At 73.2% G+C, this 56,284-nt stretch carries 52 protein-coding genes (2 of these 52 cut by a window edge); 19 read left to right on the forward strand and 33 right to left on the reverse strand.

Annotated elements, in window-relative coordinates; translation table 11 throughout:
- Both SLAV_RS15320 and SLAV_RS15325 read left to right on the forward strand, forming a co-directional pair.
- On the forward strand, nucleotides 1-216 hold the 3' portion of the coding sequence (locus SLAV_RS15320; protein WP_030230836.1) for a hypothetical protein. It extends 141 nt beyond the left edge of the window; only the last 216 of its 357 coding nucleotides appear in the window; its start codon lies off the left edge, out of view; its stop codon occupies nucleotides 214-216.
- A gap of 118 nt (nucleotides 217-334) precedes the next feature.
- Complete coding sequence (locus SLAV_RS15325; RefSeq protein WP_030230834.1) at nucleotides 335-1,402, forward strand: C40 family peptidase; 1,068 nt, start codon at nucleotides 335-337, stop codon at nucleotides 1,400-1,402.
- 27 nt (nucleotides 1,403-1,429) lie between these two features.
- Here the strand turns inward: SLAV_RS15325 and SLAV_RS15330 are convergent, their stop codons facing one another.
- The 3 genes from SLAV_RS15330 to SLAV_RS15340 all read right to left on the reverse strand — a co-directional run bounded on the left by SLAV_RS15330 (nucleotide 1,430) and on the right by SLAV_RS15340 (nucleotide 4,618).
- Nucleotides 1,430-2,542, reverse strand: a complete 1,113-nt coding sequence (locus SLAV_RS15330; RefSeq protein WP_030230831.1) for an alpha/beta hydrolase — start codon at nucleotides 2,540-2,542, stop codon at nucleotides 1,430-1,432.
- Nucleotides 2,543-2,636: 94 nt separating this feature from the next.
- Nucleotides 2,637-3,335: a LuxR C-terminal-related transcriptional regulator gene (locus SLAV_RS15335; RefSeq protein WP_030230828.1), complete on the reverse strand. Its 699-nt coding sequence runs from the start codon at nucleotides 3,333-3,335 to the stop codon at nucleotides 2,637-2,639.
- On the reverse strand, nucleotides 3,332-4,618 hold the full coding sequence (locus tag SLAV_RS15340) for an ATP-binding protein (RefSeq protein WP_030230826.1): 1,287 nt from the start codon (nucleotides 4,616-4,618) through the stop codon (nucleotides 3,332-3,334). Before SLAV_RS15340 ends, SLAV_RS15335 begins: the two co-directional genes overlap by 4 nt.
- A gap of 131 nt (nucleotides 4,619-4,749) precedes the next feature.
- On the opposite strand from SLAV_RS15340, the gene SLAV_RS15345 reads away from it, so the two are divergent.
- Nucleotides 4,750-6,057 carry a PspC domain-containing protein gene (locus SLAV_RS15345; RefSeq protein WP_030230823.1) on the forward strand — a complete coding sequence of 436 codons (1,308 nt, stop codon included), beginning with the start codon at nucleotides 4,750-4,752 and terminating at the stop codon, nucleotides 6,055-6,057.
- Nucleotides 6,044-6,268 (forward strand): hypothetical protein, encoded by a 225-nt coding sequence (locus SLAV_RS15350; RefSeq protein ID WP_030230822.1) that lies wholly within the window; start codon nucleotides 6,044-6,046, stop codon nucleotides 6,266-6,268. Before SLAV_RS15345 ends, SLAV_RS15350 begins: the two co-directional genes overlap by 14 nt.
- On the opposite strand, the gene SLAV_RS15355 is transcribed toward SLAV_RS15350, so the two are convergent.
- From SLAV_RS15355 to guaA, 4 genes are all read right to left on the reverse strand, one after another.
- Nucleotides 6,232-6,735: a DoxX family protein gene (locus tag SLAV_RS15355; protein ID WP_078950360.1), complete on the reverse strand. Its 504-nt coding sequence runs from the start codon at nucleotides 6,733-6,735 to the stop codon at nucleotides 6,232-6,234. The two genes, SLAV_RS15350 and SLAV_RS15355, sit on opposite strands and share 37 nt — an antisense overlap.
- Nucleotides 6,736-6,753: 18 nt before the next feature.
- Nucleotides 6,754-8,019 carry a hypothetical protein gene (locus tag SLAV_RS15360; RefSeq protein WP_030230816.1) on the reverse strand — a complete coding sequence of 422 codons (1,266 nt, stop codon included), beginning with the start codon at nucleotides 8,017-8,019 and terminating at the stop codon, nucleotides 6,754-6,756.
- A 102-nt stretch (nucleotides 8,020-8,121) separates the two neighbouring features.
- On the reverse strand, nucleotides 8,122-8,892 hold the full coding sequence (locus SLAV_RS15365; RefSeq protein WP_030230814.1) for a class II aldolase/adducin family protein: 771 nt from the start codon (nucleotides 8,890-8,892) through the stop codon (nucleotides 8,122-8,124).
- Nucleotides 8,893-9,025: 133 nt separating this feature from the next.
- Nucleotides 9,026-10,618, reverse strand: coding sequence for a glutamine-hydrolyzing GMP synthase (gene guaA, locus SLAV_RS15370; protein WP_030230811.1), 1,593 nt, complete (start codon nucleotides 10,616-10,618; stop codon nucleotides 9,026-9,028).
- Between the two features lie 343 nt (nucleotides 10,619-10,961).
- Here guaA and SLAV_RS15375 point away from each other — a divergent pair, with 343 nt between their 5' ends.
- Nucleotides 10,962-11,231 carry a chorismate mutase gene (locus tag SLAV_RS15375; protein WP_030230809.1) on the forward strand — a complete coding sequence of 90 codons (270 nt, stop codon included), beginning with the start codon at nucleotides 10,962-10,964 and terminating at the stop codon, nucleotides 11,229-11,231.
- A 257-nt stretch (nucleotides 11,232-11,488) separates the two neighbouring features.
- Here SLAV_RS15375 and SLAV_RS15380 read toward each other — a convergent pair whose 3' ends face one another.
- The 7 genes from SLAV_RS15380 to SLAV_RS15410 form a co-directional block, all read right to left on the reverse strand.
- A complete protein-coding gene (locus SLAV_RS15380; protein WP_030230807.1) occupies nucleotides 11,489-13,195 on the reverse strand; it encodes an LPXTG cell wall anchor domain-containing protein in 1,707 nt (568 codons plus the stop codon).
- 167 nt (nucleotides 13,196-13,362) lie between these two features.
- Nucleotides 13,363-15,144 (reverse strand): GMC oxidoreductase, encoded by a 1,782-nt coding sequence (locus tag SLAV_RS15385; protein WP_030230805.1) that lies wholly within the window; start codon nucleotides 15,142-15,144, stop codon nucleotides 13,363-13,365.
- A gap of 10 nt (nucleotides 15,145-15,154) precedes the next feature.
- A complete protein-coding gene (locus tag SLAV_RS15390) occupies nucleotides 15,155-16,786 on the reverse strand; it encodes a succinic semialdehyde dehydrogenase (RefSeq protein WP_030230802.1) in 1,632 nt (543 codons plus the stop codon).
- A gap of 160 nt (nucleotides 16,787-16,946) precedes the next feature.
- Nucleotides 16,947-18,584 (reverse strand): serine/threonine-protein kinase, encoded by a 1,638-nt coding sequence (locus tag SLAV_RS15395; RefSeq protein WP_030230800.1) that lies wholly within the window; start codon nucleotides 18,582-18,584, stop codon nucleotides 16,947-16,949.
- Nucleotides 18,585-18,698: 114 nt separating this feature from the next.
- Nucleotides 18,699-21,416, reverse strand: coding sequence for a serine/threonine kinase C-terminal domain-containing protein (locus tag SLAV_RS15400; RefSeq protein ID WP_030230797.1), 2,718 nt, complete (start codon nucleotides 21,414-21,416; stop codon nucleotides 18,699-18,701).
- Between the two features lie 117 nt (nucleotides 21,417-21,533).
- Entirely contained in the window at nucleotides 21,534-24,218 is a 2,685-nt protein-coding gene (locus SLAV_RS15405) for a serine/threonine-protein kinase (RefSeq protein WP_030230795.1), read from the reverse strand.
- A gap of 150 nt (nucleotides 24,219-24,368) precedes the next feature.
- Nucleotides 24,369-26,075 carry a glycerol-3-phosphate dehydrogenase/oxidase gene (locus tag SLAV_RS15410; RefSeq protein ID WP_030230793.1) on the reverse strand — a complete coding sequence of 569 codons (1,707 nt, stop codon included), beginning with the start codon at nucleotides 26,073-26,075 and terminating at the stop codon, nucleotides 24,369-24,371.
- Between the two features lie 276 nt (nucleotides 26,076-26,351).
- Here SLAV_RS15410 and SLAV_RS15415 point away from each other — a divergent pair, with 276 nt between their 5' ends.
- Entirely contained in the window at nucleotides 26,352-27,581 is a 1,230-nt protein-coding gene (locus SLAV_RS15415) for a nucleotide sugar dehydrogenase (RefSeq protein ID WP_030230792.1), read from the forward strand.
- A gap of 139 nt (nucleotides 27,582-27,720) precedes the next feature.
- Entirely contained in the window at nucleotides 27,721-28,188 is a 468-nt protein-coding gene (locus SLAV_RS15420) for a hypothetical protein (protein WP_037687450.1), read from the forward strand.
- Nucleotides 28,189-28,213: 25 nt separating this feature from the next.
- Here SLAV_RS15420 and SLAV_RS15425 read toward each other — a convergent pair whose 3' ends face one another.
- Nucleotides 28,214-28,627 (reverse strand): DUF4345 domain-containing protein, encoded by a 414-nt coding sequence (locus tag SLAV_RS15425; protein ID WP_078950359.1) that lies wholly within the window; start codon nucleotides 28,625-28,627, stop codon nucleotides 28,214-28,216.
- Nucleotides 28,628-28,710: 83 nt separating this feature from the next.
- Between SLAV_RS15425 and SLAV_RS15430 the strand changes: the two genes are divergently transcribed.
- Nucleotides 28,711-29,319 (forward strand): TetR/AcrR family transcriptional regulator, encoded by a 609-nt coding sequence (locus SLAV_RS15430; protein ID WP_030230776.1) that lies wholly within the window; start codon nucleotides 28,711-28,713, stop codon nucleotides 29,317-29,319.
- Between the two features lie 85 nt (nucleotides 29,320-29,404).
- On the opposite strand, the gene SLAV_RS15435 is transcribed toward SLAV_RS15430, so the two are convergent.
- From SLAV_RS15435 to SLAV_RS15450, 4 genes are all read right to left on the reverse strand, one after another.
- Nucleotides 29,405-30,529 carry a GuaB3 family IMP dehydrogenase-related protein gene (locus tag SLAV_RS15435; protein WP_030230774.1) on the reverse strand — a complete coding sequence of 375 codons (1,125 nt, stop codon included), beginning with the start codon at nucleotides 30,527-30,529 and terminating at the stop codon, nucleotides 29,405-29,407.
- Between the two features lie 148 nt (nucleotides 30,530-30,677).
- Nucleotides 30,678-32,177 carry an IMP dehydrogenase gene (guaB, locus tag SLAV_RS15440; RefSeq protein ID WP_030230771.1) on the reverse strand — a complete coding sequence of 500 codons (1,500 nt, stop codon included), beginning with the start codon at nucleotides 32,175-32,177 and terminating at the stop codon, nucleotides 30,678-30,680.
- A gap of 152 nt (nucleotides 32,178-32,329) precedes the next feature.
- Complete coding sequence (locus SLAV_RS15445) at nucleotides 32,330-32,959, reverse strand: sigma-70 family RNA polymerase sigma factor (protein WP_030230770.1); 630 nt, start codon at nucleotides 32,957-32,959, stop codon at nucleotides 32,330-32,332.
- A gap of 390 nt (nucleotides 32,960-33,349) precedes the next feature.
- On the reverse strand, nucleotides 33,350-33,961 hold the full coding sequence (locus SLAV_RS15450; RefSeq protein WP_003948568.1) for a response regulator transcription factor: 612 nt from the start codon (nucleotides 33,959-33,961) through the stop codon (nucleotides 33,350-33,352).
- A gap of 380 nt (nucleotides 33,962-34,341) precedes the next feature.
- On the opposite strand from SLAV_RS15450, the gene SLAV_RS15455 reads away from it, so the two are divergent.
- Nucleotides 34,342-34,668 carry a WhiB family transcriptional regulator gene (locus tag SLAV_RS15455; protein WP_030230767.1) on the forward strand — a complete coding sequence of 109 codons (327 nt, stop codon included), beginning with the start codon at nucleotides 34,342-34,344 and terminating at the stop codon, nucleotides 34,666-34,668.
- Nucleotides 34,669-34,753: 85 nt separating this feature from the next.
- Here SLAV_RS15455 and SLAV_RS15460 read toward each other — a convergent pair whose 3' ends face one another.
- A complete protein-coding gene (locus SLAV_RS15460; protein ID WP_030230765.1) occupies nucleotides 34,754-35,656 on the reverse strand; it encodes a LysR family transcriptional regulator in 903 nt (300 codons plus the stop codon).
- A 160-nt stretch (nucleotides 35,657-35,816) separates the two neighbouring features.
- Between SLAV_RS15460 and SLAV_RS15465 the strand changes: the two genes are divergently transcribed.
- Both SLAV_RS15465 and SLAV_RS15470 read left to right on the forward strand, forming a co-directional pair.
- Complete coding sequence (locus tag SLAV_RS15465) at nucleotides 35,817-36,590, forward strand: SDR family NAD(P)-dependent oxidoreductase (RefSeq protein WP_030230763.1); 774 nt, start codon at nucleotides 35,817-35,819, stop codon at nucleotides 36,588-36,590.
- Nucleotides 36,591-36,674: 84 nt separating this feature from the next.
- Nucleotides 36,675-37,373, forward strand: a complete 699-nt coding sequence (locus tag SLAV_RS15470) for an ester cyclase (protein ID WP_030230761.1) — start codon at nucleotides 36,675-36,677, stop codon at nucleotides 37,371-37,373.
- Nucleotides 37,374-37,523: 150 nt separating this feature from the next.
- Here SLAV_RS15470 and groL read toward each other — a convergent pair whose 3' ends face one another.
- Nucleotides 37,524-39,152, reverse strand: coding sequence for a chaperonin GroEL (gene groL, locus SLAV_RS15475; protein ID WP_030230759.1), 1,629 nt, complete (start codon nucleotides 39,150-39,152; stop codon nucleotides 37,524-37,526).
- A 133-nt stretch (nucleotides 39,153-39,285) separates the two neighbouring features.
- Nucleotides 39,286-39,594 carry a co-chaperone GroES gene (groES, locus tag SLAV_RS15480; protein ID WP_030230757.1) on the reverse strand — a complete coding sequence of 103 codons (309 nt, stop codon included), beginning with the start codon at nucleotides 39,592-39,594 and terminating at the stop codon, nucleotides 39,286-39,288.
- Between the two features lie 302 nt (nucleotides 39,595-39,896).
- Here groES and SLAV_RS15485 point away from each other — a divergent pair, with 302 nt between their 5' ends.
- From SLAV_RS15485 to SLAV_RS15505, 5 genes are all read left to right on the forward strand, one after another.
- Nucleotides 39,897-40,340: a DUF6234 family protein gene (locus tag SLAV_RS15485; protein WP_030230755.1), complete on the forward strand. Its 444-nt coding sequence runs from the start codon at nucleotides 39,897-39,899 to the stop codon at nucleotides 40,338-40,340.
- Between the two features lie 92 nt (nucleotides 40,341-40,432).
- Complete coding sequence (locus SLAV_RS15490) at nucleotides 40,433-41,113, forward strand: response regulator transcription factor (protein ID WP_030230753.1); 681 nt, start codon at nucleotides 40,433-40,435, stop codon at nucleotides 41,111-41,113.
- A complete protein-coding gene (locus SLAV_RS15495; protein ID WP_030230752.1) occupies nucleotides 41,106-42,473 on the forward strand; it encodes a sensor histidine kinase in 1,368 nt (455 codons plus the stop codon). The genes SLAV_RS15490 and SLAV_RS15495 overlap by 8 nt, the downstream gene beginning before the upstream one ends.
- Before the next feature lie 133 nt (nucleotides 42,474-42,606).
- Nucleotides 42,607-43,836: an LCP family protein gene (locus SLAV_RS15500; protein WP_100660886.1), complete on the forward strand. Its 1,230-nt coding sequence runs from the start codon at nucleotides 42,607-42,609 to the stop codon at nucleotides 43,834-43,836.
- A complete protein-coding gene (locus tag SLAV_RS15505) occupies nucleotides 43,824-45,224 on the forward strand; it encodes an FtsW/RodA/SpoVE family cell cycle protein (RefSeq protein ID WP_030230742.1) in 1,401 nt (466 codons plus the stop codon). Before SLAV_RS15500 ends, SLAV_RS15505 begins: the two co-directional genes overlap by 13 nt.
- Nucleotides 45,225-45,557: 333 nt before the next feature.
- Here SLAV_RS15505 and SLAV_RS15510 read toward each other — a convergent pair whose 3' ends face one another.
- Entirely contained in the window at nucleotides 45,558-46,097 is a 540-nt protein-coding gene (locus SLAV_RS15510; RefSeq protein WP_037687447.1) for a PadR family transcriptional regulator, read from the reverse strand.
- 84 nt (nucleotides 46,098-46,181) lie between these two features.
- Between SLAV_RS15510 and SLAV_RS15515 the strand changes: the two genes are divergently transcribed.
- Entirely contained in the window at nucleotides 46,182-46,958 is a 777-nt protein-coding gene (locus SLAV_RS15515; RefSeq protein WP_030230737.1) for an alpha/beta fold hydrolase, read from the forward strand.
- Nucleotides 46,959-47,110: 152 nt separating this feature from the next.
- On the opposite strand, the gene SLAV_RS15520 is transcribed toward SLAV_RS15515, so the two are convergent.
- Together SLAV_RS15520 and SLAV_RS15525 are read right to left on the reverse strand one after the other, a co-directional pair.
- Nucleotides 47,111-48,004, reverse strand: coding sequence for a polysaccharide deacetylase family protein (locus SLAV_RS15520; RefSeq protein WP_051841008.1), 894 nt, complete (start codon nucleotides 48,002-48,004; stop codon nucleotides 47,111-47,113).
- Complete coding sequence (locus SLAV_RS15525; RefSeq protein WP_037687444.1) at nucleotides 48,001-48,942, reverse strand: polysaccharide deacetylase family protein; 942 nt, start codon at nucleotides 48,940-48,942, stop codon at nucleotides 48,001-48,003. The genes SLAV_RS15520 and SLAV_RS15525 overlap by 4 nt, the downstream gene beginning before the upstream one ends.
- A gap of 90 nt (nucleotides 48,943-49,032) precedes the next feature.
- On the opposite strand from SLAV_RS15525, the gene SLAV_RS15530 reads away from it, so the two are divergent.
- Nucleotides 49,033-50,217: a THUMP-like domain-containing protein gene (locus SLAV_RS15530; protein WP_030230729.1), complete on the forward strand. Its 1,185-nt coding sequence runs from the start codon at nucleotides 49,033-49,035 to the stop codon at nucleotides 50,215-50,217.
- On the opposite strand, the gene SLAV_RS15535 is transcribed toward SLAV_RS15530, so the two are convergent.
- Genes SLAV_RS15535 through tsaB form a run of 5 tightly spaced genes read right to left on the reverse strand, consistent with a single transcriptional unit; the run spans nucleotide 50,214 to nucleotide 53,553 of the window.
- Nucleotides 50,214-50,873, reverse strand: coding sequence for a hypothetical protein (locus SLAV_RS15535; protein WP_234333631.1), 660 nt, complete (start codon nucleotides 50,871-50,873; stop codon nucleotides 50,214-50,216). The genes SLAV_RS15530 and SLAV_RS15535 overlap by 4 nt on opposite strands.
- A 47-nt stretch (nucleotides 50,874-50,920) precedes the next feature.
- Nucleotides 50,921-51,193: a hypothetical protein gene (locus SLAV_RS15540; protein WP_030230725.1), complete on the reverse strand. Its 273-nt coding sequence runs from the start codon at nucleotides 51,191-51,193 to the stop codon at nucleotides 50,921-50,923.
- Nucleotides 51,190-52,365 (reverse strand): tRNA (adenosine(37)-N6)-threonylcarbamoyltransferase complex transferase subunit TsaD, encoded by a 1,176-nt coding sequence (gene tsaD, locus SLAV_RS15545; protein WP_030230722.1) that lies wholly within the window; start codon nucleotides 52,363-52,365, stop codon nucleotides 51,190-51,192. The genes SLAV_RS15540 and tsaD overlap by 4 nt, the downstream gene beginning before the upstream one ends.
- On the reverse strand, nucleotides 52,358-52,894 hold the full coding sequence (gene rimI, locus SLAV_RS15550; RefSeq protein WP_030230720.1) for a ribosomal protein S18-alanine N-acetyltransferase: 537 nt from the start codon (nucleotides 52,892-52,894) through the stop codon (nucleotides 52,358-52,360). The genes tsaD and rimI overlap by 8 nt, the downstream gene beginning before the upstream one ends.
- Nucleotides 52,891-53,553: a tRNA (adenosine(37)-N6)-threonylcarbamoyltransferase complex dimerization subunit type 1 TsaB gene (gene tsaB, locus SLAV_RS15555; protein ID WP_030230717.1), complete on the reverse strand. Its 663-nt coding sequence runs from the start codon at nucleotides 53,551-53,553 to the stop codon at nucleotides 52,891-52,893. The genes rimI and tsaB overlap by 4 nt, the downstream gene beginning before the upstream one ends.
- 136 nt (nucleotides 53,554-53,689) lie before the next feature.
- Between tsaB and SLAV_RS15560 the strand changes: the two genes are divergently transcribed.
- Nucleotides 53,690-54,247, forward strand: a complete 558-nt coding sequence (locus SLAV_RS15560; protein WP_078950357.1) for a hypothetical protein — start codon at nucleotides 53,690-53,692, stop codon at nucleotides 54,245-54,247.
- Between the two features lie 83 nt (nucleotides 54,248-54,330).
- Here SLAV_RS15560 and SLAV_RS41025 read toward each other — a convergent pair whose 3' ends face one another.
- The 3 genes from SLAV_RS41025 to SLAV_RS15570 all read right to left on the reverse strand — a co-directional run.
- The gene (locus SLAV_RS41025) at nucleotides 54,331-54,516 is read right to left on the reverse strand and encodes a hypothetical protein (protein ID WP_158740688.1); all 186 of its coding nucleotides are present in this window, start codon (nucleotides 54,514-54,516) and stop codon (nucleotides 54,331-54,333) included.
- A 173-nt stretch (nucleotides 54,517-54,689) separates the two neighbouring features.
- A complete protein-coding gene (gene tsaE / locus SLAV_RS15565; RefSeq protein WP_030230711.1) occupies nucleotides 54,690-55,253 on the reverse strand; it encodes a tRNA (adenosine(37)-N6)-threonylcarbamoyltransferase complex ATPase subunit type 1 TsaE in 564 nt (187 codons plus the stop codon).
- Nucleotides 55,210-56,284: the 3' portion of an alpha/beta fold hydrolase gene (locus SLAV_RS15570; protein ID WP_030230708.1), read on the reverse strand. It continues 128 nt past the right edge of the window; 1,075 of the gene's 1,203 nt are visible here — the last part of the coding sequence; its start codon lies beyond the right edge, outside the window — the gene reads right to left on this strand; the stop codon is at nucleotides 55,210-55,212. Before SLAV_RS15570 ends, tsaE begins: the two co-directional genes overlap by 44 nt.

The raw sequence follows: 56,284 nt of genomic DNA on the forward strand, positions 1-56,284 counted from the left end.
ATGCTGATAACCGGCGTCCTGCTGGTGGGCTTCCGCGAGATGGGCGACGGCGCCCCCCTCGACCACGTCAAGATCGGCGTGAAGCTCGCGGTCCTCTTCGTGATCCTGGCGATCGTCTACGTCAAGCGCGACGAGGAGCACGCGGAGAAGGGCCTCTTCGCGGCGGTCGGCGGACTGACCGTCGCCAACATCTTTATCGCCGTCCTCTGGCACTGACCGCCCCTTCCCGGTCATCCGCGGTCGGAGACGGCCAGTTCGGGGCAACTCGTCATCGCCCCGTGACCTCCGGGTTTAGCGTCCTCCCCCAAGACCGACGGAAGGACGTGAGGCCCCCGTGGCCAGTCATCGAAAGCCCCGGCAGCGCCCGCTCTCCAGCGGCACCGTACGCACCGCCGCCACCCTCGCCCTCGCGGGCGCTGCCACCGCCACCGCCTTCGAAGGCACCTCGCACGCCGACCCCCGGACCACCCCCGCCCAGGTCAAGGCGGAGGTCGACCGGCTCTACGGGGACGCCGAGGCGGCGACGGAGCGGTACAACGGGGCGAAGGTGAAGGCCGACGAGGCCGAGCGCGCACTGACCGGCCTGCGCGACGAGGCCGCCCGCAAGGAGGACCGGCTCAACACCGCCCGCCGCTCGCTCGGCGCGCTGGCCGCGACCCAGTACCGCAGCGGTGGCCTCGGCCCGGCCCTGCAGCTGGCGATGGCCACCGACCCGCAGGACTACCTGGAGCGGGCCTCCCTCCTGACCCGGGCCGGCGACCGCACCGCCGCGGACGTGGCCTCCGTACGGCGCGGCCTCGACGAGGTCGGGCAGCTGCGCGCCCGGGCCGCCGGGCAGCTCGCGGACCTGCGGGCCCGGCAGGACGAACTGGCCGGGCAGAAGGCCCTCATCGAGGACAGGCTCGCCACCGCGCGGCGCCTCCTGGCCCGGCTCACCGCCGAGGAACGGGCCGCCTACGAAGCCCGGTCGGGCACCGGCGGCACCGGCCCCGCCCCGGCCGGCGCCCCCGGCGCCGCCGCCCCCGCCCCCGCCCCGCCGGCCCCCTCCGACGGCTCCCGCGCCGCACGGGCGGTGGCCTTCGCGTACGCGGCGATCGGCAAGCCGTACGTGTGGGGCGCGACCGGACCGGGCTCCTACGACTGCTCGGGCCTGACCCAGGCGGCCTGGAAGTCGGCCGGGGTCTCCCTGCCCCGCACCACCTACACCCAGATCAACGCCGGACAGCGCGTCACCCGGGACCGGCTCGCCCCCGGTGACCTGGTCTTCTTCTACGCGGGGGTGACCCACGTCGGCATGTACGTCGGCAACGGCCAGATGATCCACGCCCCGCGCCCCGGCTCCACGGTCCGCCTCGCGCCGGTGGACTCGATGCCGTGGGCGGGCGCCTCCCGCCCGGCGTAGCGGCTACGGCTACGGCTACGGCTACGACTACGGCGCCTTGACCGTCTTGCTCAGCCAGTCGAAGGTCTGCGGGATCTGCTTCGACCAGGACTCCAGATTGTGGCCGCCGGTCACCTTCTCCGCGTGCACCGTGGTCGGGTTCTGCGCGAGCCCCTTGAGGTCCATGCCGGACAGGTAGCCGTCCTGCTCGGCCCCCGACATCCACAGCGCGACCGCCGGCGGTGCGGGCTGCGCCTTGAGCAGCTCCTTCAGGTTGTGGGTGCGGCGCAGCTCGGGGTCCTTCGCGACCAGCGAGGAGGGCTCCTGGCCGGGGTCGTTGTACCCGGAGAGGGACACGGCCGCGCTGTAGCGGTCGGGGTGCAGCACCGCCAGCTTGGCGGCGCAGTACGCGCCGGCCGAGTACCCGGCCACGCCCCACGTGCGGGCCTCGTCGGAGGCCCGGAAGTTGTCGGTGACCATCTTGCGGACGTCGACGCTGAACCAGCTGTCGGCGTTGACCTTGCCCGGGAGGTTGGCGCAGCCGGTGTCGGCGTTGCCCAGCAGCATGGCGCGCGGGGAGACGAGGATGAAGGGCTGCACCTTGCCCTGCTTCATCAGCGGCTCCAGCACCTCGTGCGCCTTGAGCCCCTGGAACCAGGACTTGCCCGTCCCCGGGATGCCGGGGATGAGTTCGACCACGGGGAACTTCTTGTCCTTGTAGGCCGGTTCGTCGTACTGCGGCGGCAGCCACACCATGACGTCGCCCTTGACCCCGGAGATCCTGCCGTCCAGCTCGGTCTTCTGCACGCGCCCGCCGAGGCCCTCGACCGGCTCGAACTTCTGCCGCACCTTCGGCTCGGCCTTGACCTCCTCGGCCTTCTTGCCGCCGAGGCCGTCGGCGCCGAGGTCGGGGGCGGCGGTGACGTACTTCCCGGTGCCGAACAGGTCGCCCCAGCTGGCGTAGAAGTTCATGTCGCGGTTGATCGCGACGAACACCAGCGCCACGGCGGTGGTCTGCGCGAAGAGCACCATCGTGCCGCGCACGGCGAGGCGCGCCGCGGCGGGGCCGCGCACCTTGCTCCACACGGCCAGCGGCAGGACGACGGCGATCACGGTCAGGGCGACCACCGTCGCGAAGAGAGGGGTCCCCGTCAGGCTCATCACGCCACCCAAGACCCGCCGCGCGCCCCCGCGGTTGCCCCCGGCCCCTGCGGTGTGGATCACATCGCGGGGGCCGGGGCCCCGACGGCCGGGCTCAGACCAGGCGGCGGGCGGTGGCCCAGCGGGTCAGTTCGTGCCGGTTGGAGAGCTGCAGCTTGCGGAGCACCGCGGAGACGTGCGATTCGACGGTCTTGACCGAGATGAACAGCTGCTTGGCGATCTCCTTGTACGCGTACCCGCGCGCGATCAGCCGCAGCACCTCGCGCTCGCGCTGGGTGAGCCGGTCCAGGTCCTCGTCGACCGGCGGCGCGTCCGTGGAGGCGAAGGCGTCCAGCACGAAGCCGGCCAGCCGGGGCGAGAACACCGCGTCCCCGTCCTGGACCCGGTAGACGGAGTGCACGAGGTCGGTGCCGGTGATGGTCTTGGTGACGTAGCCGCGGGCACCGCCGCGGATGACGCCGATGACGTCCTCGGCGGCGTCCGACACCGACAGGGCCAGGAAGCGCACCGGGTTCTCGGCCGCCGCCATCAGCGGGGCGCAGCGCCGCAGCACCTCGACCCCGCCGCCGCCGGGCAGGTGCACGTCGAGGAGCACCACCTCGGGGCGGGTGGCGGTGATGACGGTGACGGCCTGGTCCACGTCGGCGGCCTCGCCGACGACCTCCACCCCGGTCCGCGCGGTCTCCCCGATCTCCGCCTGGACCCCGGCGCGGAACATCCGGTGGTCGTCGACGAGCACGACCCGCACCCGCCTGGTCTCGGTCCCGTTCACAGCGCTGTCCTCGGTGGTCATGCCGCCCTCTCCATCTCCAGCTCGACTTCCGTGCCGCCGTCGGGCGCGGACCGCAGCCGGGCGGTCCCGCCGTTGCGCTGCATCCGGCCGATGATCGATTCTCGTACGCCCATGCGGTCGTCCGGTACCGCGTCGATGTCGAAGCCCGGACCGCGGTCCCGTACGGACACGAACACCGTGCGGCCCTCGACCTCCGCGTACACCTGTACCGGGCCCCCGTCGCCACCGTACTTGGCGGCGTTGACCATCGCCTCGCGCGCGGCCTGGACCTGGGCGCCGAGCCTCTCGTCGAGCGGGCAGTCGCCGACGACGACGACCTCGATGGGCACGCCGTGGTGGTCCTCGACCTCGGCCGCCGCCTTCTTCACGGCCTCGGCGAGGGTGGCCGGTTCCTCGGCCTCGTCCTTGCCGGTGCCCTCGGGCTTGTACAGCCAGTTGCGCAGCTCGCGTTCCTGGGCGCGGGCGAGGCGGCGCACCTCGCCGACGTCCTCGGCGTTGCGCTGGATCAGGGTGAGGGTGTGCAGCACCGAGTCGTGGACGTGGGCGGCGACCTCGGCGCGCTCCTGGGCGCGGATGCGCATCAGGCGTTCCTCGGACAGGTCCTGGGTCATCCGGATCAGCCAGGGGCCCGCGAGCAGGGCGACGCCGACGAGGACGGCGAGGGTGGCGGTGAGGACGTTGCCGAGCTGGGCGGCGGAGCCCCGTACGACGATGAACACCGTCAGGCCCATGCCGACGAGGACCACCCCGGCCAGCGCGCGGGCGCCCTGGAGCAGGCGCCCGTGGCGTCCGGCGGCGGCGCTCCAGTGGGCGCGGCGGGCGTTGTCGGCCTGCCGCCAGACCAGGACCACGCCGGCCCCGACGAGCAGCGTCGGCCAGATGTAGCGGCCGTTGGCGCCGCCGACGCTGAGCTGGGAGAAGAAGATGCCCGCGCCGACGGCCAGCGCGACCAGTCCGGACACCGCGCCCTTGTCGGGCTTGCGCAGGCGCCGGGTGCCGTCGGGCAGGACCTCGAAGAAGGAGTGGTGTCCGGTGCTGCCGCCCACGCCGAGCGGGACGAACACCCAGAACGCCGCGTAGAGCAGCACGCCCAGCCCGTCCCCGAACATGAACATGCCGAGGAAGGCGAGCCGGACCCAGATCACCGGCAGCCCGAGGTGGCCGGCGAGGCCGCGGGCGACGCCGCCGAGCATCCGGCCGTCGGCACTGCGGTAGAGCTTGCGCTGGGGGACGTCCTCGCTGTCGGGCGCGTGCGGGGGTCTGGGTGCGGCGGCTACGGGCATGACACCAAGGGTCACACGCGCGGGCGGGGCACGGCATCAGGGCGGTCCCCCAGTTCCTCCGGGGGGATATCAGGGTTGCGCCAGGGTCGGCCCCGGTGCCACGGCGCCGGGCGGGCCGTCACCATGGACCCATGACCGACGTACACGACGCTCCGCCGGAGCGGCCCGGGGCACCCGCCCCGGCCGACCGCCCACCCCTGCGCCGCAGCAGGCACGACAAGGTCCTCGCGGGCGTGTGCGGCGGCCTCGGCCGGTACTTCGGGCTGGACCCGGTGGTGTTCCGCATCGTGCTGGGCGTGCTCGCCGTCACCGGCGGCGTCGGCCTGATCTTCTACGGGTTCGCCTGGCTGCTGCTCCCGCAGGAGGGCGAGGAGGACAGCGAGGGCAAGAAGCTGCTGACCGGCCGGGTGGAGGGCTCCACCCTGGCGGCGGTGTTCAGCGCCCTGGTCGGCTGCGCCCTGTTCCTGACGATGATGGACAACGGGGTGCTGGGGGCCTTCTCCGTCCTGGTCATCCTGGCGCTGGGCGCGGCCTCGTACTGGTCGCAGCGCCACCGCCGGGCCCCCGAGGCGGAGGCGGAGACCCCCGCGGCGCGGCCCGCGCCGCACCGCCCCGCGCCGCCGGAGACGCAGGCGCCGCCCGTGCCCGGCAGCCCGTCCTGGTGGCGGGACCCGCTGGTCAAGGACGGCACCACCGGCCCGGTCGGGACGACCGGGTACCTGTGGGGCCCGGACGACGAGGACGGGCGGGCGCAGGCGGGCGCCGCCCCGGCGAAGCCGCACGCGGGCGGCGCCGCGCAGTGGTCGCGCGGCGGGATCGGGGGCCGGGTGTTCGTGCTGGCCCTGCTGGCCGGGGGCGGCGCCACCGCCTCGGTGTGGCACGGCAGTACGCTCGGGCACGCCCTCCAGGTGGGCTTCGCCGCGGCGCTGGCCGTCTTCGGGCTGGGGCTGGCGGTCAGCTCCGTCAAGGGGCGCACCGGCTTCGGCACCGTCCTGCTGGGCATGATCACCGCCGGGCTGCTCGCGGTGTCGGTCGCCCTGCCGCGCGAGATCGGCACCGACTGGCACAACGTCGACTGGCGCCCGGCGGCGGTGGCCGACGTCCGTCCCGAGTACCGCTCGGGCACCGGGCTGGCCACCTTGGACCTGAGCCGTCTGGACGTGCCGAAGGGCGCCACCGTCTCCGTCCGCGCCACGATCGAGGCGGGCCGGCTGAAGGTGATCGTGCCCCGGGAGGTCACGGCGCGGGCCGACGTGTCGATCCGGCTCGGCGACATCCGGTTCCCCGGGGAGGGCGGCCCCGACGTCCGCATCAAGAGCGGTGGAGAGACCCGGCGGGCGAGCCTGCCCCCCGCCGTCGGCACCGAGGCCGGCGGGACGATCGAGCTGCACCTGGACGCGGGTGTGGGACAGGTGGAGGTGGCCCGTGCGGCGTCATGAGTTCCAGCCGGGAAGGCTGCTGGCGGGGCTGGTGCTGGCAGCGGTCGGCGGGCTGTACCTGCTCGACGCGGCCGGCGAGACCGACCTGCCGTGGTTCCTGGTCGTCCCGATGGCCGCGGGCGGGCTCGTGCTCGCCGCGCTGGTCGGGACGGTCACCTTCGCGGTGCGCCGGGATCAGCGCGACCGGCGCAGGGAATCCAGCGACAGGTAGGGCGCCCCGGCCATGACCAGCGGGATCCAGGCCATCAGGTAGATCAGGTCGTTGCCGTAGTAGTACGGGGTGGCCGCCCAGGACACCGTGAGCCACAGGCTGAGGGAGATCAGTGCCCCGCCTGCGGCCGCGATCCGGGTCAGCAGTCCGGCCAGGGTGCCGAGGCCGACGAGGACCTCACCGATCGCGATGGCGGCGCCGAACCCGACGGGCGCCTTCAGCGCCAGGTCCACCAGGGCCGGGACGCCGGCGGTGTCCCGGACCCCGCGCATGATCTCGCCGATGGAGCCGGTACCGGTCGCGGAGAGGAAGGCGGGGTCGGTGAACTTGTCGAGCCCCGCGTACACGAAGGTCACGCCGAGGAAGATCCGCAGGGGAAGGAGCGCGTGGCGGGAGGCCGTCTCCCGGAGAACGGAGATCCGTCTCCCTGAGGTCCGCCGCACGGAAGGCACGTCAGTTCGGGTCACTCCCCATGTGTACCCCCTTCACTCGGCCACGTCGATGGCGTAGCGGTTGGATTCCACTCCTGCGGCGGTCACCACCTGGACCTCGGTGCGGCCCGGTTCCACTTCCGCCGGCACCGGAACGGTGAGCACCGCGTCCGACGGATTGGTGAACCCGCCCGCCACCGGGACCAGCGGCACGTGGACGTGGACGGCCCCGATCCGTACCACCAGACGGGCGAGCATCTCCGGCGTCTGCGCCCCGGGCGGTACGAAGCCCACCCCCCGGATCTCGATGTCGTCCCCGGGGCGGACGGCGGCGTCCAGGTCCCCGGGCTCCCGTCTGCGCACCACCGACAGCACGAGCGGACGGCTCCCCTCGGCGTACTTGGCCGCCAGGTAGACCACGGCCGACAGGGCCACCAGCATCGCCAGCGACCACGGCAGCCGCGGCAGCCGGTCCGGGAAGCGGGCCAGCGACACCGCCGCGTAGGCCAGCACCACCGTGGAGACCAGGACGTACTGGGCGTCGGTGAAGCTGCCCCGGCCCGCGTCGTCGGTGAGCAGGTCGGCCCCGCGGGGGCGGTCCGCCGGCAGCTTCTGGAGCCGCTGCCCCATGATCCGTACGGAGACCACCCGGCGCACCAGCACCGCCACCCCGGAGGTCAGCCCGAGCACCGCGAGCAGGGGCAGGGCCCGGCCCAGCGAGAGCCCGTCGTAGAGGGCCTCCCGCTCGGGGCCGGGAGAGGAGGCCGCCAGGCGCAGCGCGGGCAGCAGCGCGGCGAAGGAGGTCAGCACCAGCCAGGCCGCCGGCACCGCCTTGGAGGTGGACAGCCGGTTGTCCTCGCCGACCAGCGGGGCCAGCAGCCCGCCGCGCAGCGACTGGGCCCGCGCGGCCAGGGTGAGCAGCCCGGCGAGCACCACGGCGGCGAGCAGCCCGGCGGTGCGGGCGGTGGACCAGCCGGTGCCGAGGGCGGTGCCGACCTGCACCACCAGCAGGATCCCGGCGGCGATCCACACGACGAGGACGGCCCGCCGGGAGAGCAGGTACAGCCAGGAGTGCCCGGCCTCCCGGCCCCGGTCGGCGACCGTGCGGGCGGACAGGGTCAGTTCGTCGGACACCCACTGGCGGGAGGCGCCGAGGGAGTGGGCCACGGCGGCCGGGACGCCCTGTCCGGCGGCGAACTCGTCGCGCTTCTCCAGGAAGGCGGCCACCGCCCGGCGGTGGCCCTCCCGGGCTCCGTGGGGGCAGTCGTCGCAGGTGCAGCCGCCGCCGTGGGTGCTTCGGGGGATCTCTTGGACAGCCACGTGCGTGCCGCCTCTCTGAACTCCGGTGCAATGCCAGCGAATTGTGCACCACTGCGGCAGTGCTCCGGATTGCGCACGATGTCAGAGCAGGTGATTAACCGTTCATGATGTTGACGCCACCCCTCCGGGCGCCTCCCGCAGCGGCTGGTAGCTCACCCACGCGGCCAGGTCCGAGCCGAACCGCGCGCGCGTGGCGACCGCGCTGCGGTGGTCGATGGGCACCGGCTTCCCGGCCGCCCGCGCGATCAGCTGCACCTGCGCGGCCCGCTCCGCCGCGAGGAACCACCACAGCGCCGCCTCCACCGAGTCCCCGACCGTCAGCAGCCCGCGGTTGCGCAGGACCAGCGCCTTGTACGGGCCGAGCGCGCGCCCGATCCGCGCCGGGTCCTCCGCCCCCGCGTACTCGTCGAGCAGCGCGTGGTCCTCGTAGAAGGCGCAGGCCTCCTCGGTGAGGGGGGCCAGCAGTTCCCCGAGGCAGGCCAGCGCCCTGCCGTACGGGCCCTGCGTGCGCACGACGGCCACCACCTGCGGCCGTTCCCGGTGGACGGCGGCGTGCACGGCGAAGGCCAGCTGGTTCACGCGCCGCTCACCGCGCAGCACCCGCCCTTCCCCGTCGACCAGCAGCAGATCGTCGGGGGTGAGGGCGCCGAAGGCCCGGCCGAAGGGGTTCACCCAGTAGCAGTCCTCGAACTCCGGGTCCCGTACGGAGACCTGGCCCGCCACCCCGTCCTCGTACCCGAGCCGCCCCAGCAGCCGCAGCCCCTCGGCGAGCCCGGCCTTGCGGTGCGCCCGGGTCTCCCCGGCGGTGGCGAAGACCGGCGGCATCGCGAAGCCGAGCCGCTCGACGGGCACGGGTACGGGCCGCTCGGCCATGTCGGTTCCTCCAGACTCCCAAGGTCGCGGCGCAAGGTACCGGCGCCCGCCCGAAGAGGCCATACACGCGGCGAAGCCGCCGCTCCCGAGGGGGAACGGCGGCTTCGTCACGCGGCGCGGGGCACGGGTGGGACTACTCCCACTCGATGGTGCCCGGGGGCTTGCTCGTGCAGTCCAGGACCACGCGGTTCACGTCCGGCACCTCGTTGGTGATCCGGGTGGAGATCTTGGCGAGGACCTCGTACGGCATGCGCGTCCAGTCGGCCGTCATGGCGTCCTCGGACGAGACGGGGCGCAGCACGATCGGGTGGCCGTAGGTGCGGCCGTCGCCCTGGACGCCCACGCTGCGGACGTCGGCGAGCAGGACGACCGGGCACTGCCAGATCTCCCGGTCCAGGCCGGCCGCGGTGAGCTCGTGGCGGGCGATGGCGTCGGCCTCGCGCAGCAGGTCCAGGCGCTCCTTGGTGACCTCGCCGACGATGCGGATGCCGAGGCCGGGGCCGGGGAAGGGCTGGCGCTGGACGATCTCCTCGGGCAGGCCGAGCTCCTGGCCGACCATCCGGACCTCGTCCTTGAACAGCTGGCGCAGCGGCTCGACGAGCTCGAACTCGATGTCGTCGGGCAGGCCGCCCACGTTGTGGTGGGACTTGATGTTGGCGGTGCCGGTGCCGCCGCCGGACTCGACGACGTCCGGGTACAGGGTGCCCTGGACCAGGAAGGCCACCGCCGGGCCGTCCTCCTGGAGGATCTCCAGCTGGGCCTGCTCGAAGACGCGGATGAACTCGCGGCCGATGATCTTGCGCTTGGTCTCCGGGTCGGAGACGCCGGCCAGCGCGGTCAGGAAGCGCTCCTGGGCGTCGACGACCTTCAGCTGGACGCCGGTGGCGGCCACGAAGTCCTTCTCGACCTGCTCGGTCTCGCCCTTGCGCATCAGACCGTGGTCGACGTAGACGCAGGTCAGCTGGGAGCCGATGGCCTTCTGCACGAGGGCCGCGGCGACCGCGGAGTCCACGCCGCCGGAGAGGCCGCAGATGGCGCGCTTGTCGCCGACCTGCTCGCGGATCGCCGCGATCTGCTCCTCGACGATGTTGCCGGTGGTCCAGGTCGGGGACAGGCCCGCGCCCCGGTAGAGGAAGTGTTCGAGCACCTGCTGGCCGTGCGTGGAGTGCATGACCTCGGGGTGGTACTGGACCCCGTACAGCCGCTTCTCGTCGTTCTCGAAGGCCGCGACCGGGACGACGTCGGTCGACGCGGTGACGGAGAAGCCCTCGGGGGCGGCGGAGCAGGCGTCGCCGTGGGACATCCACACCGACTGGCTCTCGGGGGTGCCCTCGAAGAGCGTCGAGCCGGTCTTGGAGACCGCCAGCGGGGTGCGGCCGTACTCGCGCGCGCCGGAGTTGTCGACGGTGCCGCCGAGGGTGGTCGCCATCAGCTGGAAGCCGTAGCACATGCCGAAGACGGGGACGCCGGCCTCGAAGAGGGCGCGGGCGTCGTCCAGGCGCGGGGCACCCTCCTCGTACACGGAGGACGGACCGCCGGAGAGGATGATCGCCTTGGGGTCCTTGGCGAGCATCTCGGCCACGGGCATCGTGCTGGGCACGATCTCGCTGTAGACCCGGGCCTCGCGGACGCGGCGGGCGATGAGCTGGGCGTACTGGGCGCCGAAGTCGACGACGAGAACCGTGTCCGGGGCGCTGTCGTGGGCGGCGGAGGGTGCTTCTGGCACGGGGCAGGCCTTCCGGCGGAAGAGGGTGGCTGTTTTGTCGATTCTACCGGTGGCGGCACCCGCCGTTTTGTCGCACCATCCAGTCCCCCGCCGTCTCACGATGCGGGCCCGGTTGACCGGGGAGTGGGGCGGAGGGTAATAATCCGTTCCATGCGCAAGCAGCTGAGCTTCCTCTTTACCTATGGCACCGGCCGGTCCGGTCGCCATGGGTCTTCGTGATGCTCGCTTGAGCCGCTGACTTCCCAGAGCGCCCCGGTCCGACAGGACCGGGGCGCTCTGGCGTTCTCCGGGACTGACGGACCTCCCCCGATCGTCCGTGACCCGTCCACGAGGAGAGAACGACATGTCCGTCATCACCACCGCCGCCACCCCCGAAGAGCTCATCGCCGACAGCCGCGAGCGGATCGACGCCATCGACGACCGGATCATCGGGCTGATCCAGGAACGGACGGCCGTCTCCACGGTCGTCCAGGAGGCCCGGATCGCCGCCGGGGGCCGGCGCGTGCACCTCTCGCGCGAGATGGAGGTGCTCGCGCACTGGAGCGACGCCCTCGGCAAGCCCGGCACGGCGCTCGCGATGACCCTGCTGGAGCTGTGCCGGGGCCGCGTCTGACGGGTGTTCGTCACCCGTCCGGGCCGTGACCGGCCCCACGAAACCTCGTTCTCGGTGTGGTCCGCGTCAGCCAGGCGCGGGTCCGCAGCACCACGCGTGGCTCCACGGGAGCGATGAGACGTGACGCCCGACGGCGTCCGTCGTGGGACCTCGCTCCCTCGCGTGACCGGACGGCAGGGGACAGCAGCCCGGTCACCCCGTGAGGACGGCCGGCCCGGGGGACGCCCCGGGCCGGCCGTTCCGCGTGTCCGGCTCCGCTACGCGCGGCCCGCCGCTCGGCGACGAAAGGCCAGGAACAGCGCGCCCCCGGCGGCCACCAGCGCGGCCCCCGCGAGGCCGACCACGCCCGCCGTGCTGCCGGTGGAGGCCAGCGGACCGCCGCCCGAGGAGGACTTCGTCGGCGTGGTCCCGGCGCTCGGGCCGGCCGACGGCGAGGCCGAGGCCGAGGCGGACGCCGAGGCGGTCGGCTTCGGGCTCGCCGTCGCGGAGGGGCTGGGCGCCGGGCCGGTGGGGTTCACCGTGAAGGAGGCCAGGTTGTTGGCCAGGACCGGGTCGAAGGGGTGCCGCTGGGGCTCGCCCCCGGGGCCGGGCCGGCCGACCGTGATCGCGCCCCGGGCGTCCGGGACGGCCTTGTCGATCCGCAGCTCGAAGGGGAACTCCGCCTTCTCGGACTCCAGCAGCGACGAGCCGGTGGTGCAGAGGTAGCGGGGCGCCGCCGCGGTGCCGGCGGAGCGGCAGGCCGCGGGGGCCGTGAGCACCTTCACGCCCGGCGGGACCACCACGTCCACGACGGCCGCCGGGGCGGTGGAGCGGGGCTCGAAGACCCAGGCCGGGCCCTGGTTGCGCACGGCGACCGCGGTCTTGACGGTGGTGCCGGCCTTGCCCTTGACGACGAGGGGCTCGGCCAGGAGGTCGGCGGTGTTCGAGACGGCGAACACGAACTCGCGCCGGTTGTCGGCCGGGTTGAGGTCGGGGCCCCGCAGCGCCGGGGTGAGGGCCGCGGCCCGCTTCTTGGCGGCGAGCTTGCGCCCGCCGGTGCCGCCCCCGCCACCGGCGGCGGGGGTCTTGCCCGCGGGGTCCTTCGCGGCCTGGTCACCGGGCGCGGGCTTGGCGTCCGCGCCCGTCTGCGCCTGCTCCGCCTTCACGGGGGCCGCGGCCGGGTAGATCCCGTAGCCGAGCAGCTCGGCGCGGGCGTGCCCGGTGGCCTTCAGGTGCAGGGGGCTGTCGCCGGCCAGCTCGTAGCTCGCACCGGCCTCGAACTCCCCGTCGACCGTGCAGACCGCGGTGGTGGAGGTGCGCGTGGTGCGGTACTCGCAGTTGTCGTACCGCTCGGCCAGCTCCATCCCGCGGCTGGCCTCCAGCTCCAGGACGACGCCGTTCGCGGACTGCGTGCCCCGGTTGGAGAACGCCAGGGGCAGCGGCTGGCTCTCGCCCGGCTTCGGGTCCCCCTTGAGCGCCATCTCCCCCATGACCAGGTCGGGACCGCCGACCGTGACCGCGGTGACGGCGGACCGCACGGTGGCCCCGGACACCGCGCCGGTGACCCGGATCTCGCCGGAGTCCTTGTTCTTGGCGTCCTTCGCGGCGGTGACCTCCAGGCCTACGCCGGGACGGGAGCCGGGGCGGACCCCCTGCTCGGTGCAGACGAGGGTGCTGGCGACGGGCTTGCACTTGGCGGCCCCGCCGGCGGCCGACTCCCGGACCGAGGCCACGCCCGCGAGCTTGGCCAGGTCGACGGTGAAGGTGACCTCGGTACCGAGGCCCTCGGCGGTGCCCGGGTAGTCCAGGCGCACGTCCAGGGCGACCGGCTTCGGGGAGCCCGAGGCCGGGTGGAGCGGGAGGGCGAGGGCGGCCGGGGCCGTCAGCGTGAGGACGGGTTCCGCGGCGAACGCGGGGGTGATGGCGGTGGCCAGCCCCGCGGCGGCCAGGCCGCAGGCGACCGGCAGGGAGATGCGCTGTCTCATGCCCCCTGTGACAGCCGGAGCCCGGCGACAGTTGCACTCTTGGGCGTGTGACCGACACCACACCCCCGGCGGGGGGATTCCGGTACAACCTTCTCCGGCAACCGCCTGTCCACTCTTGTACCGCGGTGGGTACCGCGCTCGGAGGGGGAGCGCGGTACCCACCACGGTCACAGCTCAGGTTCCGGTTGCCTCGGGGGAACCGCGGGGACCGCGAGGAAGGGCAGCCGCAGTGCACCGAAGGCCTCCTTCGGGACGGCCGGCCGGACCGGCTCCACCGCCGCGAGACGCACGTACGCCGCCCCCTGCTCGGGCCGCGGGTCCTCCTCGCCGTTGTTCGGCCAGTACGACATCGCCCGCTCGGCCTGCGCCGTGATCGTCAGCGACGGGTTGACCCCGAGGTTCGCGGAGACCGCCGCACCGTCGACCACCGAGATGCCCGGGTGCCCGTAGAGCCGGTGGTACGGGTCCACCACGCCCTCCTCGGGCGAGGCGCCGATCGGGCAGCCGCCGAGGAAGTGCGCGGTCAGCGGGGTGCCCATCAGTTCGCCGACGTTGCTGCCCGGGAAGCCGTTGATCTCCTCGGCCAGCAGGGTCGCGGCCCGGGTGGCCTCCTCGATCTGCACCGGGTTGGGGGCTCCGTGGCCCTGGCGGGCCGTCAGCAGGCCCTTGCCGATGCCGCCGGGCTTGCGGTAGGTCGTCAGCGAGTTGTCGAGGGACTGCATGACCAGACCGATGATGGTCCGCTCCGACCAGCGGCGGTTGGACAGCGAGCGGGCCAGCTGCACCGGGTGCTTCGCGGTGCGGGCGAACCAGGCCCGGACCCGGTGGCGGCCGTAGGGCACCTGGAGGATGGTCAGGAACCCCATGGCGTTGGAGCCCTTGCCGTAGCGGACGGGCTCGATGTGGGTGTCGGCGTCGGGGTGCACGGAGGAGGTGATGGCCACCCCCCGGGTGAAGTCCGCCGTCCGGTCGGCCCCGTGCCGCCTGCGGTAGCGGCGGTCGTCGGTCTGGGCTCCGACCAGGCCCTCGGAGTTGGTGCGGGTCAGGTCGCCGAGCCGGTCCGACAGCCGGGGCAGCTCGCCCCGGTCCTTCATGGCGTGCAGCAGGGTCTGGGTGCCGTACGTGCCCGCCGCGACGACGACGTACCGGGCCCGCAGCACCTTCGCGCGGCCCTTGCGGCGGTGGTCGGTGGGGACGGTGCGGACGCGGTAGCCGCCGTCGGGGTGCTCGGCGAGCGCGGTGACGGTGGTCATGGGGTGGATGACGGCGCCCGCCCGCTCGGCCAGGTACAGGTAGTTCTCGTTCAGGGTGTTCTTGGCCCCGTGCCGGCAGCCCGTCATGCACTCCCCGCATTCGGTGCACGCCGTGCGGGCGGGCCCGGCGCCGCCGAAGTACGGGTCGGGGACCTCCTGTCCGGGGCGGGCCGGCGACCCGCCCTCCGCGTCCTCGCCGTCGCCGAAGAACACCCCGACCGGCGCCATGTGGAACGAGTCCCCCACGCCCATCTTCTCGGCGGCGGCCTTGAGGTGGACGTCGGAGGGGGTGAGCGTCGGGTTGAGGCGCACGCCGAGCATCCGCTTGGCCTGCTCGTAGTACGGGGCGAGTTCCTCGCGCCAGTCGGTGACGGCCGCCCACTGCCGGTCCTCGAAGAAGGCGGTGGGCGGCACGTACAGGGTGTTGGCGTAGTTGAGCGAGCCGCCGCCCACCCCGGCGCCCGCGAGCACCATCACGTTGCCCAGGAGGTGGATGCGCTGGATCCCGTACAGCCCGAGGGCCGGGGCCCACAGGTAGTTGCGCAGGTCCCAGCTGTTGCGGGGCAGGTTCTCGCGGGTGAAGCGGCGCCCGGCCTCCAGGACGCCGACCCGGTAGCCCTTCTCGGTGAGCCGCAGCGCCGAGACGGACCCCCCGAAGCCCGATCCGATGACGATGACGTCGTAGTCGTACGGCACTGGCGTGCTCCTAACGGAAGCGGAGGGCCTTCATGACCTTGAGGCTGCGGGTCATGAACTCCGCGTACTTCGCGTCGTCCATCCCGAGCGAGGGCGCCATCGGCAGCAGCCGCTGGTGGGCCACGGTCTGGGCCTCGGTGTACTTGAGGATCCCCTCGGAGCCGTGGCGGCGGCCGAGGCCGGACTCCTTCATGCCGCCCATGGGGGACTGGGCGCTGCCGTAGGCGGGGGCGTAGCCGTCGTTGATGTTGACGGTGCCGGTGCGCAGGCGGGCGGCGACGGCGTGGCCGCGCCGGGCGTCCTTGGTCCAGACGCTGGAGTTGAGGCCGTAGGGGGTCGCGTTGGCCTCGGCGACGGCCTCGTCCTCGTCGGTGAACCGGTAGATCGAGACGACCGGGCCGAAGGTCTCCTCGGCGCAGACCGCCATGGGGGCCTCGACCCCGTCGAGGATGGTGGGTTCGTAGAAGAGGGGGCCGATGTCGGGGCGGGCGGTGCCGCCGGCGACGAGGGTGGCGCCCTTGGCGACGGCCTCGTCCACGTGCCGCTGCACGGTCTCCAGCTGGCGCGTCCCGACGAGGGATCCCATGTCGGCCCCGTACGCGAGGGCGCTGCCGAGCCGCATGGCCTTGGTGCGGGCGGCGAAGCGCTCGACGAACGCGTCGGCGATCGAGGCGTGGACGTAGAGCCGCTCGATGGAGATGCAGAGCTGGCCGGCGGAGGAGAAGCAGGCGCGGACGGCGCCCGCGGCGGCCTTCTCCACGTCGGCGTCGGCCAGGACGAGCATGGCGTTCTTGCCGCCGAGCTCCAGGGAGACCCCGACCAGACGGGCGGCCGCGCCCTGGGCGACCTCGCGGCCGGTACGGGTGGAGCCGGTGAAGGAGACGTAGTCCGCGTGCCGGACCACCTCGGGGCCGACGACCGGGCCCTCACCGAGGACGACCTGGAAGACCTCGGCGGGCAGTCCGGCCTCGATCAGCAGGTCACGGGCCCACAGGGCGGTCAGCGCGGTCTCGGTGTCGGGCTTCATGACCACCGCGTTGCCCGAGACGAAGGCGGGCAGCGCGTCGCCGACGGACAGTTCGAGGGGGTAGTTCCAGGGGGCGATCTGCCCGACGACCCCGCGCGGCTGGCGCAGCTCGGTGACCTTGGTCAGGGTCGGCATGGCGCCCGTGTGGCCCTTGGGGCGCAGGTAGGCGGGCGCCTTGCGGCCGTAGTGGCGGGCGGCGACGGCGACGGCCTGGACCTCCTCGTGGGCGTGCAGGCGCGCCTTGCCGGTCTCCAGCTGGATGAGGTCGAGGACCTCGCTCTGCCGGGCGAGGACCAGGTCGTGGAAGCGCAGCAGCACGGCCGCCCGCCGCCGGACGGGCACCGCGGCCCAGGCGCTCTGGGCGGCGCGGGCCTTCGCGAAGGCGGTGGCCACGTCCTCGGGGGTGGCTTCGGGAAGGTCCGCCAGCTTGTCCCCGGTGAAGGGGGTGTGGTTGGCGGTCCGCCCGGAGCCGATCACTCCGCGGGTCAGCCGGGTGACCAGCTCGGGGGTCACCACGTCGGCGGCGGTGCGCGCGCCGGCCGGGGCCGGGGCGACCGGGTTGGTGGGCTGCGGTGCGGTGCGGAGGGGGGCGGCGGGGGCCTGCGAGTCCGTCATGGCGGTGAGCGTATGCCGCCCGGAGGCCTTTGGGTACCCGTCGGTAACCGGATTTTGCCAAGTCTGCCAGTGAACACTGGCGCGATCGGCGGACTCTGGCGCGATCACCGCGCCGGGCGGCCGGACGTCCCCTCCGGCGGACGCCCGCGCCCGGCCCGCCTCAGCCCTTCTTCGCCGGGGGCTGCCAGCCGGTGAGCACCGTGTCGAACTGCTGGCGGATCTTGGACCACTCGTTCGCCGGACCGGACATGTACACCGCGTACTCGGTGTTGTCGGGACTGATGTACATCTGCTCGATGGCCCGGCGCGGGCCCGCGTGCGGCGCCTTCTCGGTCCAGGAGAAGTCCCAGAGCCCGGCCCGGGTCGTGTCCCGGAAGCTGTTCTGGTCCAGCACCTCGCGCTTGTAGTCCATGCGCTCCTTGAGCTGCTTCTCCATGTCGAGGAGGTGCGTGTACGGGTTCGGGTAGTCCGGGGTGGTGTCGATGGCGATCCGGATGAGGTGACGGCCGTTGTCGGGGGTGTAGTCGATCTGGTTGCCGTCCATCTGGCGCTTCCAGCCCGCCGGGACGAACAGCGAGAACCCCGCCGGGTCCTCCACCTTGACGAAACCGGCCGGCGGGGTCGCCACGGCGCCCCCCTTGCCGTCCTCGCCGGTACCCGGACGGTCCGGTGCGCTCGCCGGCTTGTCGGCGGAGCCCTCGTCCTGGACCCCCTCGCCCTGGCCGTCGAGGTACTTGAGCACCCCGAACACCCCTCCGCCGCCGAGCAGCGCCGCCACCAGGGCCACGGCCGCGGCCCGCTTGAGCCGCCCGGGCGGACGCCCGGCGGGGGCCGCGGGGGGCTCCGGCAGGAAGGTGGTCGGGGCGGGCGCGGCCGGCTCCGGACGCGCGGGCTCGGCGGACCGGGCGGGCGCCCGCTCCTCGGCACTGACCGCGCGCGTGGGCACGTACGCCTGCGCCGCCTTCGGCTCGCGGCCCTCCATCGCCTCGATCAGCATCCGCTCGGCCTCGGCGGCCGAGGGCCGCTGGCCCGGGTCCTTGCGCAACAGCGCGGTGATGACCGGGCCGAGGGCGCCGGACTGGCGCGGCACGGGCGGCTCGTCGTTCACGACGGCCTGGAGGCTGGAGATCGGCGAGGTCCGCCGGAACGGCGAGCGGGCCTCGACCGCCGTGTACAGGGTGGCGCCCAGCGACCACAGGTCGGAGGAGGGGTCGGGGGCGCCGCCGGTGACCCGCTCCGGGGCCAGGTAGTCGATGGAGCCGACCAGCTCGCCGGTACGCGTGATCGACGAGTCGCCCTCGATCGCGGCGATCCCGAAGTCGGTGAGCAGCACCCGGCCGTCCTTGGCCAGCAGCACGTTGCCCGGCTTCACGTCGCGGTGCAGCACGCCGACCGCGTGCGCGGCGCGCAGGGCGCCCAGCACGTGCAGGCCGATCCGGGCCGCCTCGCGGGGCTCGATGCGTCCGGCCGCCTTGGCGGCCTCCGCCAGGGAGGGGCCGTCGATGTACTCCATGACGATCCACGGCCGGTCGTCGTGTTCCAGCACGTCGTGGACGGTGACGACCGCCGGGTGCTGGATCCGGGCCGCGGCCCGGGCCTCCTTCTGCGTGCGGGCGTGCAGGACCTCCCGATCGGCCTGGGCCACGTACAGGCCCGCCGTCAGTTCCTTGACCGCCACGGTCCTGTGCAGAAGCTCGTCGTGCGCGCGCCACACCTTGCCCATGCCGCCGCTGCCGATGGGCTCCACGAGCCGGTACCGGCCCGCCAGCACCGCACCCGCACCTGTCTGCTGTTCCACGAATTCCCGCCGCTCTGTACTCTCCGGGCCAGATTACGGAGCCCGCGGGCGCTGCCGGAACCGCGCGGGGCCGGTGAGACAGCACTGTGACGCAATCGCCGTACTGACATCCAGTCAGCCGCCCGCCTGGTAACTCGCCGTGGCCTTCTCGAAGACGTCGGTGACCTTGTCCTCCTCGTCCTTGGGTCCGGTCACCATGACGACGTGGTAGCTCCCGCCGAGGGCGACGACGAAGTTGCGCGCCAGGACGGACCGGCCCGTCGAATCGATCCAGGTGTAGCGGCCGGTGACGCGCAACTGACCGGCGACCGTGGTGCTCTTGACGTCCCCCGACTCCGCCCAGGTGGAGTTGCGGTACGGCGACAGCTCCGGCTCCTTGTCCTGCTGGTAGGCCTTCGGGTCCGGGTTGCCCTCGACCCGGTCCCGGCCGGGGACCACGACCAGGGTGAACGCGCCCTGCGTGTAGCGCACCTGGCCGGCCTCGTTGATGCTCCGGCGGGTCCAGCCCCGGGGGACGGCGACCGTGAAGTGCTCCGGGTCCCGCTCCAGGGTGTAGCCCTCGGGGGCGTTCGCCTGCGGGGTGGCGCCGGGGGTCCCGCCGGGGGTCGCGGAGGGGCCGCGGCTCGGGGTCCCCGCGCCCGGGGCGGAGCCGGACGGGCTCGGGCCGGCCGGGCTCTGCGCGGCGGTGGGCTGCTGGGCCTGCCGGCCGCCGGGGTCGGCGGAACGCGGCATGAACAGCAGCGCGTAGGCGACGGCGGCGGCCATCAGGGCCAGTACGCCGACCAGCAGGGTCCGGCCGAGGGAGCGGGGCCCGCGCGGGGCGGCGGGGTTGCGGTGGCGGCCGTGCAGGTCGCCGCGGCGGCGGACGACGGGCAGCCGGGCGGGGTCGGGCTCCGGCGCGGGCAGCAGCACGGCCTGGTCCCCGTCGGGCTCCGGCGCGGAGCGCACGAGGGAGCGCAGCCAGCCGCGCAGCTCCTCGAAGTCGGGGCGTTCGGTGGGGTCCTGGCGCAGCAGCGACTCCACGACGGGGCGCAGCGGGCCGCACTCCTCGGCGAAGGCGGGCGGCTCCGCGCAGACCATCTCGACCAGTTCGGCGACGCTGTCCTCGGGGTACGGGGCGTGCCCCTGGACCGCGCGGTAGAGCAGGGAGCCGAGGGCCCACAGGTCGGTGGCCGGGCCGACGGGCGCGGCCAGCTGCCAGTGCCCGTGGACGGGCCCGGCCTGCTCGGGCGCCCAGCGCTCGGTGACGGGGCCGATGACGGCCATCCGCGTCTGCCGGGCCCGCTCGGCGTCCAGCCCGGTACGCGGCCCCCCACCCCAACCGCCGCCGACTCCCCCGGCCGGAACGGCCCGGGGCCGCTCCGGTACGTCCTGCGACCGCTCCGCGGCGACCGGGGGTGCCCCCGGCTCGCCCGGCCCCCGGCCCGGCGCGGCCGGAGGCGAGCCGGGGAAAACCTGCGGGCGGTCCGGGGCGGCGCCCGGCGCGGGGGGAGCGTCGGCCTGGCGGTAGCCCTGCGGGAGGGCGAGCCGGGCGGGCAGCGCGGACGGCGCCCCGGCCTCCCCACCCCGCCGCCCGGACCACGGCTCCGCCTCCGGCGGGTACGACTCGGCCGACTCCCGCCGGTCGGTCTCCTGCGCGTCCGGCTCCTGACGGTACGACTCCTGGCGGTACGGCTCCTGACGGTACGATTCCTCCGCGTACCCACCCTCTCCTTCCGGAACCTGCCGGTACGACGCCGACGCGTCCGGGCCCTGCCGGTACGGCTCCTGGCGGTCGGGCCCCTGCGTGGGCGGGGCCTCTGCTGCCGGCTCCGGGTTCGGGTCGTGTTCCGCGGGGCGGCGGGGGGTGGCGCCGTGCCAGGGGGACGGGGTGGTGGTGTCCGGGCCGCCGTACGGGTACGCGTACTCCTGCGGCAGGTTGGCCCCGGTCGGCGGCAGTTGCGGCACCACCACCGGCCCGCGCTCGCCCCGGTCCCGCGCCACCTTGGCGGCAGCGGCCCGGCTCCCGGCCCGGTAGGCCGCGACGGTTCCGGCCCGGGCGGCGGCTTCCGCGGCGGCCGGGTCCTCCGGGGGGTGTGCGGGCTCCGGGGGACGTGCGGGCTCCGGGACGATGTGGTCGGAGTAGCGCGGCCCGGTGTCGTACCCCGGCGCCACGAGGGGCGCGTACACCGGCTCCTCGGCCGGGGGACCGGGGGCCGGCGGGGCTTCGCCCCCTCCGGTGCCGGGACCCGCTTCCCCGCCCGGTTCGGGCCCGGGCCCGGGCTCGGGCTCCGGCACCGGGTCGTACCCGCACAGGGCCTCCTCGGCCGCCCCCGCCGCGAGCCCGGTCAGGACGACCCGCCCGTCCTCGCATATCAGCACGGTCCGGACGGTGATGTTGCGGTGCGTCCAGCCGTGGGCGTGCAGCACGCGCAGCGCGGTCAGTACGTCGGAGGCCACCTCCGCCGCCCGGTAGGGGCTCAGCGGTTCATCGGCGATCAGCGCGGCGAGCGGCCTGGCGGGGACGAGTTCGCTCACTATCCACAGCGACTCCCCCTCCGCGAACACGTCGAAGACCTGGTCCAGCCGGGGGTGGTCCGGTACGGAGGCGGCGGCCTGGGCGGCGGCGATCGCCCTGCGCACCGCGGGGAGTTCCCCGGCCGCTCCCGCCCGGGCGGGGGTCCCGTCGAGCAGCTCCGCGTCGACGACCTCGGGCAACGGCACCTGGCGCACGAGGACTTCCTGACCGCTGCGCGTGTCGAAGGCGCGGGTCTCTATCAGCTCGTACTCGTCGGAGGGCGGCAGCGGCAGGCGGTAGCGCTCGGCCAGGATCCGGCCCGCGTACTCCTCCACATCGCCTCCCCCGAGTGCGGGGGCACCTCCCGGCGGCAGCCGACGAGGGGTCCCCCGTGGCCCCGTTGAACACGATACGTCGCCCGGGGCGCCCGCGTCCCGGGCTTGCGAGGCCCGTCAGCCCAACGACTGGAAGGTCTGGAACGCCGTGTTGCGCAGCTGCGTGCATTCCGGGCCGTCCCACTGGTCGGCAGCGCAGGTGATCATGATCGCGTAGCCGTGCTTCGCGTCCATCCGGAAGCCCCGGTCGAGGACCCGGACCTTGACGCCCTTCTGCTCCCGCTCGAACTCCCAGTCGGCGACGGTCGGATAGCCCCGGTACTCGACGGATTCCAGGCGGACGAGGTGGTAGCCCTTGCTGCTGCCGGCCACGCCGGGGGCTATCTCCAGCCAGGCGGCGCGGGCGTCGGAGCCCGGGCTGTCGGTGTAGTCGACCTGGATGCGCGGGAACCCGCCGTCTCGGCTGTAGATGGCACCGGAGTCCTGGCCCGCGGTGTCGGTCTGGTGGAAGCCCTCGGGCATCCCCATCGAGAAGTGGTAGCGGAGGTCCGTCACCGTGCTGAACCCGGCGGGGAGGGCGCCGCCGGGGTTGCCCGGGCTGGCGCCCTGGCCCTGGCTGCTCTGTCCCTGGCCGGCGTCCTGGCCCTGGCCCTGCCCCTGGGACTGCCCCTGGCCGGGGTCTCCGCCCGGGGCGCCGCCGGACGCGGCCGGGCTCGGGCCGGCGGACGGCGAGGAACCGGCCGAGGCGGCCGGGGAGGCCGCGGGCGGGGTGGCGGGGGCCTGGCCGCCGGGGGACTTGGCCCCGGACGCGACGGGGGTGGGCCCGCCCTTGCCCTCGTTCTTGCGGCCGGAGTCCTTGTCGCCGCCGCTGACGAGGTAGCCGATCAGCGTGCCGAGCACGGCCAGGACGACGACCACGCCGGCTATCGCGAGCACGATGGTGCGGCGCGACATCACGTCGGTGAGCGGCGCCTTCACCGGTGCGGGCCTGGCCGGAGGGGCCGCGGCAGCGGCGGCGGCCGCCTTGCGGGCCGACTTCAGGGCGGCGCGGGTGCGTTCGCGCTGTTCGCGGTCCCGCCGCTCGCGTTCCTTCTTCGCCGCCTTCTCGGCGGCCTTCTCCGCCTCGGCGTCCGCCTTGGTGAGGGATATCGCCCGGGTCTCCTCCACCGGCGGGGCCGGCTCGGGGACCGGTTCGGGCTCGGGGTCGGGGGCGTTGAGCACCGCCGTGAGCATCGCCCTGGCACCGTCGTCGTCCAGCCGCCCGGCCGGGTCCTTGACCAGCAGCCCGTAGATGATCTCGGTCAGCGGACCGGCGTTCTTCGGCGGGTCCACCGGCTCGGTCATCACGGCGGTGAGGGTGGCGAGCGCGGAGCCCTTGTCGTACGGGGGCACGCCTTCCACGGCCGCGTACAGGAGTCCGCCGAGGGACCACATGTCGGCGGGCGGGCCGGGCTTCTGTCCGCGGGCGCGTTCGGGGGAGATGTAGGAGGGGGCGCCGACGAGCATGCCGGTGGAGGTGATCGAGGGGTCTCCCTCGACCTGCGCGATGCCGAAGTCGGTGAGGACGACGCGGCCGCTCGCGGCGATGAGCACGTTGGACGGCTTCACGTCGCGGTGCAGGATGCCCTGGCCGTGGGCGGCCCGGAGCACGTCGAGGACCGCGAGGCCGACCTCGGCGGCGCGGCGCGGGGTCAGGGGCCCGTTCTCCCGGACGAACTCGGCGAGGGAGGCGCCCTCGACGAGCTCCATGACGATCCAGGGGCGGCCGTCCTCGTCGACGACGTCGAAGACGGTGACGGCGCCCTCGCTGCGGATCCGCGCGATGGCCTTGGCCTCGCGGAGGGTGCGGGTGATGAGGCGGCGCTTCTCGTCCTCGTCGACGCCGGTGCTGAAGCGGAGTTCCTTGACGGCGACGGTGCGTCCGAGGACTTCGTCCTCGGCCCGCCACACGGTGCCCATGCCGCCCTTGCCGAGGACGGCCCCGAGCCGGTACCGGCGGGCGAGCAGCCGCCCCCGGTCCTTGCCGTCGTCGGCCGAACCGCCGTCAGCGTCCTTGCCGACGGCCTCCGCCGCGGAACCGGACTTGACGGGCGAGGCCTTGCCCTCCGTCACCCCACCACGGCCGGACCCGGCCTTCGCGCCGTCACCCTTCCCGTCCGCCGATCGGGGCTTCGAGTCGTCAACGACCTCGCCCGACGGGCGTGAAGCGGCGCGCACGGACGGGTCCGCCCCCTCGTCGGCAGCGTCTGCCGCAGCAGCAGGCTTCGGGCCCGCCGAGCCGGCCCCGGCGTCATCGGCCGAGGCGTCGGCCGACCCGGGCTTCGAGTCCTCGGCGGCCCCGCCCGACGGGCGCGCGGCGGCGGGCTTCACGGCTGCCGAGCCGGACCCGGCGTCACCTGCCGAGCCGTCGGCCGACCCGGACTTCGAACCGTCAGCGGTCGTGCCCGACCCACCGGAAGCGGAACGCGCCCCCGGCTTCGTGCCCGCCGAGCCGGACCCGGCGTCAGCGGCGGACCCGGACTTCGAGTCGTCAGCGGCCCCGCCCGACCCACCGGAAGCGGAACGCGCCCCAGGCTTCGCGGCTGCCGAGCCGTCACGGCCGGGAGCGGACCCGGCGTCAGCGGCGGAGGCGTCGGCCGGCCCGGACTCCGGGTTGGCATCGGCGGCATCCGCCGCGGCAGCGGAGCGCGCCTTCGGCACCCTCACGGGCCCGGACGCGGTCGCCGCGTCACCGTCCAGCTCCGCCGCAGGCGACCCGGCTGGCGCCCCGGCAGGCGATTCGGTGTGCTCCGGCTTCGACATGCGTCCCCTCTGCGTTCGTGCAGCCTGCCCCGGCTGCCCCGGCAGCCGCCGGGGGGCACGGTAACCCACCCCGGCAGAAACCTCATTGTTGCTCACTCCGCATCGGACGGAAGCCCCGGGTCCGACGGTTCCCCCCGCCGCATCGCGGAGTTACAACGGAACGATGTCCGGCGCCCCCAGCCGCGCCGCGTCCGCCGTCTGGTCGTCCGGCTGGCGCTGGGATTCGCGCTCCGCCTGGACCCTCTTCTCGTAGTGCTCGACCTCCTTCTCGATCTGCTGCTTGTCCCACCCCAGAACCGGAGCCATCAATTCCGCACACTCGCGGGCCGATCGGGTCCCCCGGTCGAAGGTCTCGATCGAGATCCGGGTCCGCCGCGTCAGGACGTCGTCCAGGTGCCGGGCCCCCTCGTGCGAGGCGGCGTAGACGACCTCGGCCCGCAGGTAGTCGTCCGCCCCGGTCAGCGCCTCGCCCAGGCTCGGGTCGGCCGCGATCAGTTCGAGGATCTCCTCCGTCAGGGATCCGTACCGGTTCAACAGGTGCTCCACCCGCACCACATGGAGCCCCGTACGCGCCGCCGTCCGCGCGCGGGCGTTCCACAGGGCCCGGTACCCCTCGGCCCCCACCAGCGGCACGTCCTCCGTGACGCACTCCGCCACCCGCCGGTCGAGCCCGTGCACCGCCTCGTCGACCGCGTCCTTGGCCATCACCCGGTACGTCGTGTACTTGCCGCCGGCCACCACCACCAGTCCCGGCACGGGATGGGCCACGGTGTGCTCGCGCGAGAGCTTGCTCGTCGCGTCCGACTCCCCGGCCAGCAGCGGCCGCAGGCCCGCGTAGACCCCCTGGACGTCGTCCCGGGTCAGCGGCACCGCCAGCACCGAGTTCACGTGTTCCAGCAGGTAGTCGATGTCCGCGCTCGAAGCGGCCGGGTGGGCCTTGTCCAGGTCCCAGTCGGTGTCGGTGGTGCCCACGATCCAGTGGCGGCCCCACGGGATGACGAACAGCACCGACTTCTCCGTCCGCAGGATCAGCCCGGTGCTCGAATGGATGCGGTCCTTCGGGACGACCAGGTGGATCCCCTTCGACGCCCGGACGTGGAACATCCCGCGCTCGCCGATGAGCGCCTGGGTGTCGTCGGTCCACACCCCGGTCGCGTTGACCACCTGCTGGGCGCGGATCTCGTACTCCCCGCCGCCCTCCACGTCCTGGACCCGGGCGCCCACCACCCGTTCGCCCTCGCGCAGGAAGCCGACCACCCTCGCCCGGTTGGCGCAGTGCGCCCCGTACGCGGCGGACGTCCGCACGAGGGTGGCGACGTAGCGCGCGTCGTCCATCTGGGCGTCGTAGTACTGCAGGGCGCCCACGAGCGCGTCCTTGCGCAGGGCCGGGGCGATCCGCAGCGCCCTGCGGCGCGAGAGGTGCCGGTGGGTGGGCAGGCCGCGCCCGTGCCCGCTGGAGAAGGACATGGCGTCGTAGAGGGCCACGCCCGAACCGGCGTAGAAACGCTCCCAGGCCTTGTGCTGGAGCGGGTACAGGAACGGCACCGGCTTCACCAGGTGCGGGGCGAGGCGCTCCAGCAGCAGGCCGCGCTCCTTCAGCGCCTCGCGCACGAGCGCGAAGTCGAGCATCTCCAGGTACCTGAGCCCGCCGTGAATGAGCTTGCTCGACCGGCTCGACGTGCCGGACGCCCAGTCCCTGGCCTCCACCAGACCCGTCGACAGGCCCCGGGTGACCGCGTCCAGCGCCGTGCCGGCGCCGACCACCCCCGCACCGACGACCAGCACGTCCAGTTCCCGCTCGGCCATCCGGGCGAGCGCCTCCGCGCGCTGCGCCGGTCCCAGTGTCGCTGTCCTCACGGCTGCCTCCCGTTGGTGCGGGCCGAACCCGCTCGATGCGGGTGATCCCGCTCACATCTCCCGTTTCACGATTCTGACCGGCCGCACCGACATCAGCCACCGGCTGTGGACAACACAACGGTAGCCACCGCCCCGCAATGCGACATATCTGTCATATATACGCCTAGTGTGACATTGCGCCAGCTCCCGGCAGCCTCCGGACCCGTCCGGAGGCCCCGCTCCCGGGACGCGCGCGCACCGCCCCCTCATGCCAGGGAAGGGAAGGGACGGCCCCCCATGCCCGCAGATCTCGCCGTCATCGGACTCGGCCACCTCGGCCTCCCCCTCGCCCAGGCGGCCGTCGCCGCCGGGATCGAGACCATCGGCTACGACAGCGGCCCCACCACGGACAGCACCCTCAGCGCAGCCGAGATCCGCCGCATGTCGGCGGCCGGCTTCCGGGTGACCACCAACGCCACCGACCTCGGCCGGGTCCGCACCGCCGTCGTCTGCGCCCCCACCCAGCTCGGCGCCGACCGGGCGCTGGACCTCTCCGCCGTCGGCGAGGCGGGCCGCACGCTCGCCGCCCGGCTGCGCCCGCACACCACGGTGATCCTCGAATCCGCCGTCCATCCGGGCGTCACCGAGGACTACCTGCGCCCCATCCTGGAGAGCGGCTCCGGACTGCGCGCCGGGCGCGACTTCCACCTGGCCTACTCCCCCTCCCGCCACGACCCCGGCAACCGCACCCACGGCATCGCCAACACCCCCAAGGTCATCGGCGGCCTCACCCCCGCCTGCACCGAATCCGCGCACGCCTTCTACGCCCGCCTCACCGAGAAGGTGGTGCGCGCCCGCGGGCTGCGCGAGGCCGAGACGGTCCAGCTCCTGGAGACCAACTACCGGCACGTGAACATCGCGCTCATGAACGAGATGGCGGTCCTCTGCCACGACCTCGGCGTGGACCTCTGGGACGTCGTCCGGTGCGCCGAGACCAAGCCGTACGGGTTCCAGGCCTTCCGCCCCGGCCCGGGCGTCGGCGGCCACGGCGTCCCCCTCGACCCCAACTACCTCCCGCACACCACCCGCACCCCCGGACACCCGCTGCGCATGGTCGGCCTGGCGCAGGAGATCAACAACCGGATGCCGCAATACGTCATCCAGCGCTCGGCCACCCTGCTGAACGAGCACGGAAAATCCGCCCGCGGCGCCCGCGTCCTGCTGCTCGGCGTCACCTACAAGCAGGACCTCGCCGACCAGGAGGGCTCCCCGGCCCGCGAGATCGCCAGCCGGCTCCTCGACCTCGGGGCCCTGGTCAGCTACCACGACCCGTACATCACGGGCTGGCGGGTGCGCGACCGGCCCGTGCCGCGTGCCGATTCGCTCTACGAGGCCGCCGCCAACGCCGACCTGACGATCCTGCTCCAGCACCACCGCACGTACGACCTCCAGGGGCTCGCGGTGAAGGCCCAGCTGCTCCTCGACACCCGGGGCGCCAGCCCGGCCGGCGCCGCCCACCGCCTCTGACACCGGCCCCGTCCGGTGCCCGGAAATCCCCCGTCGGATGTCGTCGCCCCCTGCTAGCCTGCGGCGTCACTTATCCCGCACTTACGACCGACCGACGTACGTGCGTGCGTGTTTCCCGAATCCCTGGGGGGGATTTCCGATGAGCCAGAGCCACCAGCCACCCGCGCCCTCGTTCTACGCCGAGGCCCCGGCACCCGTGCCCGCCTCCGACAGCCCCGGCCTCGGCGTCCTCGCCGCCGTCGCCGCGGCGGTCGTGGCCGCCGGCGTCTACGGCTGGATCATCAGCGCCACCGATCACCAGATCGGCTGGGCGGCCGTCGGCGTCGGCGCCCTGGTCGGCCTCGCCGCGGGCAAGGCCGGCGGCCGCAGCCCCGCCCTGCCGCCCGTCGCCGCACTGCTCGCGCTGGCCGCCGTCTTCGCCGGCCAGCTGTTCGGCATCGTCCTGATCTTCGCCGACAAGCTCCAGGTCAGTGTCTTCGACATCCTGGGCCAGGGCGCCTCCCCCCTCCTGGAGGTCTGGAAGGGCGCGGCGGACCCGCTGACGTTCCTCTTCCTCGCCCTCGGCGGGTACGCCGCGTTCCAGACCTCCCGCAAGACCGCCTCCTAGCGCCTCCCAGGCCGTCCGGACGCCGTCAGAGGCGGGCCGCTCCGGCGGCCCGCCTCTCGTCCGCGTCGGCCAGCCAGAAGTACAGCGGCGGCAGGCCGAGCTCCAGCGCCGCCAGCGGGATCTGGAACCAGTGCGGCCATCCGTGGACCGCGACCGACAGCACCCGCCCCACGCCGCCGAGCAGGAAGACGGCCGACAGCCACCGGACGGCCCGCGCCGGGACGGGCGTACGGCGGGCGGTCTCGATCCAGGCCAGCCCGAACCCGACGAAGACCGCGTTGTAGAAGCGCTCCCGGCTGTCCACGGTCGCCGTCGCCGGGCCCGCCCCCTCCGCGCCGGGCACCGAGACGATGCCCAGCACCAGGTGGTAGAGCCCGATCGCCACGCAGGCCACGCCCATGGCCCAGGCGAGCCCCTTCAGAAGTCCGTGCCTGCTCACGACCCCACCCCGCTTAGTAGACACACGTCAACTTGGAGCGGAGCGTAGGAGCGTAGTAGACACGCGTCAAGTAACGTGGACGGATGACCACGCGCCGCCGCCTCTCCCCCGAAGACCGCCGCGCCCAGCTGCGCGCCGTCGGGGCAGCCCTCTTCGCCGCCAAGCCGTACGAGGACGTGCTCATGGAGGAGGTCGCCGAGCGTGCCGGGGTCTCCCGCGCCCTGCTCTACCGCTACTTCCCCGGCAAGCGGGAGCTGTTCGCCGCCGTCTACCGGGAGGCCTCGGACCGCCTCCTGTCCGCGACCGCGCTCGACCCGGACGTCCCCGCGTCCACCTGGCTCCGGGCCGGACTCGACACGCACATCGACTACTTCGCCGCGAACCGCAACACCGTCCTGGCCGCCAACCGCACGCTCGCCGGCGACCCGGTGGTGCAGGCGATCATCGACGACGAACTGGCCGGCCTGCGCGCCCACCTGCTGGCCGTCACCGCCCCCGCCGAGGAGCAGTACCCCATGGTCTCGGCCGTGGTGACGAGCTGGCTGGTGTTCGTCCGCGCGCTGTGCGTGGACTGGCTCCTCGACGGCTCCTACTCCCGCACCGCGCTGGCCGACATCTGCGTCGGCGCCCTCACCGGCGCCCTCGCGACCGTCCCGGGGCTGCGTCCGCTGCCCGCCGCGGCGGAGCACTGACCGGACGTAGTACGCCGGAGGGCCGGTACCCCACATCGGGGTACCGGCCCTCCGGCGTACGCACGGAAGCGACCCGGAAACCGGGTCAGCGGCGGTGCTGCGAGTCCGCGACCGTGACCTCGACCCGCTGGAACTCCTTGAGCTCGCTGTAGCCCGTGGTGGCCATCGAGCGGCGCAGCGCGCCGAAGATGTTCATCGAACCGTCCGGGCTGTGCGACGGGCCGGTGAGGATCTCCTCGGTGGTGCCGACCGTGCCGAGGTCGACCTTCTTGCCGCGCGGCACGTCCTCGTGGACGGCCTCCATGCCCCAGTGGTTGCCCTTGCCGGGCGCGTCGGTGGCACGGGCCAGCGGGGAGCCCATCATCACGGCGTCCGCGCCGCAGGCGACGGCCTTCGGGATGTCGCCGGACCAGCCCACGCCGCCGTCGGCGATGACGTGCACGTACCGGCCGCCGGACTCGTCCATGTAGTCGCGGCGGGCCGCGGCCACGTCCGCGACGGCGGTGGCCATCGGGACCTGGATGCCGAGCACGTTGCGGGTGGTGTGCGCGGCGCCGCCGCCGAAGCCGACCAGCACGCCCGCCGCGCCGGTGCGCATCAGGTGCAGGGCCGCGGTGTACGTGGCGCAGCCGCCGACGATCACCGGCACGTCGAGCTCGTAGATGAACTGCTTGAGGTTCAGCGGCTCGGCGGCGCCGGAGACGTGCTCCGCCGACACGGTGGTGCCGCGGATGACGAAGATGTCCACGCCCGCGTCCACGACGGCCTTGGAGAACTCGGCGGTGCGCTGCGGGGAGAGCGCGGCGGCGGTGACGACACCGGAGTCGCGGACCTCCTTGATGCGCTGCCGGATCAGGTCCGCCTGGATCGGGGCGGAGTAGATCTCCTGGAGACGGCGGGTCGCGGTCTCCTCGTCGAGCTCCGCGATCTCGTCGAGCAGCGGCTGCGGGTCCTCGTAACGGGTCCACAGGCCTTCGAGGTTCAGCACGCCGAGGCCGCCGAGCTCACCGATGCGGATCGCGGTCTGCGGGGAGACCACCGAGTCCATGGGGGCGGCCAGGAAGGGGAGCTCGAAGCGGTACGCGTCGATCTGCCAGGCGATCGAGACCTCCTTCGGGTCCCGCGTACGCCGGCTGGGGACGATGGCGATGTCGTCGAAGGCGTACGCCCGGCGGCCGCGCTTGCCGCGCCCGATCTCGATCTCAGTCACGTGTGGTGGCCTTTCCTCTGGGTCTGCCCGTCCAGTATCCCCGACGGGCGGGGCCTTGCGTTTCGGTGACCGCTGTACGGACGTACGCGCACACGGCGAAGGGGCGGACCCGGCACTTCCGCCGGGTCCGCCCCTCACCTCACGCGCTTCAGCCCTTGCGGCTGTAGTTCGGCGCCTCCACCGTCATCTGGATGTCGTGCGGGTGGCTCTCCTTGAGGCCCGCCGAGGTGATCCGGACGAAGCGGCCCCGGTCCTGGAGCTCGGGGACGGTGCGGCCGCCGACGTAGAACATCGACTGGCGCAGGCCGCCGACGAGCTGGTGCACGACCGCGGAGAGCGGGCCGCGGTAGGGCACCTGGCCCTCGATGCCCTCGGGGATCAGCTTGTCGTCGCCGCCGACGCCCTCCTGGAAGTAGCGGTCCTTGGAGAAGGACTTCTGCTCCCCGCGGGACTGCATCGCGCCGAGCGAGCCCATGCCGCGGTACGACTTGAACTGCTTGCCGTTGATGAAGAGCAGCTCGCCCGGGGACTCCTCGCAGCCCGCGAGCAGCGAGCCGAGCATCACCGTGTCGGCACCCGCGACCAGGGCCTTGGCGATGTCGCCGGAGTACTGCAGGCCGCCGTCGCCGATGACCGGGACGCCCGCGGCCTTGGCGGCCAGCGAGGCCTCGTAGATCGCGGTGACCTGCGGGACGCCGATGCCGGCGACGACGCGGGTGGTGCAGATGGAACCGGGGCCGACGCCGACCTTGATGCCGTCGCAGCCGGCGTCGATCAGCGCCTGGGCGCCGTCGCGGGTGGCGACGTTGCCGCCGATGACGTCCACGCCGGAGTTCGACTTGATCTTGGCGACCATGTCGCCGACCAGGCGGGAGTGGCCGTGGGCGGTGTCGACGACGATGAAGTCGGCGCCCGCCTCGATCAGGGCCTGGGCGCGCTCGTACGCGTCGCCCGCGACGCCGACGGCCGCGCCGACGAGCAGCCGGCCGTCCTTGTCCTTGGCGGCGTTCGGGTACTTCTCCGCCTTGACGAAGTCCTTGACCGTGATCAGGCCCTTGAGGATGCCCGCCTCGTCGACCAGCGGAAGCTTCTCGATCTTGTGGCGGCGCAGCAGCTCCATGGCGTCCACGCCGGAGATGCCGACCTTGCCCGTGACCAGCGGCATCGGGGTCATGACCTCGCGCACCTGGCGGCTGCGGTCCGACTCGAAGGCCATGTCGCGGTTGGTGACGATGCCCAGGAGCTTGCCGGCCGGGTCGGTCACCGGGACGCCGGAGATGCGGAACTTCGCGCACAGCTCGTCGGCCTCGCGCAGCGTCGCGTCCGGGTGCACCGTGATCGGGTCGGTGACCATGCCGGACTCGGAGCGCTTGACCAGGTCGACCTGGTTGGCCTGGTCGACGATGGAGAGGTTGCGGTGCAGCACGCCGACGCCGCCCTGGCGGGCCATCGCGATGGCCATGCGGGCCTCGGTGACCTTGTCCATGGCGGCGGACAGCAGCGGAACGTTCACGCGGACGTTGCGCGAGATGAGGGAAGAGGTGTCGATCGCGTCAGGCGACATGTCCGACGCGCCCGGCAGCAGCAGCACGTCGTCGTAGGTCAGTCCGAGCGTGGCGAATTTGTCGGGCACTCCGTCGGCGGTCATGACACCTTCCCAAATGGTCTTGCTCAGCGCGGATGTCCATGCTAACGGGATCCCGACGCGTCTCATTCCACGACCAAGGTCAAGCAGAAGTTTCGTCGTTTCCTACGAGCGATCGCACGGTCGGGAGTCGCACGGCGCGGCCGCGCGGCTCCTCACTGTTCCGCGAGCGCGCGCAGCCGGCTCAGCGCCCGGTGCTGCGCGACCCGCACCGCGCCCGGGGACATCCCGAGCATCTGGCCGGTCTCCTCGGCGGTCAGGCCGACGGCCACCCGCAGCACCAGCAGCTCGCGCTGGTTCTCCGGCAGGTTGGCCAGCAGCTTCTTGGCCCAGGCGGCGTCGCTGCTGAGCAGCGCCCGCTCCTCGGGTCCCAGCGAGTCGTCCGGCCGTTCCGGCATCTCGTCGGACGGCACGGCCGTGCTCCCCGGGTGCCGCATGGCGGCCCGCTGGAGGTCGGCGACCTTGTGCGCGGCGATGGCGAAGACGAAGGCCTCGAAGGGCCGGCCGGTGTCCCGGTAGCGGGGCAGTGCCATCAGGACGGCGACGCAGACCTCCTGCGCCAGGTCCTCCACGAAGTGACGAGCGTCACCCGGGAGCCGCGAGAGCCGGGTGCGGCAGTAGCGGATGGCGAGGGGGTGCACGAAGGCCAGCAGGTCGTGCGTGGCCTGCTCGTCGCCCTCCACCGCACGGCGCACGAGCGCGCTGACGGCCCCGGCGCTGCCGCCCTTGGCGGCGCCGGTGGGTGCTGTGGCCGTGGGGGACCCCAGGGCCTCGTCGTCGCGCATCAATCCATGGTGCCTTGGCGCCGGAGCATTCGCGGCACCGTGGTCCGTGTTGTGCATCGAAGCGTTATGAGCGGGTGCGCCGGAACTCATCATGTGCGCCCTCCCCTCCGCTCGGCCCGAATCGTCGCCCCCGGGGCCCCGGGGACTCGACCTCTCCAAGAATGCGGCACACCACCAAGGATGCGGCATCGCGCCCGAAGCGACACGTCCCCCGGATTGTGCACCGCCAACCCCCGCCGGGTCACCGGGTACGACGCGACGTACGACGGTGTCCGCGCGGCGCCGCCGGCGGGGCGGCGGGCGCCTCCCCGCGGGGGCCGGGACGCCCGCCGCCCCGCCCGCCGGCGGCGGACGGGACCGCCGGGGACGGCCGGCCCGGGATCCGGCAGGTCAGCGGACGAGGCCCCAGCGGAAGCCGAGTGCCACCGCGTGCGCCCGGTCCGAGGCGCCGAGCTTCTTGAACAGCCTGCGGGCGTGGGTCTTGACCGTGTCCTCGGAGAGGAAGAGCTCGCGCCCGATCTCCGCGTTGGAACGGCCGTGGCTCATGCCCTCCAGCACCTGGATCTCGCGCGCGGTGAGCGTGGGCGCGGCGCCCATCTCGGCCGAGCGCAGCCGGCGCGGGGCCAGTCGCCAGGTCGGGTCGGCGAGGGCCTGGGTGACCGTGGCCCGCAGTTCGGCGCGCGAGGCGTCCTTGTGCAGGTAGCCGCGGGCGCCGGCGGCGACCGCGAGGGCCACCCCGTCCAGGTCCTCGGCGACCGTCAGCATGATGATGCGGGCGCCCGGGTCGGCGGACAGGAGCCGGCGGACCGTCTCGACACCGCCCAGCCCCGGCATCCGTACATCCATCAGAATCAGGTCGGAGCGGTCGGCACCCCAGCGGCGGAGGACTTCCTCGCCGTTGGCAGCCGTCGTCACACGCTCGACGCCGGGCACGGTGGCAACCGCGCGACGGAGCGCCTCTCGGGCAAGCGGGGAGTCGTCGCAGACGAGGACGGAAGTCATGACCGCCCTCCGCAGCTGCTGATGCGCGTCACCTTGAGCCTCCAGGCTGGTACGTATCGTCACCTGTGCGATCGATGCCCTCGGACACCTGTCCGGGAACTTCTCGTTTCAACCGCACTCGCTCTCTCAACGATGGTCACTCGAAAGAGTTACGGGTCGGACGGACACCTTCGGCACTCTACGTGAGGAAGCGATCACGGCGCCGGAGCCACGAGCCAGCTGTCCTCCATCTGGAGCTATGCCCTATTTGGCGGCTTTTCTTCCGTTTGGCATGTGTCTGAGGCTAGATTCCCAATGAGTCATATTTACATCTACTACGACAGTAGGTGTGGAGACATGGACCGTATCCGCCTCAGTACCGGCACCAAGAGGGACTACCCATGGCAGATTTCTCCCGCCTCCCCGGACCGAACGCCGACCTCTGGGACTGGCAGCTGCTGGCTGCCTGCCGCGGGGTCGACAGCTCCCTGTTCTTCCACCCGGAGGGCGAGCGGGGTGCGGCCAGGAGTGCGCGCGAGGCCTCCGCTAAAGAGGTCTGCATGAGATGCCCGGTGCGTTCGGAATGCGCCGCGCACGCACTCGCCGTCCGTGAGCCCTACGGGGTGTGGGGCGGCCTCACCGAGGACGAGCGCGAGGAGCTGATGGGCCGCGCGCGGCACCGGCTGATCCCCGCGTCGAGCACGATCGGACCCATCGCCCCCCACTGACCGCCGAGCGGCGGCAGAGACGCCCGAAGGAACGTTTCACCTGAACTCCCGCCCTCCCCCGGCCGCGCGCCGGGCGGGGCGGGGGTCAGCGTGCGGCGGCCCGCACCAGTTCGCCCAGGGTCGCCGCCACCGCGGGCACCCGCGCCAGGTCGGGCAGCGTCAGCGCCACGACCTCCCGCTCGACCGCGGGCTCCACGGCCAGGGTGCTCACGCCCTTGGCCCGTACGGACTCCACCGCCAGCTCCGGCAGCACCGCGACCCCGAGCCCCGCCCCGACCAGACCGACCACGGCGGGGTAGTCGTCGGTGGCGAAGTCGATGCGCGGGGTGAAGCCCGCGCCCTCGCACACCTCCACCAGGTGGCGGCGGCAGCGGGGGCAGCCCGCGATCCAGGGCTCCTCGGCCAGTTCCGCCATGCCCACCCGCTCGGCGCCGGCCAACCGGTGCCCCTCGGGGACCAGCCCGACGAGCCGGTCGGTGAGCAGGGGGGTGACCACCAGGTCCTCCCACTCGGCCGCCGCCCCGGCCGCCCCGCCCCCGTAACGGAAGGCCAGCGCCAGGTCGCAGTCGCCCTCGCGCAGCATCTCCACCGACCGCGGCGGCTCCGCCTCGACCAGCGAGATGCGGGTGCCGGGGTGCGCGGCGCGCATCGCCGCGAGCGCGGTCGGCACCAGGGTGGAGCTCCCGCTCGGGAAGGAGACGAGCCGGACCCGCCCGGCGCGCAGCCCGGCGATGGCCGCGACCTCCTCCTCGGCCGCGGTCAGTCCGGCCAGGATCCCGGCCGCGTGCCGCACCAGGGCCTCGCCGGCCTGGGTCAGCCGCATCTCGCGGCCGGTGCGGATCAGCAGCGGGGTGCCGGCCGACTGTTCGAGGGCCTTCATCTGCTGGGAGACGGCGGGTTGGGTGCAGCCGAGCTCGCGGGCTGCGGCGGAGAAGGACCCGGTCCCGGCGACAGCGCGCAGGACCCGGAGATGGCGTGCCTCAATCACGGTTCGAGCATAAGCCCGACTTTGACCGTGGCGCCAATGTCATGGAGCCCCTTTGAGCTCGGGCCCACTTCCGGTGACGCCGCGGAGCCGGAAGATCACGAGTGCGTAGCCACCCGCCCGCAGGGGCGCCCGGGCCGGACGGGGCGGCTAGGTTGCGCACATGACGACTGCGTTGATTACGGGATCCACGGCGGGCATCGGCGCCGCCTTCGCCCGCCGGCTGGCCACCCAGGGACACAACCTCGTGCTGGTGGCCCGCGACACCGAGCGGCTGGCCGAGCAGGCCACCGAGCTGCACGACCGGCACGGCATCGAGGCGGAGGTGCTGAGCGCCGACCTCTCCACGGAGCGGGGCATCGCGGCGGTCGAGGCCCGCCTCGGGGACCGCACGCACCCCGTGGACCTGCTGGTCAACAACGCGGGGTTCGGCAACAAGGGCCGCTACCTCGACGTCTCGATGGCCGACGAGCTGGCCATGATCAAGGTGCACGTCGAGGCGGTGCTGCGGCTGACCTCGGCGGCGACGGAGTCGATGCGCTCGCGCGGGCGCGGCGGGGTGGTGAACGTGGCCTCGGTGGCGGCCTTCGTGCCGCGCGGCACCTACGGCGCGAGCAAGGCGTGGGTCGTGCAGTTCACCCAGGGGGCGGCACGGGACCTCGCGGGTTCGGGGGTGCGGCTGATGGCCCTGTGCCCGGGGTTCGTGCGGACCGAGTTCCACCAGCGGGCGGGCATGGGGACGGACAACATCCCGGGCTGGCTGTGGCTGGACGCCGACAAGCTGGTGGCGGCGGCCCTGGCGGATCTGGCGCGCGGCAAGACCGTGTCGATCCCCGACCCCCGGTACAAGGCGCTCATGGGAGTGGTGAAGCTGACGCCGCGCGGCATCCTCGGCGGCGTGTCCTCCCGCACCGGGCGCAAGTACGGCCCCCAGTAACCGGTGTGACTCACAGGTAAGCCTACCAAGTGGGTGAAATCTCCCTAAACTGGACGTGTCCCACCCACCGCAGGAGGCGACGCGATGACATTCGTACAGGTGATCGATTACGAGACGAAGCGGTTCGACGAGATGAACGCGCTCATCGACCGCTACGCGGAACAGACCAGCGGCAGGCGCACGGTCACCCACACCATGATCGGCCGGGACCGCGACGCGCAGACGCACTACGTCGACCTCGTCGAATTCCCCTCCTACGAGGAGGCCATGAGGAACTCTCACCTCCCGGAGACCGACCGGATGTTCCAGGAGATGGTGGCCCTCTGCGAGGGAATGCCGAAGTTCATGAACCTCGACGTCGTCCGGGACGAGTACCTCAACAAGCTGGTCGCGAACCGGGTCTTCGACGAGATCGCCGAAAAGGGCAACTTCGACGTCATCGAGGAGTGCGTCGCGGCCGGATTCGTCACGCACGACATGATGGACACGCAGGGCCGCGGCAACGGCCGGGACGGGATGCGGCGGACCATCGGCATGTGGCGGGACGCGTTCGACTTCTCGTTCGAGAAGACGCACCAGATCGCCGAAGGGGACTGCGTCACGACGCTGTGGAACTGGAAGGGCACCCACAAGGGCGAGTTCATGGGGGTCGCACCGACCGGCAAGGAGGTCAGCATGTCGGGATGCATGACCTGCCGGATCGAGAACGGCCAGATCGCGGAGGACTGGTGGTACTACGACGCCCCCGGTCTGATGCGCCAGCTGGGCATGATGCCCGGCTGACCGGACGCCCGGACGGCACCGACTGCGCGGAGAGCGCGCGGGGCGCCGCGGGTACGGAACGCAAGAGGCCCTGGTCACCCCCGCTCGGCAGCGGTGACCAGGGCCTTCTCACGCGTCAGGCGGCGTCAGCGACGTCGCGCGGCGTCAGCCTCAGTGGCTGTGGCCGTGACCGTGGCCGTGACCGGCGTCGGCCTCTTCCTCGGCCGGCTTCTCGACGACCAGGGTCTCGGTCGTGAGCAGCAGGGAGGCGATGGAAGCGGCGTTCTCCAGCGCGGAGCGGGTGACCTTGACCGGGTCGATGACGCCGGCCTTGACCAGGTCGCCGTACTCGCCGGTGGCGGCGTTGAAGCCCTGGCCCTTTTCGAGCTCGGCGACCTTGGCGGTGATGACGTAACCCTCCAGGCCGGCGTTCTCGGCGATCCAGCGCAGCGGCTCGACGGCGGCGCGGCGCACGACGGAGACGCCGGTGCCCTCGTCGCCGGTCAGGCCGAGGTTGTCGTCGAGGATCTTGACGGCGTGGACGAGCGCGGAGCCACCGCCGGAGACGATGCCCTCCTCGACCGCGGCGCGGGTCGCCGAGATGGCGTCCTCAAGGCGGTGCTTCTTCTCCTTGAGCTCCACCTCGGTGGCGGCGCCGACCTTGATGACGCAGACGCCGCCGGCGAGCTTCGCCAGGCGCTCCTGCAGCTTCTCGCGGTCCCAGTCGGAGTCCGTGGACTCGATCTCGGCCTTGATCTGGTTGACGCGGCCCGCGACGTCAGCGGCGTTGCCGCCACCGTCGACGATGGTCGTGTCGTCCTTGGAGATGGTCACGCGGCGCGCGGAACCGAGGACGTCCAGACCGGCCTGGTCGAGCTTGAGGCCGACCTCCTCGGCGATGACGGTGGCACCGGTGAGGGTGGCCATGTCCTGGAGCATCGCCTTGCGACGGTCGCCGAAGCCGGGGGCCTTGACGGCGACCGCGTTGAAGGTGCCGCGGATCTTGTTGACGACGAGGGTGGAGAGCGCCTCGCCCTCGACGTCCTCGGCGATGATCAGCAGCGGGCGGGAACCGCCGGCCTGGATGACCTTCTCCAGCAGCGGCAGGAGGTCCTGGATGGAGGAGATCTTGCCCTGGTTGATCAGGATGTACGGGTCGTCGAGGACGGCCTCCATACGCTCCTGGTCGGTCACCATGTACGGGGAGAGGTAGCCCTTGTCGAAGGCCATGCCCTCGGTGAACTCCAGCTCCAGGCCGAAGGCGTTGGACTCCTCGACGGTGATGACACCGTCCTTGCCGACCTTGTCCATCGCCTCGGCGATGAGCTCGCCGACCTGCTGGTCCTGCGCGGAGAGCGCGGCCACGGCGGCGATGTCGGACTTGTCCTCGATCGGACGGGCGGTCGCGAGGAGGTCCTCGGACACGGCCTTGACCGCGGCGTCGATGCCCTTCTTCAGGGCGGCCGGGGAGGCGCCGGCGGCGACGTTGCGCAGACCCTCGCGGACCAGCGCCTGGGCCAGCACGGTGGCGGTGGTGGTGCCGTCACCCGCGATGTCGTTGGTCTTGGTCGCCACCTCCTTCACGAGCTGGGCGCCCAGGTTCTCGTACGGGTCGTCCAGCTCGACCTCGCGGGCGATGGTGACACCGTCGTTGGTGATGGTGGGCGCGCCGAACTTCTTGTCGATGACGACGTTGCGGCCCTTGGGGCCGATCGTCACCTTGACCGTGTCGGCAAGCTTGTTGACGCCGCGCTCAAGGGCGCGACGAGCGTCCTCGTCAAACTTCAGAATCTTCGGCATGGGAGCGGTTCCGCCCTCTCGTTGCGACCCTCGGCCGCTCACCGCGACCGGATGGAAACGAACTACGCCCCTCGCCGCCCGGCATCAGCAGGGTGACCAGGGGCGCAGCTCAAAGCAAAACTGGAGAAGTGAATTACTTCTCGACGATCGCGAGCACGTCGCGGGCCGAGAGGACGAGGTACTCCTCGCCGCTGTACTTCACTTCGGTGCCGCCGTACTTGCTGTACAGCACGATGTCGCCGACGCTGACGTCCAGCGGGAGACGCTGGCCGTCCTCGAAGCGACCCGGACCGACCGCGAGGACGACGCCCTCCTGGGGCTTCTCCTTCGCGGTGTCCGGGATGACCAGGCCGGAGGCCGTGGTCTGCTCGGCGTCGAGCGGCTGGACCACGATGCGGTCCTCAAGCGGCTTGATGGCAACCTTGGAGCTGGCGGTCGTCACGATCCGACCTCCCCCTTCGGAGATCCGGGGTTAACTGTCTGAGGTGGCGACCAGGTCGATCCGTCGTCGCGGGTGCCGGACCTGCCTGTCGCTGTGTTGGCACTCACCGGGGGCGAGTGCCAGGTGTGACACTATTCCGGCGATTAGCACTCGGTCAAGCGGAGTGCCAATCCAGCTCGCGCGGCGTCGTCATCCGGCCGTGCCTTGGCCGAGAACCCGTGAGGCACGTGTGGGGTACCCACGGGTGCGCGTAGGTATCCGTACTCAGGTGAATACGCCGGCCGGCGCACGAGACTGCCGTCATGACGAGACCGACACCACGGGCACGCGGCGAACGCGAACGCACCGGATCCCACTGGATCGCGGACATCGCGCGCGCCCTGCTGCTGACGCTGCTGGAGGCCGTGGCCGTCACCGCGGGCCTCTACGTGGCGGCCATCGCCGCCTGGGACACCCAGGGCGGCGGCGACGACCCCCGCACGGTCGTGATCGTGCTGCTGGTCGGGCTGCTGCTGGCGGCCGTGGCCACCGCGGTCGTCTCGGGCCGCGCCTTCCGCCGCCGCGCACCCGTCACCGGATGCGTCCAGGCACTGGTGTGCGCGGCCCTGCTCGCGGGCGCCGCCGGCATCGCCTACCAGTCCCGCGACCACCTGGGGCAGCAGACGCCCGCGCCCTCGTCCCCGTACCGGGGCACGTACGGCCAGTGCTTCAGCGGCGGCGACTCCCACGAGTGTCCGGGCGGCTGACGCGGCCGGTGGGCGCGACCGGTGTGCGGGACCGGTGTGCGGGACCGGTGTGCGAAAGCGGGCTGCGGGACCGGTGTGTGAGAGTGGAAGCCGTGCGCATCCTCGTGGTCGAAGACGAAGAGAACCTGGCCGAGTCCCTCCGCCAGGGCCTGTCCGCCGACGGCCACCGCGTGGAGGTCGCCCACGACGGCCACCGCGGCCTGGAACTGGCCCTCACCGGCGGCCCGTACGACGCCGTGCTCCTGGACCTGATGCTCCCCGGCCTCGGCGGCGCCGAGATCTGCGCCCGGATGCGCGCCCACGGCGTCCCCACCCCCGTCCTGATGCTGACCGCCAAGGACGGCGAGCAGGACGAGGCCGAGGGCCTCGACGCGGGCGCCGACGACTACCTCACCAAACCCTTCTCCTTCGTCGTGCTCGGCGCCCGGCTGCGCGCCCTCGCCCGCCGCGCCGCCGCCCCCGAGCCCACCGTGCTGCGCGCCGGCGACCTGGTCCTCGACCCGCAGGACCGCCGCTGCCGCCGCGGCACCCACGACATCGAACTGACGGCGCGCGAGCTCGGCGTCCTCGCCTGCCTGATGGAGCGCCCCGGCCGGGCCGTCGCCAAACAGGACATCCTCGACGAGGTGTGGGACGCCCCCCACGACATCGACCCGAACATCGTCGAGGTCTACGTCTCCTCCCTGCGCAAGAAGATCGACGCCCCCTTCGGCCGCCGCTCCATCCTCACCGTCCACGGCACCGGCTACCGGATGGCCCCCGACGGTGGTTAGCAGCGTCCGCGCGCGGGCCGCCCTGGCCGCCGCCCTCGCGATGGCCGCCGTCCTGGCCGGAGGCGGACTGTGGCTGTACACCCTCATGCGCGCCAACCTCCTCGACAACACCACCGGCCGCACCGAGCTCGCCGCCCGCAAGGTCGCCGCCCAGCTCGACACCCGCACCCTCCCGCCCGGCGGACGGCTGCCCGCGCCGGAGAGCGGCGTGGACCTGGTCCTCGTACGGGACCCGGCCGGGCGGACGGTCTCCACCAGCGGCGGCCCGCAGGACGTCCCCGGCCTCTCCGCCCTGCACCCCGCGCCGGGCCAGGACTCCCGCTCCGTCGTGCTCGCCCCCGCGAGCCCCGGCGCGGAACGGCGGGTGGCCGTCGTCGTCGAGGCCCCCGCCGCCGGCGGTCCGCACACCCCCTACGCCGTCTACGCGATGACCGTGCTCAGCGACGTCGACGACGCCACCCGCGCCATCGCCCTCGGACTGCTCGCAGGCGCGCCCCCGCTGATCGCCTTCGCGGCGGCCCTGGCCTGGTGGGTCACCGGTCAGGCGCTGCGGCCCGTCACCGCGATCCGCACGGAGCTCGCCGCCGTCACCGCGAGCGAGCTCGACCGGCGCGTCCCCGACCCGGGCGGCGCCGACGAGATCGCCCGGCTGGCCCGGACCGTCAACGACACCCTCGACCGGCTGGAACGCTCCGACGCCCGCCAGCGCCAGTTCACCGCCGACGCCTCGCACGAGCTGCGCAACCCCCTGGCCGCCGTCCGCGCCCGGCTGGAAGTCGCCCTCGCCCGGCCGAGCCCCGACCGGGAGTCGGTGTCCGCCGCGCTGGCCGACACCGAACGGCTCCAGCGGATCGCCGCCGACCTGCTGCTGCTGGCCCGCCTCGACGGCGGGCCCGCGCCGCGCCCCGAGCCCGTCGACCTCGCGCTGCTCGCCGCCGAGGACGCGGCCCGGCGGCCCGCGCCCCGGGTGCCGCTGCGGCTGGCCGCGCCCGCGCCCGTACCGGCGTACGGGGATCCGGCGCGGCTGGAGCGGGCCCTGGCCAACCTGGTCGACAACGCCCTGCGGTACGCCCGCTCCGGGGTCCTGGTCCGGGCCGCCGCCGCCGAGGACGGCTGGGCGGTGCTGGAGGTGGCGGACGACGGTCCGGGCATCCCGGAGGCGGACCGGGACCGGGTCTTCGAGCGGTTCGTGCGCCTCGACGCGGACCGGGGGCGGGCCGGGGGCGGGACCGGGCTGGGCCTGGCCATCGCCCGGGAGATCGCCCGGGCGCACGGGGGCGACGTACGCGCGCTGCCGGCCCGGGAGGGGGCTCCGGGCGCCAGGCTGGAGCTGCGCCTGCCCACGCGGCGCCGCGGCTGAAAACCGCCGCCTGCCGCACGGCGGGGGTGCTTCGGGGGCGGGCTGCGGGGGGCTGCCGGGGCGGGGCCACGGGGGCGGGCTGCGGGGGCGCGCTCAGGATTCCTTCAGCGGGCCTGCGCCAGCATCGGCAGGCATGAGCGCGCATAGGAGGAAGACCAGCCGCCGCCGGCCCTCGCCGCGGCGGATCGGGCGCACCCTGCTGATCACGGGCTGCGCGCTGACGGTGATGGCGGGCGGCACGGCCTGGTACCTGTACCGGGACCTCGCGTCGAGCATCGGCAGCTCCAAGGCCCTGGAAGGTGCCGAGAGATCGGCACACGGGGACCTGAACATCCTGCTCATCGGCCTGGACAGCCGCCGCGACCAAAACGGCGACCCGCTGCCCGAGGCGGTCCTCGACCAGCTGCACGCGGGCAGTTCCGACATCGGCGGCTACAACGCCAACACCATGATCCTGCTGCACGTGCCGGGTGACGGCAGCCGGGCGAAGGCCTTCTCCATACCGCGCGACGACTTCGTGGACCTCTCCGGCGTGCCCGGCCACGGGAAGGACAAGATCAAGAAGGCGTACGGGCTGGCGAAGGCCGCGAAGGAGGACCAGCTGACGGCGCAGGGGGTGAACGACCGCCGAAGGCTGGAACACGAGGGGCGCGAGGCGGGGCGCAAGGCCCAGATCGACACGGTGCGCAGCTTCCTGGGCGTCCCGGTCGACCACTTCGCCGAGCTGAACCTGGCCGGTTTCTACCACTTGGCCGACGCGCTGGACGGCGTACCGGTGTGCCTGAGGAAGCCGGTGAAGGACAAGTACTCGGGCGCCGACTTCCCGGCGGGCCGCCAGACCCTCAACGGCAAGGAGTCGCTGGCCTTCGTACGGCAGCGGCACGGGCTGGAGATGGGCGACCTGGACCGGACGAAGCGGCAGCAGGCGTTCCTGGCGGGCGCGACGCAGAAGCTGAACTCGGCCGGGACCTTCACGGACCCGGCGAAGCTGCTCAAGCTGATCGACACCGCGAAACAGGACGTCGTGACGGACGCGGGCTGGGATCTGCTGGCCTTCGTGAAGCAGGCGAAGAACCTGTCCGGGGGAAAAGTGCAATTTACGACACTTCCCGTGGAGGGCTTCGGAAGGAACCATGGGGAGGACATCAACGTCGTAGATGATATGAAGATAAAGCGCCTCATTGCAGAGCAGATCGGTCCCCAGGCCACTGCGAGCCCGAGTGCACCGGGCGCCGCCTCCTCAGCCCCCTCCCCGCCCCCTCCCTCCCCCTCGTCCTCCCCCGCCGCGTCACCGTCGGCACCCCCCTCCTCCGGGGAACGGCCCGGCACCATCGACGGCGGCGGCATACCGTGCGTGGACTGAGGCCCCTGACGGTCTCGGGTGCGCGCCGCCGCACCGAGGCACTGCTCCTGCTCCTCGTCATCGGCATCGCCGTCTTCGGCCACGTGAGCGCCGGGCTCGCGATGAACGGGGAGCTGCCGCAGCAGCTCCTCAGCTTCGTCATCAGCCTGACGCTGCTGTCCCTGGTGGGACACCTGGGCATCCGCCGGTTCGCGCCGTACGCCGACCCGCTGATCTTCCCGCTCGCCATGCTGCTGACCGGGCTCGGCCTGGTGCTGATCCACCGCCTCGACCAGGGGTACATCGAGCGGTACGGCTCCGACGCGAACGCGCCCGGCCAGCTGATGTGGACGGTGGTCGGGGTCGCCGCCTGCATCCTGGTGCTGGCACTGCTGCGCGACCACCGGCTGCTCCAGCGGTTCATCTACATCACGATGGCCATCGCGTTGGTGCTGCTGATCGCGCCGGCGTTCTTCGGCGCGGACACGTACGGCGCGAAGCGCTGGATCATCCTCTTCGGCTTCTCGCTTCAGCCCGGCGAGTTCGTGAAGATCATGATCGCGATCTTCTTCGCGGGCTACCTGGTCATCCACCGGGATTCGCTGGCCCTGACGGGCCGGAAGTTCCTGGGCATGCGGCTGCCCCCGATGCGGCAGCTCGGCCCGATCGTCACGGTGTGGATCGTGTCCATGCTCGTCCTCGTCTTCGAGCGCGACCTGGGCACCTCGCTGATCTTCTTCGGCGTCTTCGTGGTGACGCTCTACGTGGCCACCGAGCGCACCAGCTGGATCGTGTGCGGTCTGCTCATGGCGGCGGTGGGCGCCTTCGCGGTGGGGTCGACCGAGCCGCACGTGAAGGCCCGCGTCGCGGCGTGGCTCAACCCGCTCTCCTACTACTGGGAGGTCCGCCCGCCGGGCGTCACCTCCAGCCAGTCGGCGCAGGCGCTGTTCAGCTTCGGCACCGGCGGCGTCTCGGGCACCGGCCTGGGGATGGGCCACCCCGAGCTGATCGGGTTCGCGGGCCGCAGCGACTTCATCCTGACGACGGTCGGCGAGGAACTGGGCCTGGCCGGCGTCATGGCCGTCCTGGTCCTCTACGCCCTCCTCGCGCAGCGGGGCCTGCGGATGGCGCTGGCCGCGCGGGACCCGTTCGGCAAGCTGCTCGCGGTCGGCCTCGCCTCGGCGCTGGCGCTCCAGGTCTTCGTGGTCGCGGGCGGCGTCACGGGGCTGATCCCCCTGACCGGCAAGGCCCTGCCCTTCCTGGCGAAGGGCGGCTCCTCCCTCCTGGCCAACTGGATCATGATCGCCCTTCTCCTCCGCATCAGCGACAGCGCGGAACGCCAACGCGAGGCCGACGCCCGGGGCCCGGCGGAAACGACCATCACCCCGGTGGTGGTGGCGGGTCGGTGAGGGGGCGGGGGCCCGGGGCGGGAACACCCGCCGGGAGCGGCTTACCCGCACGAAACGGCGACCAGAGCGCCCTGGAACGCACCCAGCCGCACCAGATCGCTACCCGCTCCTCATTTCTCGGCGTCCGGCGGCCGTCTTGGGCTGATTACCCGCACGAAACCGGCCGAACCGGTGTCACGATCGGCCGATGCTGCGAAGCGAGGAGCGGGCGCCCTTGTGGGTGAGGACGGCCCGGGTCTCGTCCGGGTCGGGCGCAAAGCTCCTGGTCGCGGGCCTCCAGGTCGCCGCCGGCCGTGTCGTGCTGCATCGCGACCCGACCGCCGGCCTGGAGCGTCAGTTCGTGTCGGCCACGGAGGTGAGCGCCTTCAGGGTGGTGTCCAACCAGTGCAGCTCGGTGCGGCTGGTGGCACGGGCGATGGTCAGCAAACCCTGGCGGAAGGGGTCGTCGAACTCCTCGGCACCGAGCGGGCGTTCACCCTCGTAGAAGAAGCTGCTCGGCTCCTGGAGGAAGGCCAGGCGGCGGCGGAGGACCGCCGCTTGCCGGTCGGGGTCCTCCAGGTGGCCCAGGAAGGCCAGGACGGTGAACCAGTGGTTCTCGTCGCTGATCTCGACGCCGTCGGCCTCACGCAGGCGTCGGCGCAGGTCGTCCCGGCCCGCGCCGGTCAGGGTGAGGACGTGTCGGGGCGCCGCCCGGGCGCCGGGCTCGGTCTGCCGGCTCAGCAGCCCGGCCTTCTCCAGTCGCTTGATGGCCGGATAGAGCGTGCCGTCGGCGATCGGCCGGACATGGCCGGTGAGATGCGCGACGCGCCGCTTCAGCTCGTAGCCGTGCAGCGGCTGCTCGTACAGGAAGCCCAGGATCGCCAGTTCCAACACCACGCCATCATGCCTCACCACCCTCTATATATCGGCGCCGATGTATAGTCTCGGCGATGCTTTCGGATGGATGGAGGAGGAGTCGTGCGTGACGCTCAGGTGACCCCCGAAGGGGCGCGAATCCGCTGGGTGGAGATGCCCGGAGACCCCCGCCGCGCCACCCGCGTCTACCTGCACGGGCTCGGCGCCTCCGCCGCGCCGTACTTCGCGGCCTCCGCCGCGCACCCCGCCCTGGCCGGCCACCGCTCGCTGCTGGTCGACCTGCTGGGCTTCGGCATCAGCGACCGCCCCACCGACTTCGCCTACACCCTGGAGGACCATGCCGACACCGTGGCGGCGGCCCTGGAGGCGGCCGAGGTCCAGACGGCGGACGTCATCGGGCACAGCATGGGCGGCGCGGTGGCCATCGTGCTGGCCGCCCGCCACCCGCACCTGGTCGGCCGGCTCGTCCTGGTCGACGCCGCCCTCGACCCGGTGCCCATAGCTCACGGCCTGCCCGGAGCGAGCGGCATCGCCGCCTATACGGAGGAGGAGTTCCTGGTCGGCGGGTGGCGCCGGGTTCGCGAGAACGCCGGGCCGCACTGGTGGTCCACCATGCGGCTGGCCGGGCGCGAGGCGCTGTACCGCAGCGCGACGCACCGGGCCCTCGGCACCGAGCCCGCCCTGCGCGACACGCTGCTGGCCCTGCCGATCCCGCGCGCCTACCTGCGGCCGGAGGCCGACCAGCCGCTTCCCGGCGCGCAGGAACTCGCCGAAGCGGGAGTCGAGGTGGTGTCGATCCCGGACTGCGGGCACAACATCATGCTGGACAACCCGGAAGCCTTCGCCCGGGCCACCGCCCACGCCCTGCGTGAGACCTGAGAGCGCGTTACAGGCAGGAGCACGCGCGCCGGGACCGACGCCGGTGCGGCTCCGACCGCCGCGCGATCATCCGCGCCCGGCTGCCGTGCAGGGTGGTCCGGTCACCCTTTCGCGGGGGTGAGGGGCGAGGGGGAAAGCGGGCCCGGGGACCGTTATACGTAGTCCTCCAGGCGGGCGATCTTGTAGCCCTGCTGCTGGATGTGCTGGAGCATGCGGGTGGTCATCTGGGTTTCCGTCGTGCCCTTGAGTTCCGAGGGGCCGCGGAAGTGGGCCAGGATGATGTCGCCCGGCTTGAAGGCGGAGCCTTCGCTGTACTGGAAGTCGTTGATCTGCATCGACTCACGCCACAGGAAGACCGAGGAGATCCCGCACTCGGAGGCTGCCTTGAGGGTGTCGTCGTTGTAGTTGCCGTACGGCGGCCGGAAGGCGGTCGGGCGCTTGCCGAAGCGCTTCTCCAGGCGGTCCTGCTGCCCGCAGATCTCCTTCTTCTGCGCCGCGAAGGGCAGCGTGCGCAGGTTCGGGTGGGTCAGCGTGTGGTTGTTGATCGTGCTGCCCGAGCCGTTGTCGCGGAGCTTCTCGAAGTACGAGTAGTCCGCCGACGCGATGTTGTCGGTCAGGAACATGCTGATCGGCAGCTTCAGATCGGCCGCCATCTTCAGGAACTCCGGGTCCTTCTCGGCTCCGTCGTCGAAGGTCAGGAAGACGACCTTGTCCGTCGCCGGGACGGGTATTCGGTCCAGGACGACCGGCTTCCCCGGTGCCGCCTTGGGGAGTTGGGGCTTCTGCGCGGGCTTGGGGGCGTACTGGAGGGGGGCGGTCAGACCCCACTTCTTGTACGCCTCGTCCGCCGGCGTCCCCGCCGACGCGGAGGCCCCGGGGGCCGCGGAGGGCCGCGCCGACGGGGAGGCCGAGGCCGTCCCCGTCTCCGTCGCGGTCTTGCGGCCCAGTCTCTCGATGGGATCCACGCTGTTCCCGCACCCCGTCAGGGACAGCGCGAGCGCGCCGGCCGTCAGCGTCCCGGCTACGAACCGGCGCGCGTACTTCACAGGTAATCCTCCAGCCGAGCCACGGCGTACCCCTTGTCCGTGACGGTCTTCATGACATGACGGATCATGTCAGGCATCGTGCCCTTCCAGTCCTCCCGGCCCCGGAAGTGGGTCAGGATGATGTCACCGGGGTGGAGGTCCCTGTCCCATTCGCGGTAGTCCATCCGGTTCACGAAGGCCTCCGCGTTCCACAGCGGTACCGCCTTGATGCCGCAGGACTTGGCCGCGCGCAGCGTGTCCTGGTTGTAGTTGCCGTACGGCGGCCGGAAGAGGGTCGGGCGCTTGCCGAACTGCTTCTGGATGGTGTCCTGTTGGCCGCAGATCTCCTCGCGCTGCTGTTCGTAGGAGAGCGCGGGCATGTAGCGGTGGTTCAGGGTGTGGTTGTTCAGGGTGACGCCCGCGTCCTGCATCCCCTTGAAGTAGGGGTAGTTGTCGCGGACGAGGTAGTCGCTGAGGAACGCCGTGTACGGGATCTTCAGCTCCTGCATCATCCTGACGAACTCGGGGTCCTTCTCCGCGCCGTCGTCGATGGTCAGGAAGACGACCTTGTCCTCCGTCGGGACGGTGGTGAAGACCGGCGGGAGCTCGTCCTGGTCCTCGACCTCGAAGCCCTCCCGGGTGGTGATCTCGGGCTTCGTCTTCGGCGCGGCCGGGGCCATGAGGGGCGTCTTGAGCAGGCCCCACTTCTTCGCGGCGGCGACCCGGGCCTGCTGGGCGGCCTTGAGCTGCTCGGCGGAGTTGGCGAGGGCGCCCGCCGCTCCGGGGCCCGCTTCGCCGGCCTTGGTCTTGGCCGGCGCCGCCCGGTCCGCGGCCCCGCAGCCCGTGCCCAGGGCGGCGACGAGCAGCGCCGCCACCGCGACCCCGTACCGGCCGCGCGGACGGACCGCGGACCGGTGACCATACTGCGCAGTATTTCCCTTTTGTCGTACTAGCTGCATAGCAGCGGATCCTTACACCGCGCAGCGCCCCTCGGCAGCCGACACCACGGCCGGAGGCCGCCCTTCCCCCGGCTGGCCGACAATGGGACGGTGACCCCCGAAGACTTCGCCGCGCTCCTCACCCCCGAGGGCCGCGCGCTCCTCGACTCCCTCCGTGACTACGACCCCGGCCAGGAGCTCGCCGTCGCCACCCGGCTGCGCCGCGAGCACCCCGCCCCGCTGGTGTCGGCGGCGCTCGGGCAGGCCCGCCTGCGGCAGCGGGCGGTGGCGAAGTTCGGGGCCGAGGACGCGTTCCGGATGTACTTCACGCCCGGCGGCGGCGAGATGGCCACCCGCGCCTCGGTGGCCTCGTACCGCGCCGGGCGGCTCGCGGCGCTGGGCGTACGGAGCGTCGCGGACCTGTGCTGCGGGATCGGCGGGGACGCCCTGGCGCTGGCCAGGCTCGGGATCCGGGTGCTGGCGGTGGACCTCGACCCGCTGACGGTGGCCGTCGCCCGGGCCAATGCCGAGGCGCTGGGGCTGGCGGACCTGATCGAGGTGCGCGAGGCCGATGTGACGGAGGTCGACGCGTCCTCGTACGAGGCCGTCTTCATCGACCCGGCGCGCCGTGGCGGCCGTGGGCGGATCTTCGACCCGGAGTCGTACTCGCCGCCGCTGTCCTGGGCCGTGGAGGCCGCCCGGGCCGCGAAACACGCCGCCATCAAGATCGCCCCCGGGATCCCGCACGAGGCGGTCCCCGCGGAGGCCGAGGCCGAGTGGATCTCCGACCACGGGGACGTGAAGGAGGCCGTGCTGTGGTTCGGCACCGCCCCGGGCACGATCCGCGCCACCCTGCTGCCCGGGCCCCGCGAGCTGCTGACCGCCGATCCGCTGCCGGATCCGGAGGCGGGCCCGGTGGGCCGCTACCTCTACGAGCCCGACGGGGCCGTGATCCGCGCGCACCTCGTCGCCGAGGTGGCCGCACGGCTGGACGGCCGGCTCATCGACCCGACCATCGCCTACGTCACCGCCGACGAGCTGCGCCCGACGCCGTACGCGACCGCGTACGAGATCACGGACGTACTGCCCTTCGGGCTGAAGAAGCTCAAGGCGCTGCTGCGCGAGCGCGAGGTCGGGATCCTGACGGTGAAGAAGCGGGGTTCGGCGATCGAGCCGGAGGAGCTCCGCAAGAAGGTGAAGCCGCAGGGTCCGAACGCGGCGACGGTCTTCCTCACCCGGGTGGGCGGCGCCCCGTCGATGCTGATCGGGTCACCCGCCACCCAGCCGGCCGGCTAGCCCGCCACGTCCGACAGGACCGGCCGGCGGCGGGCGGCCGCCGGGGCGGGGCGGCCGGCGCGGGCCGCCCAGCGGAGGTGGGTGGCCGCCTTGGCCGCGCCCAGCAGCCCCGTGATCCACAGGATCATGCCGAGCCCCACGAAGCCGACGACCTCCCCGTACGCCGTCGCCCCGGGCCGTACCCCGGCCGCCGCCGCGAAGGCCGTCCAGAGCCCGCAGGCGCCCAGGGCCAGGGAGGCGCCCAGCCACACCAGGCTGCGCACCGGCGCCCGCAGGGCGGGGTCGACGACGGGCTCGCGCCCGGCCTCGACCCAGCCGCACAGCAGCTCGTGCTCGCGCCGCTCGCGCCGGGCGCCCCGTACGAACCAGATCCCGGCGGGCACCAGCACGCCCACCGCGGTCGCGGCGAAGACGGCCCCGAACAGGGACTCCACGGGGTCGGCGGCCTCGAAGGAGGTCACGGCCAGGCCGACGAACGCCCAGCCGAGCGCGAAGGCCGCCGCCACCGCCCAGAGCAGGGCCAGCCGGCCCAGGCCCAGGCCGCGCCGGCTCAGGTCGGCGAGGAAGCGCGCGCGGTCGGCCCGTACGACGGTCTCGTCCAGCCACTCGCGCAGGTGCGCGGGCGGCGGCGGGGGCGGGAGCTCACGGCCAGTCATGCGCATGACCGTAGCCCCGGCCGCTCCAGCCCCGCTCGACGCGCGCCTCAGCCGCCGCTGACCTCGACCGACTCGAACCGCCAGCGGTGCACGGCGCGGGTGATCAGGTCCGCGGCCGGCTCGGGCAGTTCGGGCAGCTCCGCGGCGAGTCCCTCGGGGGCCTCCCACCAGGTGATGACGAGGACCCGGTCCTGGGCGGCCCGCAGGATCTCGCGGCGCACCGGTTCCCGGGCCAGGACCTGGGCGCGGGCCCACTCCAGCAGCTCGTTGCCGCGGCCGGTGGCGGCCCGCGCCTCCCACATCAGGGCGACGGTGCTCACGAGTACAGGTTGTCCTTGCTCAGCTCGTGCACGTGGTCGTGATCGTGGCCGTGCCCGTGGCTGTGCCCGTGGCCGCCCCCGTGGCCGTCGCCGCCCTCGTGCTCGTGTTCGTGCTCGTGTTCGTGGGACGTTCCCGGCACGTGCGGATCCGTCACCGGCAACGAGGAGTCGGCGGACAGGTCCCAGTCGGAGGCCGGCCGGTTGCGCTTGACCATCTCCGCGCCCAGCGCCGCGACCATCGCGCCGTTGTCCGTGCACAGCTTCGGCCGCGGCACCCGCAGGATGATCCCGGCGGCGTCGCAGCGCTCCTGGGCGAGCGAGCGCAGCCGCGAGTTGGCGGCGACGCCGCCGCCGATCATCAGGTGGTCCACGCCCTCGTCCTTGCACGCGCGGATCGCCTTGCGCGTCAGCACGTCCACCACGGCCTCCTGGAAGGACGCCGCCACGTCGCGCACCGGCACCTCCTCGCCCGCCTTGCGCTTGGCCTCGATCCAGCGGGCCACCGCCGTCTTGAGGCCGGAGAAGGAGAAGTCGTACGCCGCGTCGCGCGGCCCCGTCAGCCCGCGCGGGAAGTTGATCGCCTTGGGGTCGCCCTCGCGCGCGAGCCGGTCGATGACCGGGCCGCCGGGGAAGCCCAGCTGGAGCACCCGGGCGATCTTGTCGAAGGCCTCGCCCGCCGCGTCGTCGATGGTCGCGCCGAGCGGCCGGACGTCACTGGTGATGTCGGGGGCGAGCAGCAGCGAGGAGTGCCCGCCGGACACGAGCAGGGCCATGGTCGGCTCCGGCAGCGGCCCGTGTTCCAGCTGGTCGACGCAGATGTGCGAGGCCAGGTGGTTGACCCCGTAGAGCGGCTTGCCCAGCGCGTAGGCGTACGCCTTCGCCGCCGAGACGCCCACCAGCAGCGCCCCCGCGAGGCCCGGACCGGCCGTGACGGCGATGCCGTCGAGGTCGCGGGCGCTGACCCCGGCCTCCTTCAGGGCGCGTTCGATGGTCGGGACCATCGCCTCCAGGTGGGCCCGGGAGGCCACCTCGGGCACGACCCCGCCGAAGCGGGCGTGCTCGTCGACGCTCGACGCGATCGCGTCCGCGAGCAGGGTGGTGCCGCGGACGACGCCGACGCCGGTCTCGTCGCAAGAGGTCTCGATGCCGAGGACGAGAGGTTCGTCAGCCATGGGTCTCACTGCTCTCAGGGTGCTCAGGGTGCTCAGGGTCGGTCTTCGTCTGTGCGGGGTCGGTCAGGCGCATCACGAGCGCGTCGACGTTGCCCGGCTGGTAGTAGCCGCGCCGGAATCCGATCGGCTCGAAGCCGAAGCGCTCGTAGAGCCGCTGGGCGCGGGTGTTGTCCACCCGGACCTCCAGCAGCACCTCGGCGCACTCGAAGTCGGTCGCGGCGCGCAGCAGTTCGGTCAGCAGCCGGGCGCCGAGTCCGGTGCCCCACTGGTCGCGGGCCGCCGCGATGGTCTGTACGTCGCCCAGGTCGCCGGCGGAGGCGAGCCCCGCGTAGCCGACTATCCGGCCGTCGGAGGGGTCTTCCGCGACGACGTAGCGGCGGGTGGCCCGCGGTCCGCGCGCGTGGGTCAGCTCGGACCAGAACATCCCGGCGGACCAGGCGTCGTCGGGGAAGAGCTCGTGCTCCAGCTCCAGCACCGGCTCGATGTCCCACCAGCGCATTTCCCGGAGCACCGCGGTCACGGCCGTCACTGCGGGGTGACCACCTTGTAGTTCTTGGGGACCTGCGCGTCGGGCCGGCGCAGGTAGAGGGGCGTCGGCGGCAGGAACGTCCCGCCCTGCGCGAGCCGCTCGGCCGCGAGGGCCGCCAGGGCCGCCGCCGACTGGTGCACGGGGCCGCGCGCGTCGGGGAACACCTCGGGGTAGAGCTGCGCGCCCTGGCCGACGGCGGGGAGGCCCGCCACGCGCTCGGCGATGTCGGCGGGGCGGTCGACGGCGGGCTCGCCGGTCCGGGTGCGGGGGTCCTCGTAGCGCGCCCAGTAGACCTCCTTGCGCCGCGCGTCGGTGGCGACGGTGAAGGGGCCCTCGATCCCGGCGGCGCCCGCGGCGTAGGCGAGGCCGTCGAGGGTGCACAGGCCGTGCACGGGGACGCCGAGGACGGAGGCGAAGGTGGAGGCGGTGACCAGGCCGACGCGCAGTCCCGTGTAGGGGCCGGGGCCGACGCCGACGACGATGCCGGTGACGGCTTCGAGCTTCACCCCGGCCTCGGCGAGGACCGCCTCGACGGAGGGCAGCAGGAGCTCCCCGTGGCGGCGGGCGTCGACCTGGTTCGACTCGGCGAGGACGGCCTCCCCGTCGTGCAGGGCGACGGTGACGGCGGGCGTGGCGGTATCTACGGCAAGCAAGAGCACGCGAACAGCCTACGACTCCCGGGCCCCGGGGCCTTGCGGCCGGTCACGGCGGAGCCCGGCTGCTACCTTTCGACCGGGGACACGACCGGGGGCCCACCCCCGGGTCGACGGCGCAGGCGCAAAGAGGTGGAGCAAGGTGGCACGCAGCAGCTCGGGAATCGTGGCCGGGCTCACCGTCGCGGCGCTCGCCGCGATCGGCTTCCTCGGCTGGCAGGCCTCGGCGACCGCGCCGGCGCACCCCGCGAAGGCGGCTCCGCAGGCCCCCGCCGCGCCGCAGAACCAGCCCCCGGCCAAGCAGGACCCGGCGAAGCCCGTGGCGGTGCCCGCCGATTCGGGCACCGGGATGCGGGTCGTGTACTCGGTGTCCCAGAAGCGGGTGTGGCTGGTCGCGGAGGACGGCCGGGACCCCAGGTCGTTCACGGTGACGCCGAGCACGGTGCACCCGGCGCCCGGCAGCTACGTGGTCGGCTCGCGGTCGGGCACGGTCACGGGCACGGACGGGGTGCCGATCGAGCACGTCGTGCGGTTCGCCAGCACGGACGGCATCGCGATCGGCTTCAGCGCGCGCGTGGACGGCTCGATGCCGGCGCCGGACCCCGCGAAGAAGGCCGGCGGCATCCGGATGACCCGCGCCGACGGTGACGCGATGTGGGCGTTCGCGACGATCAGCTCGAAGGTCGTCGTCGTTCCCTGACGCCGCTCAGGGCGCGGCGCACCGCCCCGCCCCGCGCACCACGCCCCGCCGACCCGTCCGGGGATTCACCCGAACGGGGTCTTTCAGGCCGCTTCCGACTCCGGGGCGGCCTGTTGTGCGTGCGGCCCGGCGGGTGCCGCCCCGCCCTGCGGTGCGGGGTCCCGGTCCGCCCGTCCGGGCGGCGTCGACACCGCCGTGGCGGCCACGCCCGCCGCGAGCAGGGCCCGCATGGACACGACGGGCGCTCGCTCTGCTCCTGCTGCCGACATGGCTGCCTCCTGAGACCCCGGGACGCTGTACTTAGGTAGACCTAACCAACGCTCGGTACCATGTCATCACGCGGCCCCACACCTGCGCAATATCTTCCCGACGGCTTGTCGGTACGTCGTGGGCGCAGCGCCGGTCCACAGGGGGCGGGCGAGGGGGGCTTACGGCGTCGCGCCTACCGTCCGGCCGCCCCGGTGAGTGCCGCGAGCTCCGCGCCGGACCAGCGCGCCCCGACGCCGCGCAGCGCGACCTCGCGCACGTCGTCCAGGACCTCCTCGTGGCCCACGGCCCGGCCGATCACCACGTGCAGGCGGTCGTCGGAGAGTTCCTCCACCTTGCCGTCGCCCCACTCCACGACGACCACGGACTCGGGCAGCGAGACGTCGAGGTCCAGGTCCTCCATCTCCTCCAGCCCGCCGCCGAGCCGGTAGGCGTCCACGTGCACCAGCGGCGGTCCGTCGCCCAGGGACGGGTGCACCCGGGCGATCACGAAGGTCGGCGAGGTCACGGCCCCGCGCACGCCCAGCCCCTCCCCCAGGCCCCGGGTCAGGGTGGTCTTGCCCGCGCCGAGCTCCCCGGTCAGCAGGACGAGGTCGCCGGGGCGCAGCAGCCCCGCGATCCTGCGGCCCAGCTCCTGCATGGAGGCGGGCGAGTCGACGGTGACGATGGTTTCGGCGGCGGCCTCGGCCAGGGCCTCAGCCGCCGGGCTGCGCGGTGCTTCCCGCGGTACTTCTTCCATGCGCCCCAACGTTAGTCGGTGCGGGGACGGCTCCGGTGCGCGCCAGGAGGTCGGTCAGCAGGCCGGTCACGATGTCCGGGCGCTCCAGCATCATCAGGTGCCCGGTGTTCTCCAGCACGACCAGGTCGGCGGCCGGCAGCGCCTCCTTGATCGACACGCTGTGCTCCGCGGGGATGATCATGTCCCGGTCCCCGGCGATGACGGTGACCGGGATGTCCGCGAACCGCTGGAGGGCTTCGGTCTTGTCGTGGGCCTGGAAGGCCGGGTAGAACTCGGCGACCACGTCGATCGGGGTCGCCTCGATCAGCCGCTCGGCGAAGCGGGCCACGCCCGGATCCACGTCCCGCGAGCCGAACGAGTACATCTTGATCATCCCGGCGAAGAGGTCGGCGGTGGCCCCGCGGGCCTTCTCCACCAGCTCCACCTGGGAGCCGAGGGCCCTGAGCACGCCGGGCAGGATCCTGCGCACCGCGCCCTGCCCCACGGAGGGCAGCCCGTACGTCACCTGGTCGAGCCGTCCGCTGGAGGTGCCCACCAGGGCCACCCCGGTCACCCGGTCGCGCACCAGCTCCGGGAACTGCTCGGCGAGGGCCATGACGGTCATCCCGCCCATGGAGTGGCCGACGAGGACCAGCGGGCCCTCGGGCGCGGTGGCGTCGATGACGGCCTTGAGGTCGCGGCCCAGCGCTTCGATGGTCACCGGCTCGCCGTCGGCCTGGGCCAGGCCCCGGGCGCTGCGGCCGTGGCTGCGCTGGTCCCAGTAGACGGCCCGGACGACCCCGCGCAGCGCGGCGCGCTGGAAGTGCCAGGAGTCCTGGCCCAGGCAGTAGCCGTGGCAGAAGACGACGGTGGTCCCGGCGGTGGGGGACGAGCGGCGCAGGCGGCGCTTCTTGCCGGCCGGCTCGGGCGGCAGCTCGTCGGTCTCGTAGTAGAGCTCGGTGCCGTCCTCGGCCCGGCAGGCGCCCTCGGTCCCGCGCAGGGAGCCGTAGTCCCCGGCGGCGTCGAGCGCCAGCCGGGCCTTCATGCGGATG

The organism is Streptomyces lavendulae subsp. lavendulae (genome assembly GCF_002803845.1).
GTDB classification, from domain to species: domain Bacteria; phylum Actinomycetota; class Actinomycetes; order Streptomycetales; family Streptomycetaceae; genus Streptomyces; species Streptomyces lavendulae.

What these genes read in the sequence shown, in the direction of transcription:
- SLAV_RS15330 (WP_030230831.1), bottom strand. Translation starts at nt 2,542, where the DNA reads ATGAGCCTGACGGGGACCCCTCTCTTCGCGACGGTGGTCGCCCTGACC.
- SLAV_RS15335 (WP_030230828.1), bottom strand. Translation starts at nt 3,335, where the DNA reads ATGACCACCGAGGACAGCGCTGTGAACGGGACCGAGACCAGGCGGGTG.
- SLAV_RS15340 (WP_030230826.1), bottom strand. Translation starts at nt 4,618, where the DNA reads ATGCCCGTAGCCGCCGCACCCAGACCCCCGCACGCGCCCGACAGCGAG.
- SLAV_RS15345 (WP_030230823.1), top strand. Translation starts at nt 4,750, where the DNA reads ATGACCGACGTACACGACGCTCCGCCGGAGCGGCCCGGGGCACCCGCC.
- SLAV_RS15365 (WP_030230814.1), bottom strand. Translation starts at nt 8,892, where the DNA reads ATGGCCGAGCGGCCCGTACCCGTGCCCGTCGAGCGGCTCGGCTTCGCG.
- SLAV_RS15375 (WP_030230809.1), top strand. Translation starts at nt 10,962, where the DNA reads ATGTCCGTCATCACCACCGCCGCCACCCCCGAAGAGCTCATCGCCGAC.
- SLAV_RS15380 (WP_030230807.1), bottom strand. Translation starts at nt 13,195, where the DNA reads ATGAGACAGCGCATCTCCCTGCCGGTCGCCTGCGGCCTGGCCGCCGCG.
- SLAV_RS15390 (WP_030230802.1), bottom strand. Translation starts at nt 16,786, where the DNA reads ATGACGGACTCGCAGGCCCCCGCCGCCCCCCTCCGCACCGCACCGCAG.
- SLAV_RS15405 (WP_030230795.1), bottom strand. Translation starts at nt 24,218, where the DNA reads ATGTCGAAGCCGGAGCACACCGAATCGCCTGCCGGGGCGCCAGCCGGG.
- SLAV_RS15415 (WP_030230792.1), top strand. Translation starts at nt 26,352, where the DNA reads ATGCCCGCAGATCTCGCCGTCATCGGACTCGGCCACCTCGGCCTCCCC.
- SLAV_RS15420 (WP_037687450.1), top strand. Translation starts at nt 27,721, where the DNA reads ATGAGCCAGAGCCACCAGCCACCCGCGCCCTCGTTCTACGCCGAGGCC.
- SLAV_RS15430 (WP_030230776.1), top strand. Translation starts at nt 28,711, where the DNA reads ATGACCACGCGCCGCCGCCTCTCCCCCGAAGACCGCCGCGCCCAGCTG.
- guaB (WP_030230771.1), bottom strand. Translation starts at nt 32,177, where the DNA reads ATGACCGCCGACGGAGTGCCCGACAAATTCGCCACGCTCGGACTGACC.
- SLAV_RS15445 (WP_030230770.1), bottom strand. Translation starts at nt 32,959, where the DNA reads ATGCGCGACGACGAGGCCCTGGGGTCCCCCACGGCCACAGCACCCACC.
- SLAV_RS15450 (WP_003948568.1), bottom strand. Translation starts at nt 33,961, where the DNA reads ATGACTTCCGTCCTCGTCTGCGACGACTCCCCGCTTGCCCGAGAGGCG.
- SLAV_RS15455 (WP_030230767.1), top strand. Translation starts at nt 34,342, where the DNA reads ATGGCAGATTTCTCCCGCCTCCCCGGACCGAACGCCGACCTCTGGGAC.
- SLAV_RS15465 (WP_030230763.1), top strand. Translation starts at nt 35,817, where the DNA reads ATGACGACTGCGTTGATTACGGGATCCACGGCGGGCATCGGCGCCGCC.
- SLAV_RS15470 (WP_030230761.1), top strand. Translation starts at nt 36,675, where the DNA reads ATGACATTCGTACAGGTGATCGATTACGAGACGAAGCGGTTCGACGAG.
- groL (WP_030230759.1), bottom strand. Translation starts at nt 39,152, where the DNA reads ATGCCGAAGATTCTGAAGTTTGACGAGGACGCTCGTCGCGCCCTTGAG.
- SLAV_RS15485 (WP_030230755.1), top strand. Translation starts at nt 39,897, where the DNA reads ATGACGAGACCGACACCACGGGCACGCGGCGAACGCGAACGCACCGGA.
- SLAV_RS15500 (WP_100660886.1), top strand. Translation starts at nt 42,607, where the DNA reads ATGAGCGCGCATAGGAGGAAGACCAGCCGCCGCCGGCCCTCGCCGCGG.
- SLAV_RS15525 (WP_037687444.1), bottom strand. Translation starts at nt 48,942, where the DNA reads ATGCAGCTAGTACGACAAAAGGGAAATACTGCGCAGTATGGTCACCGG.
- SLAV_RS15535 (WP_234333631.1), bottom strand. Translation starts at nt 50,873, where the DNA reads ATGACTGGCCGTGAGCTCCCGCCCCCGCCGCCGCCCGCGCACCTGCGC.
- tsaD (WP_030230722.1), bottom strand. Translation starts at nt 52,365, where the DNA reads ATGGCTGACGAACCTCTCGTCCTCGGCATCGAGACCTCTTGCGACGAG.
- SLAV_RS41025 (WP_158740688.1), bottom strand. Translation starts at nt 54,516, where the DNA reads ATGTCGGCAGCAGGAGCAGAGCGAGCGCCCGTCGTGTCCATGCGGGCC.
- tsaE (WP_030230711.1), bottom strand. Translation starts at nt 55,253, where the DNA reads ATGGAAGAAGTACCGCGGGAAGCACCGCGCAGCCCGGCGGCTGAGGCC.